Annotated in this window: 53 protein-coding genes, 1 tRNA gene and 11 pseudogenes (1 of these 65 cut by a window edge); 28 read left to right on the top strand and 37 right to left on the bottom strand. The window is 68.8% G+C overall.

From position 1 onward, the window contains the following. The 3 genes in view from ACO1BR_RS31100 to ACO1BR_RS31090 are tightly spaced (each overlapping or abutting the next) and all read right to left on the bottom strand, a layout consistent with a single transcriptional unit that may run on beyond the window. On the bottom strand, positions 1-476 hold the 5' portion of the coding sequence (locus ACO1BR_RS31100) for an FAD/NAD(P)-binding protein (protein ID WP_426798419.1). 349 nt of this gene lie to the left of the window's left edge; 476 of the gene's 825 nt are visible here — the first part of the coding sequence; the start codon lies at positions 474-476; its stop codon lies off the left edge, out of view. Beyond that, positions 473-958, bottom strand: coding sequence for a cyclic nucleotide-binding domain-containing protein (locus tag ACO1BR_RS31095; RefSeq protein ID WP_426798418.1), 486 nt, complete (start codon positions 956-958; stop codon positions 473-475). The genes ACO1BR_RS31100 and ACO1BR_RS31095 overlap by 4 nt, the downstream gene beginning before the upstream one ends. Beyond that, complete coding sequence (locus ACO1BR_RS31090; RefSeq protein ID WP_426798417.1) at positions 955-2109, bottom strand: 4Fe-4S dicluster domain-containing protein; 1155 nt, start codon at positions 2107-2109, stop codon at positions 955-957. The genes ACO1BR_RS31095 and ACO1BR_RS31090 overlap by 4 nt, the downstream gene beginning before the upstream one ends. Positions 2110-2283: 174 nt before the next feature. On the opposite strand from ACO1BR_RS31090, the gene ACO1BR_RS31085 reads away from it, so the two are divergent. Beyond that, the gene (locus ACO1BR_RS31085; RefSeq protein ID WP_426798416.1) at positions 2284-2790 is read left to right on the top strand and encodes a hydrogenase maturation protease; all 507 of its coding nucleotides are present in this window, start codon (positions 2284-2286) and stop codon (positions 2788-2790) included. Positions 2791-2919: 129 nt separating this feature from the next. Then, a complete protein-coding gene (locus tag ACO1BR_RS31080; protein WP_426798415.1) occupies positions 2920-3195 on the top strand; it encodes a DUF1876 domain-containing protein in 276 nt (91 codons plus the stop codon). 93 nt (positions 3196-3288) lie between these two features. Here the strand turns inward: ACO1BR_RS31080 and ACO1BR_RS31075 are convergent, their stop codons facing one another. The 3 genes from ACO1BR_RS31075 to ACO1BR_RS31065 all read right to left on the bottom strand — a co-directional run bounded on the left by ACO1BR_RS31075 (position 3289) and on the right by ACO1BR_RS31065 (position 8026). Next, entirely contained in the window at positions 3289-3726 is a 438-nt protein-coding gene (locus ACO1BR_RS31075) for an Hsp20/alpha crystallin family protein (protein ID WP_426798414.1), read from the bottom strand. Between the two features lie 474 nt (positions 3727-4200). Then, positions 4201-6519, bottom strand: a complete 2319-nt coding sequence (locus tag ACO1BR_RS31070; RefSeq protein WP_426798413.1) for an NACHT domain-containing protein — start codon at positions 6517-6519, stop codon at positions 4201-4203. Positions 6520-6730: 211 nt separating this feature from the next. After that, a complete protein-coding gene (locus ACO1BR_RS31065) occupies positions 6731-8026 on the bottom strand; it encodes a DUF6801 domain-containing protein (protein ID WP_426798412.1) in 1296 nt (431 codons plus the stop codon). A gap of 480 nt (positions 8027-8506) precedes the next feature. On the opposite strand from ACO1BR_RS31065, the gene ACO1BR_RS31060 reads away from it, so the two are divergent. After that, positions 8507-8659: a hypothetical protein gene (locus tag ACO1BR_RS31060; protein ID WP_426798411.1), complete on the top strand. Its 153-nt coding sequence runs from the start codon at positions 8507-8509 to the stop codon at positions 8657-8659. A 167-nt stretch (positions 8660-8826) separates the two neighbouring features. Next, on the top strand, positions 8827-9639 hold the full coding sequence (locus ACO1BR_RS31055; protein WP_426798410.1) for a cutinase family protein: 813 nt from the start codon (positions 8827-8829) through the stop codon (positions 9637-9639). Between the two features lie 102 nt (positions 9640-9741). On the opposite strand, the gene ACO1BR_RS31050 is transcribed toward ACO1BR_RS31055, so the two are convergent. Next, positions 9742-12738, bottom strand: coding sequence for an AfsR/SARP family transcriptional regulator (locus tag ACO1BR_RS31050; protein WP_426798453.1), 2997 nt, complete (start codon positions 12736-12738; stop codon positions 9742-9744). Further along, positions 12735-13010: a DUF6338 family protein gene (locus tag ACO1BR_RS31045; RefSeq protein WP_426798409.1), complete on the bottom strand. Its 276-nt coding sequence runs from the start codon at positions 13008-13010 to the stop codon at positions 12735-12737. Before ACO1BR_RS31045 ends, ACO1BR_RS31050 begins: the two co-directional genes overlap by 4 nt. A gap of 268 nt (positions 13011-13278) precedes the next feature. Here ACO1BR_RS31045 and ACO1BR_RS31040 point away from each other — a divergent pair. The 3 genes and pseudogenes from ACO1BR_RS31040 to ACO1BR_RS31030 form a co-directional block, all read left to right on the top strand. Beyond that, positions 13279-13407 (top strand): annotated as a pseudogene (locus tag ACO1BR_RS31040) (IS5/IS1182 family transposase); the annotation flags it as partial. A gap of 295 nt (positions 13408-13702) precedes the next feature. Next, complete coding sequence (locus tag ACO1BR_RS31035) at positions 13703-14797, top strand: alpha/beta hydrolase (RefSeq protein WP_426798408.1); 1095 nt, start codon at positions 13703-13705, stop codon at positions 14795-14797. Positions 14798-15093: 296 nt separating this feature from the next. Next, positions 15094-15628, top strand: a pseudogene (locus tag ACO1BR_RS31030) (NUDIX hydrolase). Here the strand turns inward: ACO1BR_RS31030 and ACO1BR_RS31025 are convergent. Next, positions 15606-15897: pseudogene (locus tag ACO1BR_RS31025) on the bottom strand (hypothetical protein); the annotation flags it as partial. The pseudogenes ACO1BR_RS31030 and ACO1BR_RS31025 overlap by 23 nt on opposite strands. Positions 15898-16136: 239 nt before the next feature. Here ACO1BR_RS31025 and ACO1BR_RS31020 point away from each other — a divergent pair. From ACO1BR_RS31020 to ACO1BR_RS31010, 3 genes are all read left to right on the top strand, one after another. Beyond that, the gene (locus tag ACO1BR_RS31020) at positions 16137-17132 is read left to right on the top strand and encodes a sigma-70 family RNA polymerase sigma factor (RefSeq protein WP_426798452.1); all 996 of its coding nucleotides are present in this window, start codon (positions 16137-16139) and stop codon (positions 17130-17132) included. Positions 17133-17194: 62 nt separating this feature from the next. Continuing rightward, positions 17195-17758 carry a dihydrofolate reductase family protein gene (locus tag ACO1BR_RS31015; protein ID WP_426798407.1) on the top strand — a complete coding sequence of 188 codons (564 nt, stop codon included), beginning with the start codon at positions 17195-17197 and terminating at the stop codon, positions 17756-17758. Continuing rightward, a complete protein-coding gene (locus ACO1BR_RS31010) occupies positions 17755-18072 on the top strand; it encodes an EthD family reductase (protein ID WP_426798406.1) in 318 nt (105 codons plus the stop codon). Before ACO1BR_RS31015 ends, ACO1BR_RS31010 begins: the two co-directional genes overlap by 4 nt. A 332-nt stretch (positions 18073-18404) precedes the next feature. Here ACO1BR_RS31010 and ACO1BR_RS31005 read toward each other — a convergent pair whose 3' ends face one another. The 3 genes and pseudogenes from ACO1BR_RS31005 to ACO1BR_RS30995 form a co-directional block, all read right to left on the bottom strand. Further along, positions 18405-18956, bottom strand: a complete 552-nt coding sequence (locus ACO1BR_RS31005) for a hypothetical protein (RefSeq protein ID WP_426798405.1) — start codon at positions 18954-18956, stop codon at positions 18405-18407. A 388-nt stretch (positions 18957-19344) separates the two neighbouring features. After that, a pseudogene (locus tag ACO1BR_RS31000) lies at positions 19345-19974 on the bottom strand (formylglycine-generating enzyme family protein). A 71-nt stretch (positions 19975-20045) separates the two neighbouring features. After that, a tRNA-Trp gene (locus ACO1BR_RS30995) sits at positions 20046-20120 on the bottom strand. A 124-nt stretch (positions 20121-20244) separates the two neighbouring features. Between ACO1BR_RS30995 and ACO1BR_RS30990 the strand changes: the two genes are divergently transcribed. The 3 genes and pseudogenes from ACO1BR_RS30990 to ACO1BR_RS30980 all read left to right on the top strand — a co-directional run bounded on the left by ACO1BR_RS30990 (position 20245) and on the right by ACO1BR_RS30980 (position 22669). After that, on the top strand, positions 20245-20367 hold the full coding sequence (locus ACO1BR_RS30990; RefSeq protein ID WP_426798404.1) for a hypothetical protein: 123 nt from the start codon (positions 20245-20247) through the stop codon (positions 20365-20367). Between the two features lie 30 nt (positions 20368-20397). Then, positions 20398-20785, top strand: a pseudogene (locus ACO1BR_RS30985) (hypothetical protein); the annotation flags it as partial. A 1245-nt stretch (positions 20786-22030) separates the two neighbouring features. Continuing rightward, positions 22031-22669 (top strand): hypothetical protein, encoded by a 639-nt coding sequence (locus ACO1BR_RS30980; RefSeq protein ID WP_426798403.1) that lies wholly within the window; start codon positions 22031-22033, stop codon positions 22667-22669. Positions 22670-22851: 182 nt separating this feature from the next. On the opposite strand, the pseudogene ACO1BR_RS30975 reads toward ACO1BR_RS30980, so the two are convergent. Both ACO1BR_RS30975 and ACO1BR_RS30970 read right to left on the bottom strand, forming a co-directional pair. Next, positions 22852-22959, bottom strand: a pseudogene (locus ACO1BR_RS30975) (IS5/IS1182 family transposase); the annotation flags it as partial. Positions 22960-22973: 14 nt separating this feature from the next. Further along, positions 22974-23567: pseudogene (locus ACO1BR_RS30970) on the bottom strand (ISAzo13 family transposase); the annotation flags it as partial. Between ACO1BR_RS30970 and ACO1BR_RS30965 the strand changes: the two are divergent. The 3 genes from ACO1BR_RS30965 to ACO1BR_RS30955 all read left to right on the top strand — a co-directional run bounded on the left by ACO1BR_RS30965 (position 23552) and on the right by ACO1BR_RS30955 (position 26375). After that, on the top strand, positions 23552-24655 hold the full coding sequence (locus ACO1BR_RS30965; protein WP_426798456.1) for an aldehyde dehydrogenase family protein: 1104 nt from the start codon (positions 23552-23554) through the stop codon (positions 24653-24655). The pseudogene ACO1BR_RS30970 and the gene ACO1BR_RS30965 sit on opposite strands and share 16 nt — an antisense overlap. 94 nt (positions 24656-24749) lie before the next feature. Then, a complete protein-coding gene (locus ACO1BR_RS30960) occupies positions 24750-25091 on the top strand; it encodes an acyl carrier protein (protein ID WP_426798402.1) in 342 nt (113 codons plus the stop codon). Between the two features lie 918 nt (positions 25092-26009). Then, positions 26010-26375, top strand: coding sequence for a hypothetical protein (locus ACO1BR_RS30955; protein ID WP_426798401.1), 366 nt, complete (start codon positions 26010-26012; stop codon positions 26373-26375). A 193-nt stretch (positions 26376-26568) separates the two neighbouring features. On the opposite strand, the gene ACO1BR_RS30950 is transcribed toward ACO1BR_RS30955, so the two are convergent. Continuing rightward, positions 26569-26787, bottom strand: a complete 219-nt coding sequence (locus tag ACO1BR_RS30950) for a DUF1737 domain-containing protein (protein WP_426798400.1) — start codon at positions 26785-26787, stop codon at positions 26569-26571. A 58-nt stretch (positions 26788-26845) separates the two neighbouring features. After that, the gene (locus ACO1BR_RS30945; protein ID WP_426798399.1) at positions 26846-27328 is read right to left on the bottom strand and encodes a hypothetical protein; all 483 of its coding nucleotides are present in this window, start codon (positions 27326-27328) and stop codon (positions 26846-26848) included. Between the two features lie 297 nt (positions 27329-27625). Here ACO1BR_RS30945 and ACO1BR_RS30940 point away from each other — a divergent pair, with 297 nt between their 5' ends. Further along, the gene (locus tag ACO1BR_RS30940; protein WP_426798398.1) at positions 27626-27946 is read left to right on the top strand and encodes an isochorismatase family protein; all 321 of its coding nucleotides are present in this window, start codon (positions 27626-27628) and stop codon (positions 27944-27946) included. Positions 27947-28045: 99 nt separating this feature from the next. Here ACO1BR_RS30940 and ACO1BR_RS30935 read toward each other — a convergent pair whose 3' ends face one another. From ACO1BR_RS30935 to ACO1BR_RS30880, 12 genes are all read right to left on the bottom strand, one after another. After that, positions 28046-28903 carry a tRNA-dependent cyclodipeptide synthase gene (locus ACO1BR_RS30935; protein ID WP_426798397.1) on the bottom strand — a complete coding sequence of 286 codons (858 nt, stop codon included), beginning with the start codon at positions 28901-28903 and terminating at the stop codon, positions 28046-28048. 322 nt (positions 28904-29225) lie between these two features. Continuing rightward, a complete protein-coding gene (locus ACO1BR_RS30930) occupies positions 29226-30125 on the bottom strand; it encodes a TauD/TfdA dioxygenase family protein (RefSeq protein ID WP_426798396.1) in 900 nt (299 codons plus the stop codon). Between the two features lie 13 nt (positions 30126-30138). Further along, positions 30139-30420 carry a hypothetical protein gene (locus tag ACO1BR_RS30925; protein ID WP_426798395.1) on the bottom strand — a complete coding sequence of 94 codons (282 nt, stop codon included), beginning with the start codon at positions 30418-30420 and terminating at the stop codon, positions 30139-30141. Continuing rightward, on the bottom strand, positions 30417-31769 hold the full coding sequence (locus ACO1BR_RS30920; protein ID WP_426798394.1) for an LLM class flavin-dependent oxidoreductase: 1353 nt from the start codon (positions 31767-31769) through the stop codon (positions 30417-30419). The genes ACO1BR_RS30925 and ACO1BR_RS30920 overlap by 4 nt, the downstream gene beginning before the upstream one ends. 44 nt (positions 31770-31813) lie before the next feature. Beyond that, entirely contained in the window at positions 31814-32740 is a 927-nt protein-coding gene (locus ACO1BR_RS30915) for an ABC transporter permease (protein ID WP_426798393.1), read from the bottom strand. After that, positions 32737-33588: an ABC transporter ATP-binding protein gene (locus ACO1BR_RS30910; RefSeq protein ID WP_426798392.1), complete on the bottom strand. Its 852-nt coding sequence runs from the start codon at positions 33586-33588 to the stop codon at positions 32737-32739. Before ACO1BR_RS30910 ends, ACO1BR_RS30915 begins: the two co-directional genes overlap by 4 nt. Before the next feature lie 4 nt (positions 33589-33592). Next, entirely contained in the window at positions 33593-34702 is a 1110-nt protein-coding gene (locus ACO1BR_RS30905; RefSeq protein WP_426798391.1) for an ABC transporter substrate-binding protein, read from the bottom strand. A 413-nt stretch (positions 34703-35115) separates the two neighbouring features. Further along, positions 35116-35277 (bottom strand): putative leader peptide, encoded by a 162-nt coding sequence (locus ACO1BR_RS30900; RefSeq protein ID WP_426798390.1) that lies wholly within the window; start codon positions 35275-35277, stop codon positions 35116-35118. A gap of 467 nt (positions 35278-35744) precedes the next feature. Next, positions 35745-36017 carry a hypothetical protein gene (locus tag ACO1BR_RS30895; RefSeq protein ID WP_426798389.1) on the bottom strand — a complete coding sequence of 91 codons (273 nt, stop codon included), beginning with the start codon at positions 36015-36017 and terminating at the stop codon, positions 35745-35747. Between the two features lie 496 nt (positions 36018-36513). After that, complete coding sequence (locus tag ACO1BR_RS30890; protein WP_426798388.1) at positions 36514-36963, bottom strand: hypothetical protein; 450 nt, start codon at positions 36961-36963, stop codon at positions 36514-36516. Further along, positions 36960-37961, bottom strand: a complete 1002-nt coding sequence (locus tag ACO1BR_RS30885) for a metallophosphoesterase family protein (protein ID WP_426798387.1) — start codon at positions 37959-37961, stop codon at positions 36960-36962. The genes ACO1BR_RS30890 and ACO1BR_RS30885 overlap by 4 nt, the downstream gene beginning before the upstream one ends. Further along, on the bottom strand, positions 37961-38254 hold the full coding sequence (locus tag ACO1BR_RS30880) for a cupredoxin domain-containing protein (RefSeq protein WP_426798386.1): 294 nt from the start codon (positions 38252-38254) through the stop codon (positions 37961-37963). The genes ACO1BR_RS30885 and ACO1BR_RS30880 overlap by 1 nt, the downstream gene beginning before the upstream one ends. Positions 38255-38839: 585 nt before the next feature. Here ACO1BR_RS30880 and ACO1BR_RS30875 point away from each other — a divergent pair. The 7 genes and pseudogenes from ACO1BR_RS30875 to ACO1BR_RS30845 all read left to right on the top strand — a co-directional run. Next, a complete protein-coding gene (locus ACO1BR_RS30875) occupies positions 38840-39631 on the top strand; it encodes a sigma-70 family RNA polymerase sigma factor (RefSeq protein WP_426798385.1) in 792 nt (263 codons plus the stop codon). A 25-nt stretch (positions 39632-39656) separates the two neighbouring features. Next, the gene (locus tag ACO1BR_RS30870) at positions 39657-40445 is read left to right on the top strand and encodes a zf-HC2 domain-containing protein (RefSeq protein ID WP_426798384.1); all 789 of its coding nucleotides are present in this window, start codon (positions 39657-39659) and stop codon (positions 40443-40445) included. Between the two features lie 1561 nt (positions 40446-42006). Continuing rightward, entirely contained in the window at positions 42007-42435 is a 429-nt protein-coding gene (locus tag ACO1BR_RS30865; RefSeq protein ID WP_426798383.1) for an ATP-binding protein, read from the top strand. A 287-nt stretch (positions 42436-42722) separates the two neighbouring features. After that, positions 42723-43139 (top strand): hypothetical protein, encoded by a 417-nt coding sequence (locus ACO1BR_RS30860; protein ID WP_426798382.1) that lies wholly within the window; start codon positions 42723-42725, stop codon positions 43137-43139. 768 nt (positions 43140-43907) lie between these two features. Further along, positions 43908-44189 carry a Sec-independent protein translocase subunit TatA gene (tatA, locus tag ACO1BR_RS30855; protein WP_426798381.1) on the top strand — a complete coding sequence of 94 codons (282 nt, stop codon included), beginning with the start codon at positions 43908-43910 and terminating at the stop codon, positions 44187-44189. A gap of 424 nt (positions 44190-44613) precedes the next feature. Then, positions 44614-45516 carry a twin-arginine translocase subunit TatC gene (tatC, locus tag ACO1BR_RS30850; RefSeq protein ID WP_426798451.1) on the top strand — a complete coding sequence of 301 codons (903 nt, stop codon included), beginning with the start codon at positions 44614-44616 and terminating at the stop codon, positions 45514-45516. Positions 45517-45623: 107 nt separating this feature from the next. After that, positions 45624-46003, top strand: a pseudogene (locus tag ACO1BR_RS30845) (IS5/IS1182 family transposase); the annotation flags it as partial. 30 nt (positions 46004-46033) lie between these two features. On the opposite strand, the gene ACO1BR_RS30840 reads toward ACO1BR_RS30845, so the two are convergent. From ACO1BR_RS30840 to ACO1BR_RS30810, 7 genes are all read right to left on the bottom strand, one after another. After that, on the bottom strand, positions 46034-47275 hold the full coding sequence (locus ACO1BR_RS30840) for a M20 metallopeptidase family protein (RefSeq protein WP_426798380.1): 1242 nt from the start codon (positions 47273-47275) through the stop codon (positions 46034-46036). A 119-nt stretch (positions 47276-47394) separates the two neighbouring features. Continuing rightward, a complete protein-coding gene (locus ACO1BR_RS30835; RefSeq protein WP_426798379.1) occupies positions 47395-48384 on the bottom strand; it encodes an alpha/beta fold hydrolase in 990 nt (329 codons plus the stop codon). Then, a complete protein-coding gene (locus ACO1BR_RS30830) occupies positions 48365-49051 on the bottom strand; it encodes a VC0807 family protein (RefSeq protein WP_426798378.1) in 687 nt (228 codons plus the stop codon). Before ACO1BR_RS30830 ends, ACO1BR_RS30835 begins: the two co-directional genes overlap by 20 nt. After that, positions 49048-49701, bottom strand: a complete 654-nt coding sequence (locus tag ACO1BR_RS30825) for a TetR/AcrR family transcriptional regulator (protein ID WP_426798377.1) — start codon at positions 49699-49701, stop codon at positions 49048-49050. The genes ACO1BR_RS30830 and ACO1BR_RS30825 overlap by 4 nt, the downstream gene beginning before the upstream one ends. 234 nt (positions 49702-49935) lie before the next feature. Beyond that, positions 49936-50154: a DUF4291 family protein gene (locus ACO1BR_RS30820; RefSeq protein WP_426798450.1), complete on the bottom strand. Its 219-nt coding sequence runs from the start codon at positions 50152-50154 to the stop codon at positions 49936-49938. Between the two features lie 161 nt (positions 50155-50315). Continuing rightward, positions 50316-50489 carry a hypothetical protein gene (locus ACO1BR_RS30815; RefSeq protein ID WP_426798455.1) on the bottom strand — a complete coding sequence of 58 codons (174 nt, stop codon included), beginning with the start codon at positions 50487-50489 and terminating at the stop codon, positions 50316-50318. A 119-nt stretch (positions 50490-50608) separates the two neighbouring features. Next, the gene (locus ACO1BR_RS30810; RefSeq protein ID WP_426798376.1) at positions 50609-51199 is read right to left on the bottom strand and encodes an RICIN domain-containing protein; all 591 of its coding nucleotides are present in this window, start codon (positions 51197-51199) and stop codon (positions 50609-50611) included. A gap of 288 nt (positions 51200-51487) precedes the next feature. Between ACO1BR_RS30810 and ACO1BR_RS30805 the strand changes: the two genes are divergently transcribed. From ACO1BR_RS30805 to ACO1BR_RS30795, 3 genes and pseudogenes are all read left to right on the top strand, one after another. Then, entirely contained in the window at positions 51488-51835 is a 348-nt protein-coding gene (locus ACO1BR_RS30805) for a hypothetical protein (RefSeq protein WP_426798375.1), read from the top strand. 111 nt (positions 51836-51946) lie between these two features. Continuing rightward, positions 51947-52165 (top strand): annotated as a pseudogene (locus tag ACO1BR_RS30800) (hypothetical protein); the annotation flags it as partial. A gap of 184 nt (positions 52166-52349) precedes the next feature. After that, on the top strand, positions 52350-52640 hold the full coding sequence (locus ACO1BR_RS30795; protein ID WP_426798454.1) for a hypothetical protein: 291 nt from the start codon (positions 52350-52352) through the stop codon (positions 52638-52640). 151 nt (positions 52641-52791) lie between these two features. Here ACO1BR_RS30795 and ACO1BR_RS30790 read toward each other — a convergent pair whose 3' ends face one another. Continuing rightward, the gene (locus ACO1BR_RS30790; RefSeq protein WP_426798374.1) at positions 52792-52995 is read right to left on the bottom strand and encodes a cold-shock protein; all 204 of its coding nucleotides are present in this window, start codon (positions 52993-52995) and stop codon (positions 52792-52794) included. 323 nt (positions 52996-53318) lie between these two features. Here ACO1BR_RS30790 and ACO1BR_RS30785 point away from each other — a divergent pair. Beyond that, positions 53319-53802, top strand: a pseudogene (locus ACO1BR_RS30785) (leucine zipper domain-containing protein); the annotation flags it as partial. On the opposite strand, the pseudogene ACO1BR_RS30780 reads toward ACO1BR_RS30785, so the two are convergent. After that, positions 53759-54248: pseudogene (locus tag ACO1BR_RS30780) on the bottom strand (IS5 family transposase); the annotation flags it as partial. The pseudogenes ACO1BR_RS30785 and ACO1BR_RS30780 sit on opposite strands and share 44 nt — an antisense overlap. Positions 54249-54421: the final 173 nt, after the last annotated feature.

Here is a 54421-nt window from a genome sequence, read left to right as displayed (position 1 = left end):
TCGAGGTCCCGGGTACAGAGCAGGTCACCAGGGGTGCGGGTGCCGATGAGGACGGCCAGGCGGCCGTATCGTCGCCGTGCGGCCAGCACGGCGCGGACCAGCGGGCGCAGGGGTGCCAGGCCCAGTCCCCCGGCGACGACCAGCACGTCGCGTCCCTGGGCTGCGAACAGCTCCCAGCCGATGCCGAACGGCCCGCGGACCCCCACCGTCGCGCCGGGTCGCAGGCCGTGCAGCGCCCGGGAGACCGCACCGACCGCGCGGACCGTGTGGGTCAGCCGGTGGCCGTCCAGGTCGCTCATCGAGAGCGGGATGTCGCCGACGCCGAAGGCGTGGACCATCGCGAACTGCCCCGGGACGAACGGCGGCAGTGCGTCGGCCACCGGGTCGAGCGCGATGTCCGCCGTGTCGGCGGTCTGGTCGGTACGCGCCGTCACCCGGTAGGGAAGCGGCACCAGGTCCGGGCGGGCCGCGGTCACGGCACCGCTCCCCCGGTCCCGGCCTGCCGCACGTCACCGGGCGGGCCGTACAGATCCAGCAGGCGGGTGCGGCAGGCACGCAGCCGCCTGCCGATCGCCACCGCGGCGACGCACCGGGTCACCGCCAGCCCGAAGGCCGGGTACGCGTCGATCGCGTCCCGGACCTCCCGGGCATCGAACTCCCACGCCGTCACCGGGGCACGGGTCTGCGCACCGAGATGCCAGTGGTAGGGCTCGAACAGCCAGGACCAGCCGAGGAGTTCACCCTCACCAAGGGTTTCGACGACGGCCGTGCCGCGGCCCGGCTCGTACACGTCGAGGGCAACGGTCCCGGAGCGGATGATCCAGAACCGGTCGGCCGCACCGCCCTCGTCGAAGATCCGCAATCCCGCCGGGAAGGAGACCTCGCGGGCGAAGGCGAGCAGTCGGTCACGGTGTACGGGCGGCAGTGCGCCGAAGAAGCCGGAGCGGTCAGTGGTCACGGGGTGTCCTCCCCCGGCCCGTCGCCCGCAGCACGCTCCGCGTTCAGCGCATGGGCCTCCTCGGTGATGTCGATACCGACCGGGCACCAGACGATGCACCGCCCGCAGCCGACGCATCCCGAGCTGCCGAACTGGTCGTACCACGTGCCGAGTTTGTGGGTGGCCCACTGCCGGTAGCGGCTGCGGCCGGAGGCGCGGACCGGCCCGCCCGGGAGATGGGTGAACTCCAGGTCGAAGCAGGATTCCCAGCGCCGCCACCGCTCGGCGTGGTCGCCCGTCAGATCGGTGACGTCCTCGGCGGAGGTGCAGAAGCACGTCGGGCAAGCCATGGTGCAGTTGCCGCAGGTCAGGCAGCGTGCCGCGACGTCGTTCCAGCGGTCGGCGTCCAGGGTCTCGCGCATCAGCACCTGGAGGTCCACCTCGGGCATGGTGCGGCCCATCCGGTCGGCCGCCGCAGCGACCTTCTCCCGTGCCACGGTGACGAGCGACGCGTCAGCCGGCAGCTGCGGCAGTTCGGCCAGTACCGACGCGCCCTCGTCGCTGCCGGCCCGCGCCCAGAAGCGGTGGCCGCCGCCGTCGACGACCTCCGTCAGCGCCAAGTCATAGCCGCCGTCCACGGCGGGGCCGGCGCCCATGGAGGTGCAGAAGCAGGTGGCGCCCGGTTCGGTGCACTCCACGGCGACCAGGAAGGCCCGTTCGCGACGGGCTCGGTACCGGCTGTCGCTGTGCGGCCCGCCGGCCAGTACCCGATCCTGCACGGCGATCGCCCGCAAGTCGCAGGGCCGAACCCCGAGGAACGCGTACGACGGCGGCGGGGTGTCATCCTCGGTCACGGCCCAGGCGCCGTCGGATCCACGGTCGGCGCTCCACTGCCGCTCGCGCTGCGGATGCAGGTAGGTCTTCCACGACTGCGGGCCGGCGCTGTGCGCGAACGCCGCTCCGTCCCCACGGGGCCGCACACGATAGTGCCCGGCCTCCAGCTCCACGCCCCAGCCGTAGGGCAGTTCGTCGCCGTCGGTCAGTTCGGCCAGCACGATCGCCCCGTCGCGCAGTGTAGGGCCGATGACAGTACGGCCTCGCGCGGCGAGGACCTGGATCAACGCCGCCATCCCGTCGGTCCCGATCACCGCGGTGGATGCCTCGCCCGTCATCGGCCGCCTTCCGGTGCAGATCCCTCCAACGCGGTCAGTATGTGGCCGGTCACCATCTCTGCCTGGGCCGACAGGTCGGAGGTGTGCTCCATACAGCGCTGCCGGTACCTCGTACGGCCCCCGGGGCGCCTTCGGACGGCTCCGCGGCGGCCGAGGCGGGGAAGGACCGACGCCATGGATCGTTCCTCCGGCTCCCCCACGCGGATCGCCGTGATCGGCATCGGCAACGACCACCGCCGCGATGACGGCGTGGGGTGGGCGGTGGTGGCCGAGCTCGCCCGGCGCCGACTCCCCCGCGGCGTCGCGCTGTTCCGCACCGATGGGGAACCCGCCCGGCTCATCAGTGCCTGGGAGGGTGCGGACCGGGCGATCGTCGTGGACGCGGCCCGTTCCCGTCCGTCCCGGCCAGGCCACGTCCGCCGGTTCCGCATTCACGACACGCTCTCCCGCAGCCCCTGGAGCGAGACCAGTTCGCATGGTTTCACCCTGGGCGATGCCGTGGAGCTGGCCCGTGTGCTGGGTCGGCTGCCCGGGGAACTCCTTGTCTACGCGGTGGAAGCCGCGGACTGCGGGCCGGGGACCACCCTGTCACCGTCGGTCGCCGCCGCCGTTCCCCCGCTCGTCGCACAGATCGAGCAGGTCCTCGTGCACCGCGGTGGCACGGTGGATGCCGAAGGCTGAGGTCAGCGTCCGCCCCGCCGTGGCAAGGCGAGAGGACGTAGGGCCGGCCGGCTCATGAGAGAAGGCGCTTCAGCCCTGTCGGGCTCCGTGGCGCGTGCCGATCCTGGATGTCGCCACAGGAGGTATGTCATGGCCAGGACCGTGGAGTGGAAGGTACGGCTGCACCTTTTCGAGGAGGGGAGCACCACGAAGGCCCCTATGGTGCTCGACACCGGGGCCACCATGCTCACCGGCCACGGCACGGCCCGGTGCAATCCGCCGGACCCGAACGTCCCCGGGATCGGTGACGAGCTGGCCGCCAGCCGCGCGATGAGCGACCTGGCGGGACAACTGGCACGCACCGCGTCCGACGACCTGGAGGGCGTACAGGAGTCACTGCGGCGCTCGGCGAAAGTGACCACGTGACGCGGTGATCACGTGACGCAGGGCCGGGGGGTGATCGTTCTGTGATCGCACCTCGGCCCTGGCCTTCTCTTCCCTGTTCCGTCGCCCTGCGACTCAGCTGGGCCGGGTCGCCCGGGTGACGGGGATCTTGGTGGTCTCGCCCTTCGCCGCCTCCAGCGGTACCCGGACGGTCAGGATGCCGTCGGAGTAGTCGGCGGTCGCCCTGTCGCCGCGGGCCCCGGCGGGCAGCCGCACCGCGCGTGCGAACGAGCCGTAGTGGAACTCCGAGCTTTCCTTGGTCTCCGTGCGCTCCTCGCGCTCGGCGCGGATGGTCAGGAAATCGCCCGTGACATCGATCTCCAGGTTCTTCTCCGGGTCGATGCCCGGCAGCTCCGCCTTGACCTGGTACGCGTCCTCTGCCAGGTGTTCTTCGATGCGGATCTCGTGTGCGCCGAAGTGCCACGGCCCTCCGAGGATCCCGCCTTCCAGCCGGTCGAACACGTCCTGCATCGAGAGCGTCCGTGCCGGGTGCCGTTGCAGTACGTTGCCCATCGTTGCTCCTCAGTCAAGATGGCCCCAGGGGCGGTGGAATGCTGCCCCTTGCCGTCGAGCCTGCTCCCCGGCTCCCTGCCGGCCAATGAGCCGATGGGCGCTGGGCCCCGGGCCGAACGGCCCGCGGGCGGACGACGTCGCCGGTCATGACCGCCCCGACCCGTCGCCGCTTCGTCTCGCTTCCTTTCGCCACGCCGTCCGCCGCCGTCGCCCGTCTCACGGGAGCCGGCGCGGATACGGGTCGGTCGCCCGGCGCGGCAACAGTCGCACCCGGGCGTCCACGACGGTGCTGCCGTCGGGGCGCGCGATCACCGGGTTGCACTCGGCCTCGGTCAGCTCGGGAAGGTCGTCGGGCAGACCCGCCCAGTACTCCTGGTGGAAGAACGCCAGAGCCTGCGGCTCGGGGGCGTCCGCGGGGAGCTTGTAAGCGGTGCGGTAGCGATCGACGATCCGCTGGTAGTCGGCCCCGTCGACCTAGCCGTGGCCATCGGTGTCGGCGACGTCGAACGGGCGGTCCAGGTTGCCGTTGTCGGTCCGGTGAAGGATGCGCTCGGGCGGGGTGTCGGCGGTCGCGCACAGGTGGTCCCGGAGCTGGGCGTGGCGGAACTGGTAGACCGTGCCGACCCGCCGCAGGACGCCTCGCTCGTAGGCGTCCTGCAGGAACGCATCCAGGTCCCTTGGCAACCATCCCGTCAGGGGCAGCCAGATTCGGGCCAGGACTACCCAACGCCCCCAGGCGGTCATGGTGCCGACCCCGAGCGCGATCATGGATCCGGCCACCAGTCCGGCTCCGATTCCAGCCAGGGAGTTCGACGTGAGCCCGAACATGATCCCGTACCCGGACCCGATCACAAGCCCGACAGTGAGCAGCTGCTTGAGTACGGTGGCGCGGTTCGTGTTCAACAGGACCGACGGCAGGACGAGTTTCTCTCTCGGGATGACAGTCTCGAACCCGGCCCCGAGCGCGGCGATGAGCCCCATCGCGAACCCCAGGCTGATCCCCGCCGCGAGCTGCACGCCCGCGTTCAGCGCGATCACGGGCCCGGGAACACCCAAGAGGGCCGACAAGGCCCCAATTCCCAGCGCCCACAGGAGTCCGAACAGGAGACCACCGGCGAGCCCGCCCGTGACTCTGGGGCGGAAGCTCTCCCGCAGTCTCGTCTTCGTCCAGTCCTGAAGCTTGATCTCCATGAGCGACGGTTCGAACAGCGGGCCCCCGACCTTCATCTTCGTAACGAACCCATGCATGAGAGCGAAGGTCAGACCCACCGCGAGCCCGTTCAACGAGCCGGCGATACCTGCCGTCATGAGCCCGTGCGCGGGCCCGTACGCGAGCCCGGCCTCGGACCCGTTAACGATCCCGGCCACGAGTCCGGACGCGATGGCGACCGTGACCCCGACCCGCAGCATGAGCCAGCGCAGCTTCACGGTGGTCCCCAGCCGCCACCATTCGATGTCGGGCGTTTTGAGTTCCGTCAGATGTCCGGCGAGGTAGCCGAGCCAGTGCTGGGCGCGTTCGGCATCCCAGCGCCGGTTTTCTTCTTCTTGTGCTTCGGGCTCCTTGGGTGGAAAACGTTCGTAGGCGGTACGGATGTAGCTGTCCAAGAGGTGCTTTTCAAGAGCTTCTCGGGTGTCGAGCTTCTTGGATTTCAGCAGGTCCGATGGGTCACGGTCGGTCAGTTTCGATGGGTCGGAGTCGGATTCGTAGACGAACCGGGCAAGTGTGACCATCAGGGGGGTGGTGAGCACGGCGGCGAGATTGGCGCTGGCCTGTGTGCGGCGGCTCAACTCACCCAGGACGTAAGCCCACCCGACCTGGGGGTTGACGTCCGTACCGTCGGAGGGAGTTGTGCCGGTGGCCGTCCGCAGGTATGCGACGGAGTCGTCCAGGTTGAGGTCGATCAATTCGATAGCGGCGGCGGAGGGCACGACATTGTCTTCCGCGGCAGCTTCGATTTCGGTGCGGCGGCTGGTCACGAGCAGCGGCAAGGTGCTGCTGTTGAGTGCTATCAGCGCGCGTTTGCGCAGACCCATGGCGATCTCGTCGAACCCGTCCAGGATCGGTAGCACGTATTTGGCACCCACCAGCACGGCGGCCCACGTCCTACCGCTGGGGCTGACCTCGGCGAGAAAGGGGTGATCCCGCTCCAGCCGGCCGATCAACCAACGCCGTAGCGAGGTAGTGCCGGGATTCCATGATCCGAGACTGAAGATCACCGGCACCGGCGCTTTGCCGGCGCTAGGACGCTCTTTGAGGCGGTTCAGTGCGAACTGTAGGGCCAGGACGCTCTTCCCTGAGCCTTCCCGCCCCAGCACCATCAGCCAGCGGAGCTCTGCCCGCTCGCGGACGGCCGTGATTTCGTCCAGTTGACGCAGGCCCAGCGGGTGAGCATCCGGTGTCCCAGCCGGGGCGTTGCGGATGTCCTCCCGACGGCCGGGCGCTTCCCCGGGCACCGGTTGCCAGTGCACAGTCAGCGGACTCCGGTCCTGTAACCGCAGTTGTTCCTCCTCGTGCTGCAGGCGCGCGTCGACCGCATCCGCGAGCAGATCGGCCTTTTTGGCCAGCTCGTCATCAAAGGAGCGGCGCTCGTCGCGCACTGCATGCACGAGTTGCTTGACCAACTTGGCCAGCGCGTCCTCGGCGGAGACCCCTTTGGCGAAGAGCACGTTGACGTTGTGGTCGCCGATACTGAGAATGCCCGAGACGTCTCGGACCGTGATCTGCGGTTCGCCGCCCGACTGGGCAGGAGTCGGGGCGGGCCCCGACTCCTGCGGATCCGGCGCGACGCTCACCGGTACAGGGTGTTCGTCGCGCCGTCGCCGGTGGAGATGATCCCGGCATTGTCCGTGACGGAGACGCTGCGGATCTCAGCCAACAGAGGCACCTCTCTTCTCTTCGCACGGATGGTCGGCTTTCCGTGGCCGTCCTCGCCCTCGGCAGGCAGGCGCCTGTGCCTGCCTGCCGCCCTGCTTGAGCCTCCGTTACACAGGCGGTGGCCGTTGACTACGCCTGTCGAACGTATGCGGTGCCGAGCTTCTCGTCGGTCACGACATCGGCGTCTTCGCCCTGTAGCAAGCCCGCGAGTTGGCTGTCCAGGTCGGCGCCACCGCCAGCCCGCGCACCGACGCCCTGATGTCCTGCCTGGTACGGAATATGACGTGCCATCAGGAGCCTGCGACCATCCGTACCCTTCCGGCCCGTGCTGCCGTGCGATGTCGCCCTACCGCCACACCCTCGACGCTGGGGGGCAGCACCAACCAAGACCTTCCGGTGCCAACTGAAGTCACCCCTCCCGGCCTTGACACCTTCGGCAGGCCAGTCAGGCCTCGGGTTGAGGTAACGCCGATCCCCTCCGTCATCACCGGTGCGGCGGCGGTTCTTCAGCCGCGTGCCGAGGAAGAAGGCGGCGGCGCATGCGACGAGCGCGCCCACGGCCAACAGGATGAGATCCCCGGTGTCCTGGCCGACGGCCGAGGGCTTCGGGACGATCGTGGGTTCGGTCGGCCTCGGCGTCGGACGGGGGGAGTTCGCCACCCGTGTGGGGCTGGAAGCCCTCGGGCTCGGATTGCCGGGCGTGATCGCGCTGTCCTTTGCGGGCCCGGCGCCCGCTGACATCGCCGGTTTGGGAACGGCGGCGCCCACCGATCCGGTCGTCGACCTCGGAGCGGTGGTGGCCACCGATCCGGTCGAGGAGTTCGGAGGGGCGGTGGGCGCCGAACCCGGCTTCGTGATGTCGAAGGACGTCACGACATTGCTCTGGCCGGCGTTCAGGGTGCACGGCGCGTCGGCCCAGAGTGCCAGTCCGCCGTTCTTCGCGAGGAGGTGGAGGGTGAGGTCGCCGGCGGTGACCGTCCCCTTGCCCGGATGGCTGAAGGTGCGCGTGGTCGCGCTGGCGGTTGCCCTGACTTTGAAGGGACCGGATGCCGGGACGCTGGTCGTGGCCATGTGGAAGGGGACCGTGACGTCGAAGTCATCCTGAGGCGCGGCCACATGGGCCCTCGCGTTCGCCGTGCCCCCGAGGGTCTTCATGCCGACCCTGGCGAGCCACTGGGTGAAACCCGCACCCACCGTCGCCACCGCGTTGACGGCGACGGGCTTGCTGGGCGCGCCGACTGCGACCGAATTCGGGATGTCCGAGTCGATCTCCACTGTGAATGGTTGATCGCCGATCAGGGGAGACGAGCACGTATAGCCGAAAGTGCGCGAAAGCGGTTGCGCGGCAGCCGTTCCCGCTCCGATATTTCCCACCAACCCGCTTGCTGCTGCCAAAACCGTGGCGACCGCAAGGATGATCCTCATCCTTGGCCTGCCGCACCTGATGCTCATGAGTTAGCCCCCGTTCACTGTTCGGGTGTGCGATGACGCTGCGATGACGCAACGACTCTCATTTCCTGAAGCTCAGCATGCTGCTCAGATCGCATGCCCCGTGCCGCATCTGCGGTGCCCGGACGATTTCGGTCAGCGGGGCACGTAACGCTACTGGGAAGACGCGACTCAGGCGGCTCAGGTTCCGTGAGGAACGTGAGGCACCGCTCAGACACCCCCCAAAAAGTCCTTGCTACGGGGCGTCTTCCAGGAATCCCTTCATGGCTGACTGAACATCAGGAACCGTGCATCTGCGCTTGCCGATGTTCGTGCACTGCGCTGCGCCGCCAGTCGGCAGCTCGGACCACTTGACCCTGACCCTGACGCGGGGGCAGGTCATTCGGCGCGGTCGGGGGTGGCGATCGCCCTTAGCTGTGGGCGTGTTGAGGACGGCAGCGGCTCCAGGTCCGGCAGGTGTCCCAACTTCCCGACGGCGCCTCCTCCGAGGCCACCTCCCGCGTCCTCGTCCCCGCCGTCGTCGGCACCCAGCACATCTCCTGGGTCCCCAACGACCGTACGGACATCGTGGACCGGGTGCAGAAGATCCTCACGGCGGTAGTGCCCTGACCCGCCGACCTCTCCCTGAGCTCTGAGTCTTGAACCCCGAGCAGTGGTGCGTGACAGCCGCTCCACCAGCGCAGTCATCAGCATGTCATCGCGATGTCAACGGCCGTGCCTAGCGTCTGGAGCCTTCGTTCTCGGACACGTCCACGACCTCAGGGGGAGATCAGGCAATGGCGAAAACGAGCAGGACAGCACGGGCGGTTCGCACCGCAGCCGTAGCCGCGGCGCTGACCACCAGCGCCGCCGTCGCGTTCCCGTCCGCCGCGCACGCGGCCGACACAGAGCACTACTACATCGAGATCGGCGGCACCGGTCCTACGGATTCCGGTCCCGATTGCCCCACGATCACCAAGTCCTACACCGCCGCGAACGACCTTCTCCACCTCGGTTCCTCCGCGATCAAGGTGTGCTACCCGGCCACCGCCGGCCCGCTCATCGGTCCCCACGGCGGGCTCATCGAGCCCCCCTTGCAGCTCAACCCCGACGCCGCCACCGCACCGACCTACGACGCCAGCGTGCAACAGGGCTACCAGAACGGGTTGCAGGCGGCGGAGGACACCCACCGCGCGCACCCGAACGCGCGCCTCACGATCACCGGCTACTCCCAGGGCGCCCAGGCCGCGGACGAGGTGCTCCAGAAGATCGCGAGCGGCAGCACCGGCATTCCGCGCTCCCAGGTCGACGGCATGCTCTACGCCGACCCGATGCAGCCCGACACCGGGTTGTTCGCGCATCTCCCCAAGGGGTTGGGCATCCCCGGGGTGGCCACCGCCGCCGGCGCCGGCCCGGCGGAGTTCAACGGCATTCCGGTCAGGCGGTACTGCATCATCGGCGACCCGGTGTGCGACTTGAGGTCCATCACGAACGCACCCGGCTACATCAACCTGCACTGGAAATACCCGCAATTCGTCATCCCCAAGAACCTCACCCAGGACGGCCAGGACGGCGTCCAATGGCTGAATGAGAACGGAGACCCCGCGTAGGACTCCTGACGGAACCGCGGGGACAGGGGGACCTCGGGACCGGGCACGGCCGGCCACGCTCCGGCCGGGCCCGGACCCGCAGGCCCTGCCCTGCCCGAGGCGCTATGGCTCGTACTCGCCGGCGCCCGGCCGTCGTTGCTGTCGTCGGCGGCCCAGGTCGTCCAGCGCGCGGGAGACTCTCGCCCGGTTGGCGTCGGTGTCGGGGAGGGTGGTGCCCCGTTCGAAGAAGTCGCGCGCCCCGGCCAGGTCCTCGGCCACGGCGCCGTGCCAGAGCAGCCGGTGACGTATCGCGATCTCCGACGCGGTGCCGGTCTCCTCGTCCAGGACCGCGCGTGACCGACGCCGGAGTTCGGCGGCCGCCTGCACGTTGCCGAGCTTCGCCTCGGCCGTGGCCAGCCTGCCGAGGACGGCGGAGTACAGGGGGACGTCCCCAAGGCGTCTGGCCAGGTCCTCGGCCTTCCCGAAGGTGCCCACGGCCTCCGCGGGCCGGCCGAGGTCGAGTTGGAGACCACCGAGGCGGAGCAGGGTCTTGCCGTGCAGCCTGGGGCTGCCCGACTTCTCGGCCCGGGCGATCGCCTCCAGGTAGCGGTCGTGGGCCTTGTCGTACTCGCCGAGCTGGTGGTGCATGTCGCCGGCGCGGGTCATGATCGACCCCATGAGCCAGTCGTCGTGCTCCAACGCCCCGGCCAGGCGGGCGACTTCGGCGAAATAGGTCATGGACTCGGCTATCCGGCCCTCCAGGTTGGCGAACGTCCCGAGGCCGGCCGCGGCTCTGGCCTGCTCGTGCGGGTCACCGGCCCGGCGGCTGATGTCCAGCGCCTCCGTGAAGTGGGTGCGGGCCTGCCGGTAACGGCCCTGCAGCCCGTACATGACGCCCAGGCCCGTGCGCAGCGCGGAGTCCATCCGCCGGTCGCCGACCCGAGCGACGATCGGCAGCAGCATCTCCAGCGCGGTGCGGCACTCGTGGAAGCGGCCCTGCCGGGTGAGGTGGTCGACCAGGCCCTCGGCGATCCAACATGCCTCGTCCACATGGCCCGCGGCCGCCGCCTGGCCGATCACGTCGAGCAGTTCACCGCCTGCCGCGTCCAGCCAGGTCGCGGCCTCCTCCCAGTCCGCGAACGGGCCAGGGTCCTGCGGGCCGGTCGGGAAGGACGAGGTGCCCCAGTCGCTGGAGCGACGGGCGACTCTCACGTACAGCCGGAACACACCTCTGCGGGCCGCCGCGGCCTCGTCGGGCGAGGCAGCGGCAACGCGTCGGGCGTAGGCCGCCACCAGGTCGTGCAACCGGTAGCGGTCGGCGGTCACCCGCTGCACCAGACTCGCGTCGGCCAGGCTCTCCAGGGCGCGTTCGGCGTCGGGGGGCGTCCAGTCGAGCAGGGCGGCCAGTGTCAGCCGGTCCAGCCGTACGGTGGGCGACAGGCCCAGGGCGCGGAAGGCACGCTGCTCGGCGGCTGAAAGCTGGTCGTAGGAGATCCGGAAGGCGACTTCGACACTGCGGTCCTCCACCGCGAGTTCGTCGAGCCGGTGCTCGCCGTCGGTCAGCCGCGCCACCAGGGCTTCCACCGCCCACCACGGGCGGTCCTGGATCCGCGCCCCGACGATGCGCAACGCCAGCGGAAGCCTGTCGCACAGTGCGGCCAGTTCGCGTACGGCCGCACGCTCGCGGTCCGATCCCTCGCCGCCGCCCTCGCCGCCGACGATACGGGTCAGCAGTCCCGCCGCCTCGTCGAGGTCGAGCGGGGTGAGCGAGACCCTGCGGTCCGCGTCCAGCCCGGTCAGCCGCCGGCGGCTCGTCACCAGCACCATGCTGCCGGAACCGGCGGGCAGCAGCGGTCGTGCCTGCTCGGCACGGGAGGCGTCGTCAAGGACGAGGAGCAACCGAAGGGACGCGGTCGCCGCCCGCCACGACGCGGCCAGTTCGTCCAGATCCTCGGAGTCCTCCCCCTCACCGGCCCCCACGGCGCGCAGCAACCGCCTGAGCAAGCGATGCCGTTCCGCCGCCTCCCGGTCTTCGCGGTGCCCGTGCAGCTCCACGAACAGGCAGCCGTCGGGGTACTGCTCCCGCAGCGCCCGCGCAGCGCGCACCACCAGCGCGGTCTTCCCGACCCCGGCCATGCCGTCCACGGCCCGTACGGTGACCACGTGCGGCTCGGCGGGCGCGACGAGAAGGCCGAGTTCCCGGTCCCGGCCCGTGAAGTTGCCGACGTCGACCGGGAGTTCATGGCGCGCACGGTGCTGCTGCCGAGCGGGACCTGTCTGCCGAGGCCCGGCCGGCTGTTCCGCACGGTGTCGTACGTCGGTGCCGAGCAGATACGTGTCGTCGCCCCGCAGGACCGCCTCGTGCACCCGGCGCAGTTCGGCGCCGGGCTCCACTCCCTGCTCGTCCACCAGCCGGCGGCGCGTCGCGGCGTAGACCGCCAGCGCGTCGGCCTGCCGGTTGCCGGCGTGCAGGGCACGCATGAGGAGGGCGGCCAGAGCCTCGTTGTAGGGGTGGGACCTCGTCAGGGAGAACAGTTCGCCCACGGCCTCGGCGTGCCGCCCCGACCGGAGCAGGCAGTCGGCCTTGTCCTGCACCAGCACGAGCCGCTGCTCGACCAGCCGCAACCGTTCGCCCTCCGCGAAGGGCCCGGGGATCCCGGCCAACGGCTCGCCGCGGAACAACCCCAGTGCCGTCGACCACGCGTCCACCGCGGCGCCCAGATCTCCGGAATCCCTCGCCGACCGCCCTTCAACGGCGATCTCCTCCCATCGCGCCACGTCCACCTGCGCGCTCTTCGAGGCAAAGCGATAGCCGCCGGGAACGGTGTCGATCACGGCATCCGCCGAACCCTTTCCCTGCGCATCCAGGCGCCGGCGCAACCGGTGCACGTAGACCGGGATCACCTTGTCGCCCGTGCCGGGGGGCTCCGCACCCCACACCCCGTGGAGCAGCTGCTGCCGACTGACCGTCCTGCCTGGTCGGAGCAGCAGAGCGACCAGGAGAGCCTGTTCACGAACCGGCCCGAGCTCCAGACCCGTGTCACCACGCCAGGCCCGGAGCGAACCGAGCAGAGCGAACCGAAGTTGCGGATTCGCATCGGCGGACAACTCACGCATCATCGGCACGCGGGGAGTTCATAAGGCTCCCGCCCACCTGCGGTGACCACCACAAGACCTGCTCGCCGGGCAGAGGCAAGGGCGGGGCCCGCGACAATCGCGTAAGCCCCGTTCAGGGCCATGCCGGCCGTGATGGCGCGCAGGCCCCTCTCGCCCAGCTGCGCCTCCCCGGCGACCGGCCCGCGCCGGCGTCCCCATAGGAACTGACAGGTCAGCCCCGGCAGAACAAGTAGCACGAGCGACGCCAACTGCCCGATTGCCGAAGGTGGTTGCACGCATTCTCCTGCCCCTTGGTCTGCCTTCAGAGCCTTTCACACCCGCCCAGCTGCGTGTGCCGGAACGGATGGGCTACTCCGATCACGGGTCACGTGCCGATGAGGGGTGAACGAGCGGAGGGCGGTCCCAAGACCGGCGATACACAGCCCTGGTACACGGCAAGGGCAATTCCAGCTCGGTCGTGATGCATGTGATCCGGACTGTCAGTACGACTGGGACCGCCGTCACTGGGGCGCAAACGCACGGCTCAGCGCTCCGCGCCCGCCCGCAGCCGACCGCATCATCGACCACCTCAGCTCCTTTCTCGCACTCCGGCCACGTCGCCGGTTCCGCAAGGACACCGTCCTCATCGTGGACGGAACCCTGGTATCCACGCGGGACCACACGGTGGAGGAACCGAGGGGCTCGGCCGACGTCAGGGGAGCGGTCTTCAGTTCCTGATGCGATCACGTTTGGGAGGAGGCCGGGTGTGCGTCCAGTTGTTCGCCACTGTCCGATGGACCCTCTACGTGGTGTGGCGCTTGGGACTGCGGGGTGCCCGAGGCGGGCCGCGGTGCGGACCCGGGTGACCTGCGGATCCGCACAGAGTGGAACGGTTTGCCCGCTACGGCTCTCTAGCCTGGTGCGCACCGGTTGGCGGTGCTCTGGACCGGGGTGTCCAGGCCGAGACGTCGCAAGGGTTTGCTGTTCCATGGGTCTGACGAGTGCCACGCTCCTGATCTGTGCCGTGCTGTGCACGGTGCTGGTGTTCGCAGCTGCGGTGTGGCTGTGGCCGCGGCTGGTGCGTCCGGGTGCGAGACAGGTCCTGGGGCGGATGGGAGCGCTCGTCGTCATACAGGCGTTCGTGTTCGCATCGGTCGCGCTCGCGGCGAACCGTACCTTCCTGCTCTACAGCTCGTGGGAGGACCTGCTCGGTCAGACCCGCCAGCAGGCGGCGCCCGTCGGGGCCGCGGCGATGCAGGTCCTCGGGCGGCAGGCCCCGGAGGTGCCCGGCGGCGCGAATCCGCAGGCAGGCGGCGTGATCGAGAAGGTCATGGTGCACGGCGGGCGTTCCCGCACCGCCGCCCAGGCGTACGTGTACCTGCCGCCGGAGTACTTCCAAAAGGGGAACGAACATCGCAAGTTCCCGGCGGCCGTCGTACTGACCGGCTTCCCGGGGATGGCGGAGAACCTGCTCAAGGGGCTGCGGTACCCCAAGACGGCGTGGACCCAGGTCAAGCAGAAGAAGATGCAGCCGATGATTCTCGTGATGATGCGGCCCACCATCGCGCCCGCCAACACCCAGTGCATCGACGTCCCCGGCGGCCCGCAGAGCGAGACCTTCTTCGGCACGGACGTCACCAAGGCGATATCGAGCACCTACCGCGTCGGCACCTCGCCGCGGAACTGGGGCATCATGGGCGACTCGACCGGCGGCTACTGCGCGTTGAAGATGACGCTTCAGCACCCGGAGACCTACGCGGCCGGGGTGAGCCTGTCGGCGGAGTACAAGCCGGAGATCGACAGCGACTCCGGTGACCTCTTCCACGGGAACAAGAACGAGGAGAAACGATCCGACCTGCTGTGGCACCTGGACCACAAGCCGCAGCGCAACTCCTCGTTCCTGGTCACGTCCTCACACCAGGGCGAGCCCAACCTCAAGGCCACCCAGCAGTTCATCAAGAAGGTCAAGGCTCCGGCGCACGTCTCGTCGATCATCCTCGACCGCGGCGGGCACACCTTCAACACGTGGCGACGGGAGATCCCACCGGCGCTGCAGTGGCTCCGCGGGCGCCTCGGCACCTGACCTGCGGCAATATTCGATAGCCGTAGACAACGCCCGGCGGCAGGGCAGCCACACCCGTTGTAGCGTTACCGACATGATGGTTTGGATCTTTATCGCTATGGCCCTGGTTTTCAGCAGCATGACGATGTGGCTGTCTTCACGCAGCACGCGTAGCCAACAGGAGAGCGATACCCGGTAGCGCTGATACACCGCAACTTCCAGACGAGCGAGCCAGATTAGCCCGCCTTGGGCGCCGCACATCTGGCGCGATCCTCGTCCGAGATGCTGGGGGCCACCAGGCGCGAGGGGCGACGTTCATGCAGTGGAAGACCCATGGCGAGCGGCAGATCTACACGAATCCTTGCGTGAACCTGTGCCTGGTGGACGTTCAGCAGCCGGACGGGCGTCGATGGGAACACCACGTCGTCCGGCTCCGTCACCTGGCCGTGGCTGCCGTGGTCAATGATCGCCGCGAGGTTCTGAATGATGTGGCGCCACCGCTTCATCACCGACGCCTGGGCATGAGAGTTGCCCATGGGCCTCATAGAGGAAGGCGAGACGCCGGAGCAGGCTGTGTCCCGTGAGGTCCTTGAGGAGACGGGCTGGCGCCCAGGGCCGATGAAGCCGCTGATCTACGCAGAGCCTGCGAACGGGATCACGAACTCGCAGCACCACATCTTCCGGGCAGACAGCGCGACCTACGTCCGGCCTCCGACGGAGAAGAACGAATCCGACCGCATCGAGTGGGTCCCGCTCGCCGACGTGCGCGGCATGATCGACCGCCGGGAGATTGTCAGTAGTGGGTCGCTCGTCGGCCTTCGGTACGTCCTCATGGACGAGGCGATCCGCTGATCCGTGTCGGGAGCACTTCCCTCAGCCGTGCTCGAAGGCAGCAGCTACGGGTTCGTGCCGGCAGGCGGTCAACTCTCCGTAGAACTCTCCGAGGTGGCGGGCCAGCCGTTCGGAAGCAACCGCCGAAGCGGGTTCCAGAACCTCGGTCGCGGTGTGGCACGCCTGGTCGAGCTTGCCGAGCTGGAGCTGCATGCGGGCCAGCCAGGAAGCGTGGAAGGCACGCCCCGTTGGTTGGCCCCGTGTTCCCTGCGCAGGGCATCCGCGAGGCGCTCGTCGGCCACCAGCTTCGATGTCTTGGGACACCGAGCCATCAGCTCTGCCGTGGAACCCCGACGCAGCCGCAGCGACAGCCGAAGACCCCACCTGCGATCACGCAGGAAAAACCGGGCGAACCATCAGGCCAGTCACGCACTCACGACCGCTGGCGAATCGAGGTTGGCTTTCGCTGGTACAACACATCGGAGGCTGGTGTCCTTCGACGGCGAAGTTGGTCGTGTGCGGCGTGCTGATCGGGGCGGACTGGGTTGGACGTCAAGCTGAGACCGGCGTACGGCATGATGGGCCGATGGACTTCGAGTCGTACCGGGGCGAGCTGCTCGCGTTCTGTTATCGGATGCTGGGCTCGTTCCACGAGGCCGAGGATGTGGTTCAGGAGACGCTGTTGCGTGCCTGGAAGGCCCAGGATCGGTATGACCCGGCGCGCGCGTCGGTGCGGACCTGGTTGTACCGGATCGCAACGAATGCGTGCCTGACTGCGCTGGAGGGGCGCGGCCGGCGCCCGCTGCCGTCCGGGTTGGGTGCGCCGAGCGACGATCCTGAGGCTGCGCTGACGCCGGCGCTCGACGTCCCCTGGCTGGAGCCGTTTCCTGACGCGCGGTCGGACGTCCAAGCGCGGGTTGATCTGCGCCTGGCGTGGGTGGCGGCGGTGCAGGTGCTTCCGGCCCGGCAGCGCGCCGTCCTGGTACTGCGGGAGGTGCTGGGGTTCACCGCGGCCGAGGTCGCCGAGCAGCTGGGGACCACGGTGGCGGCGGTCAACAGCGCGCTGCAGCGCGCCCGTGCCGCCCTCGCGGGCGCGGGCGGTCCCGATGCGGTGCGTGAGCCGGACGATCCCGGGGTGCGGGCGGTGGTGCAGCGGTATGTGCGGGCGTTCGAGGCCGCCGACGTACCCGCACTGGTGCAGTTGTTGGCCCAGGACGCGATCCTGGAGATGCCGCCGGTCTCGCTATGGTACCGGGGCAGCACCGACTACGGCCGATTCCTGGAGCGCGTCTTCCGGATACGCGGCACCGGCTGGGCCGTGCGGGAGCTCACAGCGAACGGGCAGCCGGCGCTGGCGGCGTACGCGCCACAGCCCGGCGGGGGGCACCGGCTGCACACCCTCCAGGTGCTCACCGTCACCGGCGGCCTGGTGGCGCACAACGTCGTCTTCGCCGATCCGGGCGTCTTCGACGCCTTCGAGCTGCCGCGGCACATTCCTGCCGGGGATTTCGCGCCGGAGCGATGAGTCGGGCGGGGGCCGCCGGTATGTACCGGTGAGCACTCGACCTGAGCGAGAGGAACATCGCTGTGAGCATCATCGTGATCGGGTTCGTCACCTTGGACGGGATCATGTCCGACCCCACCGGTTCGGAGGGGACGCCGCTGGGCGGCTGGGCGCTGCGGCACGGCCGCGAAGCCATCGACGGAGACAAGTTCCGGCTCGGCCACATGCTGGACGACGGCGTGCTGCTGTTCGGGCGCACGACCTGGCAGATCTTCTCGCGGCTGTGGCCCGGACGTGAGGGCCCGTTCGCCGCACGCATGAACGCCGCCCCGAAACTGGTCGCCTCCCGCACGCTGAGCGGCACGGACACCGCGGCGTGGGCGAACTCGCGGATTCTGGAAGGCGACGTCGTCGACGTCGTCAAGCACGAACCGCGCGATGTGGTCGTCATCGGCAGCCTCAGCATCGTGCACCAGTTGATGGCCGAGGACCTGATCGACGAGTACCGGCTTCTGACGTTTCCCACCGCCCTCGGCACCGGCGACCGGCTCTTCCCTGCGCGCTGCCCGCACGCGGAGCTGGAGTGTCTGTCGGCGGAACAGGTCGGCCCCGCCGTGCTCACCCGCCACCGCAGGACCGCCGCATGACCGCCCGCTTCATCGTCTTGTACGAGACGCCGGCTGACCTCGCGGCATTCGACCGCCACTACCGCGACATCCACCTCCCCCTCGCACGCACTCTGCCAGGGCTGCGCCGCTACACGCTCGGCCGCGACGCGGTCGCCGTCCGCGGCGGCGAACCGTACTACCTGGTCGCCGAATGGGAATGGGACACGATGGAGGAACTACGTGCAGCCTTCGCTTCCCCCGAAGGGCGCGCCGCCGCAGCCGATGCGGCCCGCCTCCAAGAGCTCACCCCAATGCGCAGCATGCTCTACAAGGTCGACGAGACCTTGCTGTAGGCGCGCGAACGCGCAACCGGGGAACGCGGCGCACTGTATCGTCCGCGCTGCCCCTTCGAAGACGTCTGCTTGCCCGAGCGTCGCAAAACGACCGGCTACCGACCTCGGGCGAGCGATAGCCGGCTACGGGGCGACCGGGTGGCTGTCCTTGCTCCCGGTGTCAGCACCGTGGTTTCGCCGAACCGCTGCGGGCCTGCCGACCACCTGGTGCCGTCGGATCTCGCGAACAATCTGAGCCCGCCAGGCGGTTCTGGTGCCTCCCGAACTCTCCGTTGCCAATGAACCCAGCCCGTTTGTCACCGATTCCAGCCTCCCGCTTGGTGCCGGTTCCCTCAGTCGGTCGATCCCCGGCGATGTGCGGTGCGATGGCGGCGGTGGTAGGAAATCGCGACGGCTGCGGTCAGCGGGCCCCACAGGACCAACGGCTGGTAGAGAATGCCGACGAGCAGGTGTCCGGCGGGCGTCATGTCCTCATGCGGATACGTCCACCACCAGGGGACGTTGGCCCAGAGCGCGGTCAGAGCAACTGCGCCCAGGGCAGCAGGGACGACAACGGCCACGGGACGCACCCTGCGCCCTCCAGCCAGCGGCATCCAACGCGGGATCACCTCGCCCCAGGGCCGTACCAGGCCGATCGTTAGGAAGGCGACCAACTCGCAGACCACGCTGAGCGTCAGCATCCACGCCTTGGACCCGAGCGTCTCGAAGGGTACGAAGCCCGCCTCTGTGTAACCGGCGGGGTATCCGAGCACCATGGCGATGCGCCACAGCCCGCTGGGCAGGACCACCAGCGCGGTCAGGTGCGCGGCCCAGATCGCCCAACGGGGAGGTGCCACTGGGGATGTGACGGGAGAGGAGGGCAAGTGAAGGTTCATGTGACTCATCCTCAGATACCCCCAGACGCTCTGCGTCAGCCTGCGCGGCGCACTTGTTTGAGCCGCCGGTACGAGACCTGCGCGGCGTGATCAAGCCGGCGGCGGAAGCACAGTCGTCCTCCGCGACGATGTGGCCGGCGGGCCGCTCGCCTCCGCCACAACGACTTGGTTCGGTGACAAACTGCCTGGATTCATTGGCAACGGACAGCCGGCCGTGAGGACCCCTGTCCCTGCTGTCCCGTCTCTGTCGATCTGGTCCATGTCGCAAGTGAACGGGCCGGATTCGCTCGATGTCTCAGACGATCGGGTCCGTACCCCAGGCTGATCGATTGGCGGACATTGCGCCTGAGGACGGGGGGAACCGGTCTTCACACGAGGGAACGCGCGAGGCGGAAACCTACGTCGTCGACCCGGAAGGCCGGGGGCTGCGGCGCCGCGCGGAGGCCCGGCAACTCCAGTGCTCATCGAACCAACCACCGCAACGGAGCACCCGGTAGGTGCCGTAGACCTCGGCATCGCAGACGTCCCAGCACCAGTCCCAGACGTTGCCGAGGATGTCGTACAGCCCCCATGCGTTGGGGTGTTGCCGCCCACTCCGTGGATGCGCTCGTGCGAGTTACCGCGGTACCAGGCGATCTCGTCGAGATTCCCGTAACGCGGTCCTGCCGTAGCGGCACGGCAGCCGTGCTCCCACTCGGCTTCGGTCGGCAGCCGGTACCCGCCGGCGGATGCGTCCCACTCGACACTTTCGCCATCGACGCGGAAATGGTACGCGGCGTGAACCATCGTACCGGGACAGGGCGTTGCAGAACCTCGCCGCGTCCCGCCAGGAGACGCACTCGACGGGCCGCTTGTCCCCATGGGCGGTACTCGGCCGCTGGCCTGTGATCTGTGCACAGCGCCTGAGTGACCGGGAATGCCGCGAGCTGGAAGGCGCAAGGTCGACCGACCAACTGCGCTGCGTCCGCCGGTCCGACAGCGTAACCTGCCCCGGCGGGATGGCGGCCGTCTCGTTTCCCGTAATCACGTCCGTGATCAGGAGGTCCTAGCGAGACCTGCCAGTGTGATACGGCAGAGCCGAACCAGTGCGACGAGAGACGGAACCGGCCGGATTCGAACCGGCGTCCTCGCGGTTTTGGAGACCGCGCGCGACGACCACTGCGCTACGGCTCCGCCCCACACATCCTACAAGCCCCCGCCCCCGCCATCCGCAGCGCCCTCACAGCCGCCCAACAGGACGCCGTCCGGCAGGTGTTCGCCCTGATCCCGTGGCTGAGGGACCGCACGTCGCCCGCGCGTGGCTCGCCGGCAGGAACCCCACCTCGACGACGACAACCCGCTCAACGCCACCGCAGCCGGCCGCGGGAGCGAAGTCCTCGCCGCCGCCCGTGCCCAAGCCCGCGGCGACCACGCCAACTGACCCGCACCGCCGACCGAAGCAGTGCAGCCCGTGTCCTACCCCCAACTGGTGACCCACGAGGAGAAGCTGGCTGACACCAAGCAGCGCCTCAACATCCCGCACTTCGTCGCCTTCTGAGGCAGCACCCGCTTCATGCTTCATGGCAGAGATGCAGGAGCCCGACCTGCGGGAGACCACCGCCGGGCGCATCGTCGTCAAGCCGGGCTGCAACATGAAGGAACCGCACCCGCTGTGGGCCGACCCGATCGAGGCCGAGGCGCCGAAGGTCTGCCTCAACGACCTGCACCGCGCGAAGATCCGCCTCGCGGACGAGGTGATCGTCGTCGGCCCGTACATCCGCTCATCGACCACCGCGGAGATCGCCTACGCCCGCGAGCTGGGTAAGCCCGTCCGGTTCACCCACCCCGAGGTCGCCCCGGCGATCGACGCAGCCTCAACGGCGCCGACCGCAGAGCGGCACGAAACGGTCGAGTACTTCGTCCAGGCGCAGCAGCCCGACGGCTCATGGAAGCAGGCCGGCATCACGACGAGAGATCTGGACTTCGTCACCGCGCGACTCACGGCACGTCGCGCATGGCGCCCCGGCTACCACTTCCGCATCGCCCGCCGGGCCACGGCAGTTGTTGTCGAGGCACACAACACCCCCGGTAGCGAGCAGGAGCAGCAGTGACCGACGACCACACAGCCGGACCCAACCTGACGCCGGGCTGTGTCAACCCGCCCGGCTCGACCAGCGAGCAGCTCCCACCCGAGATCCTTGCCGCGATCGATGTGCCGCCGTATCTGTCCACTGCCTGCGACACCGCACTCCGCGTCGAGGTGGCCAACGTGCCGGACGCTCCAAGATTACCGAGGTCACGTCTGGGGCGCCCTTCGCAGTGCCCGGCCACGGAAGACCCTTCGCCCCAATTTAGGGATATCGACGAGAGGCGTTCTGCTTCTCACGAAAGTTACGTTTCTTTCCTGTGTGCAGCCTCTGATGCCCTGGGGTTCGAACTTCCCGGCTTTATCCGAGGCGACAGCAGTCGCACTAAGCTGTGAACTCTGACGTCGATGGGGCAGCTTTGGACTGGAGCTGCTTTCGCCGTGATGGCCTGCGGCGCCTCTGGGACGACTGCCCGACCTCGTCAAACCCTGCATGCGCCTCAAGCACGCCGATGAACCCGCCGAGGGCTAGGCCCTGTCCGGTGGGTCGCGTGATGGTTCGACAAAAGGGCATTCATGTTTCACGGCATAGTCGCCCTCGCGGCGATTTAGCTCAAGCTCTCCCACTTGTCACAGGTCATCTCATTTGGTCTGTTCGACAGCCTGCCGGGGTGAGGATCGTTGAGTCGGCCGCCCCGGATCGTAGCGGGGAGCGCGGCGTCGACAGCGCCCACACCGCCGCCGAGACCTGATTTCGGCCGTACCGACATGACCACGCGTTCTACCGATTCGCCCCAACGCATCCCCTCGGTCACGGTGTTTTCGAGAAGATGGCGGATTTCACGTATCAGGGCGTGTCAGGGCACCCACACACATGCGGCAGGAGGGCTCGAAAACGGAGGTTCGGCTGCGTGTATAGTTGCGAGCCGTTGCTGATCATTCGAGTGAACGGGGCGGCTCAGGAACGGCCAGGTTGGCCGGTTTCGGGGCTCGCATTCGAATCAAAGGGGTTTGCGCTATGCGCGTCCGTATTCGCACCATTCTTCCTGTCGTGGCGGCGATAGTCGCCGGAAGCGCGCTGCTCACCGCGTGCAACGACGACTCGGGCGGCTCGTCGCAGACAACGTCGGCCCCCGCTCCGAGTGGCACCAGCGCCGCGGGTACGCCCAGCGCGTCGGCGTCGTCTGCCGGCGCAAACAGCGGGTCGTCCGGCAGCCCGGTGACAGTGAACAAGTCGTTCACCGACGACGTGATGGGCGAAAAGGCGACCGTCCTCAAGTACGTGAACGGGTACCAGCCTTCGGCCGCCTCGAAGAGCAAGTACGCCGCGCTGGCGAATGAGGAGGTCGTCCTCGTCGAAGTGAAGGTGACGGCGAGCAGCAAGTACTACGACACCTTCGGCGCCAACTCGTTCCATCTCACGGGCATGCCCAACGGGATCGACCAGGCAAGCACCACGATCCTCGACGACGACATCAAGGCTGCCGGATACCCGCCGCTGCCCGACGCCGAAACGGGCAAGACCACGACCGGCTGGGTCGTGTTCACCCCGGGCAAGGACACGAAGAAGCTTGTGCTTCGGTACAAGCGACTCGCCGCGAAGACGTCCGCCGGCGCTTCCATCCCCGCAAAGAACTTTGACATGCCCCTGAACTGACCCACAGAATCCCCGACGGCCCGCCGATTTCACCGGTGGGCCGTTTGGCATTCTCGGGAAAGACTCCCTGGCCAGGGTGCGATGTGCTGGTTTGGTGTCAGTGATGTGGAGTAGTTGACCTCGCTGTTTGTGCTGCGCAGCGATGCTGGGCATGGTGGCGTTTTTGTGCAGTGTGGTTGGCACGTCTTTACAAGGGAGTGGCTGGCTTTGCGTTCGTAGCGTCGGTGGAGGCGTCGGCAGCCGGCGATCCAAGCCATGGTGCGTTCGATGGTCCAGCGGGGTCGGCCTAAGGGCTTGCAGATCATTAACATGTCGTCTTGATCTTGCTGTCGAGGTCGCTGCTTTGAGCGCGAACTCGTGCTTGAAGGACGGCGAGGGCAGTGGGCGGGGTGGCCGCTGGCGAGATGACGATGTCGTGCGCCTTGAGCAGTCTCCTGATCTTCAACAGTGTGCGGTGCATGGCAGTCCGGCTGCTGCCGAACAGCGCCGCGAGGGGTTCTGCAGCCAAGGCGACCCGCAGGTGGAGCACGGCTGCCACGACCTGTTCGGGGAAGTCGAGCCGGGGTGGGCGGCCGCGCTTGACGTAGCCGTCAGACGACAAAGTCTCGGTGAGGTCGTTGAGTTGCTGTCGCGTCATGCCGGTCAGGGCGGAGTCGGAGAGCAGGGTCTGGTCCCACTCCCACTCCGGCGCCGGCGGCTGTGGGGCCCGGGACGCCGGGATGGCCGTGCAGGGCTGGGGGTGCAGGGCATAGTTCCCGTCGCCGTGGAAGATGTGGCGGGTCAGTGGCAGGGCTGCCATCTCCGCGTCATCGATGGCGACGCCGGTCGGGTAGGTATTGGTGTCCAGCAGTGGCGCGGGAGGCCGCGCAGAGGTGGGGAGCCTTGTGCCAGACGCAGCGCGCCCGTTGGAGCTTCCGGCTGCAAAGGGCGCTGGCGGTGCGCCATGCGGCCCTGCGCACGGTCCTCCAGGACGTCTGCGGCCTCGGTCCCGCCGACGCCGAAACCGAACTCCGCAGCTCCCGGGCGACGTTGCTGCGGCACACCGTTGCAGCCGGCCCGCACCGGGCACCCTGGCGGCGCCCCCGCTCCGGCACGCCGTCACCCCACGCCCCGCAGCGTCCGGCCGTGGTCATGTCGCATGTCGACGGTGCCCGCCCCCTCGTGTCACTGCTGGAAGGGGCGTTGCCGGCTCTGCTGAAGGGGATGACCGTGGTCTCGGAGACCGACCACCGCACCGCGGTCCCCACCCTGGCCGTGCTTGCGACGGCCCGGGAAGCCGGGCTGCGGCCCGGGGGCTGGGCAGTCGCGGTGGACAGGCGGGCGGCCGACCTCCGGTGTGTGCTGACCGAGCACGCAGACGAGGTGTCACCACAGTGCTGCGCGTGGGATCCTTGGCGCCTCCCACCGCCCGGGCTCCTGGTGCTCCGACACGACGGAGATGCACGGGCTGCCGCCCGGGCCACCATCTGGTCCTGCTTCGCCCGCGCCGGTCGGCACTGCGCGGCCACACCACTGGGCGCGGTGCACGACACCCGTCTCACCGCGTTCCTGGACCACCTCGCACGGGAGGCTGCGCGCTTCCGCCCGGCCACCGCCCTACCGCACCGGCAGTGGCATGCCCTTCTGACCGAGTGGACCGATGCTGCACTCGGCGCTGGGGCACGGCCGGTCCGAACGGGGACGCCCCCTGGTCGGGCCTTCCCGCCGGTGCCGGACCCGATCCTTCTGATGGCACCCCCACACGGTGCGGAGGGTCTGCCGAGGCCACCCCTCGGACCGGTCGCGCTGCTCGTCCGCTTCTCGGCCTGGGCTGAAGTCCTCCACCTCGCCCGGCGCACCGGACCGCACCTGGGGGTCTTCACCCGCACCCGGCTCGCGCAACTGAGCCCGCAACTCGCCGGGCTGGCCTCCCCTCATATCCAGCTCAACGCGGCGCCCAACGCCGGCTTGCCGCCGGGCCTGGCCCACGCCGGCCTCGGCATGTGACGCCCCACCATCGGCGGCGCGCAGCCCCATCCACAGGGATAAGTACCGTGACAGCCCCCTTCCTCTCCCACCCGATACCGCCGGCCGTCCCACAGTGCCTGCCCGTCGCAGCGGGACCAACTGGCGGCGCCTGACCATCGTCGTGGCACTTTCCGGTCTGGCGGCCGCCATCAGGACTCCCCCCGATCGGCCGCTGACACAGCTCGGACTCGACTCCCTGATGGGCGCCGAACTCATGAGCGCCGTCCAACAACGGCTCCCCTGCGACCTACCTGTGCTGGAAATCGTCAACAGCACCTCGATCAGCGACCTCGCCCGGCGCTGTCTCCACCGCCTGAACCGACACCCCGCAGCAGTGCCTCCACCACCGCCGGAGCCCGCCGGCTCCACCAACGGACCGCTCCCGCCCACGCCGCCGCCTACGCAGCGACGGTGAAAGGCAGGAGTCCGGATGCCGTTGAGCGCGCGCGACACCTGCCTGCGCTACATCGTGGAGAACTGGACCGGCATGCGACCGCGGCGCCGTGCGCAGCCGCGCTGAAGGATTCGCCGGCACTGCGAAGCAGCCTTCCGCCGTGGAAGAGGGGACGATGATGGAGCGGGGAGGAACATGGGGTTCCCGGAATGCCCGCGCCGCTGCCGCAGCCAGTCGTAGGCGTCCTGGGGTGTGATGGCTCATTGTCATTCCACAGGGCTTGCGGAGAGCCCGTTGCCGGCGTCGCAGCCTCGTTCCCCCACGGACGTGCAATGCCGGGAACAGCGGGCCCCGAGCCCACGACCGCACCATCCGCTTCATGGCACTGCGCCCCGCCGACCAAGCGATCGACAAGGCGCAGTATCAAGACCAATGCTGAATCACCCAACGGCGCCGGGGTACCGATGCGCCGTCATCGGCCGTGTGGGGCCTGACGCGCGCCGGGCTGCTGCCCCTTTGCACGGACGCGGGTTACTTCGTGCAGGTGGACGTACGGCCCTGTGGCTACTCGGACGGCGTCCAGCTCTGCTGGGCCTGCCGGAGCGCGTGGGTGTCGTGGCCATCCCCACCTCGGCCCGTGCCCGACCGTCCTTGACCGCATCCCAGTCACGGCGCCCGCGCGGAAATGCGCGAACCGACGCCGAGCTTCGGAGATCGCTGGAGCCCGCTGGCCCGTTGGGGTGGAGTGTCTGCGCCTGCCGCGGCCAGGCGATGCCCGGAACTGCTGAGGGTGCAGGACGGCTCCCCGACAGCCACAGGTTCACGACGGCCGTGAATCCGGCGCGTCGCCTGATGCCTGCGACATATTCCGTAATAGCCTCCTATTACTGTACGAAGTCGCTATATCACGGATTTCACCGTTCAACCATCGGAGGAGAAATGCGCAAGCTTCAGAAGGCCACCGTCGTGGCTGTCGTCCTCGGCAGCTTCGGCTTCCTCGGCGCCGGCACCGCGTACGCCCACGGCGAGAAGGAAGGCGGGAGGGGCGGCACCGACTTCGAGATCAGGCAGGGCAGCCAGTGTCGGTCGCACGACCTGAACGTCGACGTCCTCGGCGAGGTCGGGATCCTCAACGGCGTGCTCGGCAACGTGCTCGGCGGCGAGGGCTCCCCGGGTGCGCAGAGCACCAGGGTCGGCTCGTCCGTGGGCTGCGACAACAGCGCCGTGATGGGAGGCGGCGACGACAGAAGCGGAGGCTCGGGGGGCAGGGAAGGTAAGGGAGGCAGGGGCGGCGGCGAAGACTAGGCCAGAGGCTCGGCGTTCGCGCCACAGTCCGGGCCGGGGCCCTTTCGGCCTCTTCAACGCCAGGCCGCGGGACTCCGCTCGACCCGCTCGGAACGAATGGCCGCTAGCCGGCTTCTCGGGGAAGCCCGGCCGGCGGCCGGTCATGGCGCTGCTTGGGCCCGGCGCCGGCCGCCTGGCGCCGGTTTCCGCCCCATCACTGGTGCAGCCCCGATTCCCGGCTGCGTGCTGGCCAGACCAGCGCCGGTGCGACGATGACGCTCTCACCGTTGAAGGTGACGGCGGGACCTTCGTGGACTTCGTAACCAAGACCAGTCGCTTCGCTCACACGCTGACAGAACGAGGCGTCGTCCGGTCCGGTCAAGATTCGGTAGACAGGTAAACCGTCCGGTGGTGTGCTCAAGAGGAGAAGCATCCCAGACGCACCTGCCCACCGAGCCGGCGTCTCTCAAAGCCAATCGCTCCCATGGTCGTTACGCTCTGCCGCCGGCGCTGTCGCCTGTCGCACCTGCCACAGCGGTGTGCCCGGACCGATCCCACCGCTTCAGCGCACTCCAGTGGCCACTGGCCGCCTCGAAGACGAGATGGGATCCCTCGAAGACCTCCTTGGAGTTCGCGGGGTGCTCGTGGCCGAAACGTTCGGGACACAGGTCCACCTGCAACAGTCCATCGAGGTGGGTGAATTGCGGGGCAGCGAAAAGCACCCAGGAGGTCCCGGCGATCTCGTCGATACGAAGTTGTCGCACGTCATGGTGATCCAGGCACACCGGCTCCCAGCGGAAGTCGTCGCGCACAACTCTGGCATCGATCACGAGCCTGACGGCCCGTGGCGATCTCTGCGGACCGTATTCCTGGTCAAGGATGATGCGCCGGAGACAGGAGTCGCCGAACTCGTAGCGTGTCAGCAAGGACGCGATCCCGTCCTCGTTCAACGGGTACGGTCCGAGCTCTCGCATCGGAAGCGGCATTCTGTGATCCACAGTTCTCCCCTGGTCATCGATACCGCAAGCCCTCGGCACGGGCTCCATCCTGCCGGGTACGACGTCGGCCCGCCGTGATCGTTTGTCGTGAAGGGTGGGCAGCGGGCGGGAACGGCGGTTGGGTCGCCGGCTCCGCCACCGACACCCACGGCCCTGGCGACGCCTCCGTCCGTGACCGGTGTCTTCGCCCTGGCGCGACGGTGACCGTGATTCTGGAGTCCCGGTTCCGAGAGCACCTGGCCACATCCGCACAGCAGCAATCCGACGCCGGCCATGCTGACTTCGACCACCACCGACCGGAACGGAGCAGCATCTCAGCACCACCACGAGTGCTGTACCACCCGCAGCGATCTCGACGTGGTGCTGAGGGCACGCGGCATCGACAGCCTCGTGCTCACTGGCATCGCCCCCAACGCTGTGGTGCGGTACCCCCTGTGCCAGGCGAACGACCTGGACTTCGGCCTCGCTGTCCTCTCCGACGCCTGTCCGGACACCGGCCCAGAGACGCACCGGGTCCTCATCGAGCGGCTGTTCCCGCAGTGGGAGGATGTCGTCACCGTCGACAAACGGGGCATGACGATCGCACCTCAATAGCGGCAGGCCCGGTGGACGCGTCGCGCTGGCGGTAGACGTCCTGGTAAATCCGGCCGAGCCGAATGTCGGGCCCGTCGGCAGGGTGTGTCGCGGACGCGATCACCGCCCTCGGAGTTTGAGGGACACCACGATGAGATCGCGCAGTTGTTTCGGCGCTCCCTCGTGCTCGCCCGCAGCGATTTCGGTGAGCGTGCCGAACGATCCGGGGTAGAGCAGGACCGGCAGGCCGCTGTCCTTGAGGCAGCAGAATACGGCGAACTCTTCGAGGAAGTAGTCCAAGGACATCCGGATGCGTCGTTCCACTTCCACTGCCGGGGCACCGTCCGAGTTCTTGCTGTGGTAACGGCGACCGAACGCCTCCAGGGAGGTGCGGAACGTGACGTCCTGGGTGAACCAGTCTCGGAGAACCCGGTGATAGTCATGGTAACTGTCCCGTGCCTGCACCTCGCTGCAGTTGATGAAGGTGAAGTCCGTACGCTCTTGGAACTCATAAAAAATGTGAGCATGCTCGTCGATGAATTCACGTCCCAGGCGCGACGCCTCGGCCAAAGCTTCCGGCGGGCGCAGGCCGCGGGTGGACTCCAGGGTGATGCGGTGGATGCTGTCACCGACGAGCACGGTGCACTGCGGAAATTTCCTGGATATCCATTCAGCCATGCTACGCACCTTGGCCGGGCGGAAGTTGCTGTTCTCCAGACTGATGCCCAGGAAGCAGCTGCCGTGCTCTTCGAAACTGTTCAGGCTGGAGATCGGCGAGACGAACGAGACATCGGTCTGGTAGCGCCTTCTCCGCGAGGGCGAAGAGGTCTGCTTCGGAACGGCCAGAGGGGCTGCTGCTTCGGACGGCATCTCACCAACCAGTTCGTGGGGTAGGCAGGCGACACAAGCCGCGTTGAGGTCACACTGCAGCACGCCCCGCAATGGCCGTACGACTGTTCCCTTGGTGACTAGCGGCACCCACCGTACGGTCGATCGATCGGCTCGACAAAGAAGGTTTTGAGCCAGTCGATCATGTGGATCTCAGCGCATCGTCTCGGTCTTCCATCCAGCCGTTGTCGCGCGCCGAATCACCGGTTCCGAGAGGGACTTCGAGAGTCCGAGGCCAGCCGCATCCGCCCCTCCGGCGCCACGCAACGGTGGCTGAAAAGTGCCGCGTGGTAGTGAATCGGTGGCGCGGGGAGCCGCTCGCAAGGCTCCTATGGCCGACGCTCTCCAGCACCTCCTGGGGTGCCCCGGGAGGTGCTGGAAGTGGGCCTTGGCGGCTGGCGAACCGTGGGCGTCAGGCCACGGCGGGCGTGTAGTGGTCGGCGTCACCGCCTTCGATGGCGCGGCTGGCGGTGCCGTCGATGCCCACCGGAGCGTCCCCGGCGACGGTCACCCGGTGCAGCAGGCGCGGCAGGTCGCCGTAGTCGTCGGGGGCGTAGTGCTGGGTGATGCGATTGTCGAACAGGACGAGGTCACCCGGTGTCCAGGCCACCCGGACGATGTTCTCGGGCCGCGTCACGTACGACTGGAAGATGCGCAGCACATCCCGGGACTCGGAGGGGCCAAGGCCCTCGATGGTCTGCGCGAAGCCGCCGATGAACAGGCCCCGCTCCCCTGTCTCGGGGTGCACGCGTACGACGGGGTGGGCGGTGCGGTACTTACGCGACACGAACTGCTTGCGGTGCTCGGCCGCCTTGTCGTTCTTGGGGGCGGCGTAGTCGTAGTCGTTGGAGTGCACCGCCCACAGCTTGTCCGCCAGCTCGCGCAGTGGCTCGGGCAGGTCCTGGTAGGCCGCGGCCGAGTTGGCGATCAGCGTGTTGCCGCCATAGGGCGGTACGACGATGCTGCGCAGGGTCGACGCCTTGGGGGGTGTGCGGACGAAGGTGACGTCGGTGTGCCAGTGGTTGGCGCGGATGCCGTCGTCGCCGTCGACGGGCAGGATGTTGGGCTGCCCGTCCACGGACGGAACGGTGGGATGGGCGGTGGTGAGTTCGCCGAAGAGGGAGGCGAAGCGCAACTGGGCCGCGTCGTCCAGTTGCTGGCCGCGGAAGACCAGCGCCTTGTGTTCCAGCAGAGCCGCGTTGATCTCGGCGACGAGCGCCGGTTCGAGGCCGGCGGAGAGGTCGACGCCGACGATCTCGGCGCCGATGCGTCCGCCGATCCGGCGGATGTCGAAGCCTGTGCTGGTGCTCATGTGCGTATTCCTTTCAGGAGTTTCGGCTGTGTCCGGAGGTGCCGGGCAGGGAGGTTCCGTTGGCGCCGGGTGGGTTGGGGGTGGTCCTACGGCCGGCCGGGCGCCGCGTTGTGGGGTCCAGTGGGACCTGCCAGACGCCGGTGCCGCCCGACGCGGTCGCGCCGCTGGTGCCGCAGTACTCCTTGCCTGCGAGGACGAACTCCCTGCGGCCCGAGCCGACTTCAGCGCCGCGCAGGGTGCCAACGGGGCCGCCGCCCACCACCAGGACGTCAGCGGTGACATCGAGTCCGGTCATGCCGGCTGCCCCTCTGTGACGGAGCGGGAGAGCCGGCCTGCGGGGCGGGGCAGACCGTAGTGCTCGCGCAGAGTGCGTCCGGTGTACTCGGTGCGGAACAGGCCACGGTCCTGGAGGAGGGGCACGACGTGGTCGACGAAGTCCTCCAGGCCGCCCGGCAGATGCGGCGGCATGACGTTGAAACCGTCGGCGGCTCCCTGGGTGAACCACTCTTCGAGCTGGTCGGCCATCTGCTCCGGCGTCCCGGCGAAGACCCGGTGGCCGCGCCCGCCGCCGAGGCGCGCGATGAGCTCGCGCAGGGTCAGCCCGTCACGGCGGGCCAGTTCGGCGACCAGCGTGAAACGGCTCTTGTTGCCGTTGATGTCCCGCTCCTCGGGCAGCGCGGGCAGCGGACCGTCCAGCGGCAGCCCGGTCAGGTCGGTGCCGAGCATCCCCGACAACTGGGCGAGTCCGTACTCCGGCACCTGAAGGTCAGTCAGCTCCTGCTCAAGCGCGCGGGCCTCTGCTTCCGTCGAGCCGATGACCGGGCAGATCCCGGGCAGGATCTTCAGCTCGTCCTCCGAACGCCCGTAGCGGGCAAGGCGGTTCTTCACGTCCTTGTAGAAGGACTGCCCGTCGGCAAGGGTCTGCTGTGCGGTGAACACGGCCTCGGCGTACTGGGCGGCGAACTCCTTGCCGTCCTCGGACGATCCGGCCTGCACCAGCAGCGGGTAACCCTGCGGACTGCGCTGCACGTTCAGCGGGCCCTGTACGGCGAAGTGCTCCCCCCGGTGGCCGATGGGCTGCACCTTGTCGACGTCCGCGTAGATCCCGCGCACGCGGTCGAGCAGGACTGCATCGTCCTCCCAGCTGTCCCAGAGCTTGGTGGCGACTTCCACGAACTCGCGCGCCCGGTCGTAACGCAGGCCGTGTTCGAGGTGTTCGTCCTGCCCGAAGTTGCGGGCCTCGTCGACCGTACCGGAGGTGACGATGTTCCAACCGGCGCGCCCACCGCTGATGTGGTCGAGGGAGGCGAACTTCCGGGCGGTGTGGAAGGGTTCGTTGAAGGTGGTGGAGACGGTGGCGATCAGGCCGATGCGCTCGGTCACCGTCGCCAGGGCGGACAGCAGCGTGAGCGGTTCGAAACCGCCGAGCGCGTTGTGTTCGACCTTGCCCCACAGGGCCAGGCCGTCGGCGAAGAAGATCGAGTCGAGCTTGCCGCGTTCGGCGGTCTGCGCAAGGTACTGGAAGTAGCGCCGGTCGGTGACGCGTTCGGGCTGGGTACGCGGATGGCGCCAGGCGGCGTCGTGGTGGCCGGCGTTCATCAGGAAGGCGTTGAGATGAAGACGGCGGGGACTGGCTGCGGGCATGGAGAGCTCCTCCGGGTTCCTTGGCTCAGGGGCGGATACGGACGTCAGCTCGTCGCGGGGACGCGCCACGAGCTGAGCCGCTTCTCCACGGCCACCAGCAGTTGGTTGAAGGCCACGCCGATGACGGAGATGGTGACGATGCCCGCGTACATCTGTGGGATGGCGAAGTTGTACTGGGACGCGTTGATCAGATAGCCGAGTCCGGCCTTCGCGCCGATCATCTCGGCGGCGACCAGGACGACGATGGAGACCGCCCCGGCCAGCCGGATTCCGGTGAAGATCGTCGGCACCGAGGCCGGCAGGATCACCTTCTGGAACAGCCGCGGGGCGGACAGGTCCATGGACTTCGCCAGCCTCAGCAGGGTGGGGTCGACGGTGCGTACCGCGCTGATGGTGTTGAACAGGATCGGCCACGCGCACGCATACGCCACGATGGAGATCTTCGACGTCTCACCGATCCCGAGGAGCAGTACGAACACCGGCAGCAGGGCCAGGGCGGCGGTGTTGAGGAAGACCTGCAGCAACGGATTGAGGAGATCGGCGACGGGCCGGTACCAGCCGATGAGCAGGCCCAGCGGTACGGACACCGCGACAGCTATGCCGAATCCGCTGAACGAACGCACCAGGCTCGCTTCCGCGTTGTCGGCGAGCTGGCCGTTGGCCACCAGCGCCCACCATGCCTGGGCGACCTCGCTGAACGGCGGCAGGAAGGTCCGGTCCACCAGGCCGAAGCGGGGCGCCAGCTCCCACGCGAGCAGCAGGACGACGACCGCCACCGACTTGGTGGCGCCGGTCAGGACCACGCGCAGGATCCGGGGCAGCGCGGAAGGGCGGCGCAGTCGGGGCCTGCTCGGCTCAATCGGCGGGGCGGCCGCGGCCGGCTCGGTGGACGCCGACGGCGTGCCGGTGGCCGGCGCGGAGCGTTGCTCCTCGGTCCTGTGCCGCGTGCTCGAACCGCTTACGAGGCTCATACGGAGACCTCCTCCTTCTCCAGCAGTTGGGCCCTGGTCACCTCGTCGTGCAGAAGCGTCCAGATCTCATGTCGGTACTGTGCGAACTCGGGGCTGGACCGTAGGTCGTCCGTCTCCGTGCGGGAGTCGAAGCCGATCGGCACGACCTGCTTGATGCGACCGGGCCTGGAGGTCATGACGGCCACCCGCTGACCCAGGTAGACGGCCTCCTCGATGCCGTGGGTGATGAAGACGACGGTCTTCCCGGTGCGCTGCCAGATGCGCAGCAGCTCGTCCTGGAGCGACTCCCTGGTCTGTGCGTCCAGTGCGGCGAACGGCTCGTCCATCAACAGAACATCGGGGGCGTAGGCGAGGGAGCGGGCAAGGGCCACGCGCTGGCGCATACCGCCCGACAGCTCGTGCGGGTGACGGTTCTCGAAACCGGAGAGCCCGACCAGGTCCAGGTACTCACGGGCGCGCGCGGCGCGCTCACGTCGTGGCACCCCGGTCGCCTCCAGGCCGAACTCGACGTTGCCCAGGGCGGTGCGCCAGGGCAGGAGGGCGTACTGCTGGAAGACGATGCCGCGGTCCAGGCCGGGTCCGGTCACCGGTTCCCCGTCCAGGAGGATCCGTCCGGCGCTCGGCCGGGCGAGCCCGCCCAGCAGGTCCAGGAGCGTGGACTTGCCGCATCCGCTGGGGCCGACCACGACGACGAACTCCCCCGCACCGATCCGCAGGTCGACACCGTCCAGGGCGGTGAACTCGCCGTCCCCGTGCGCCGAGCCGCGGCCTTGGCCCCTTCCCTTCCTGGCGGGAAAGGTCTTGTGCACCTGCTCGAACGCGATCTTGGCTGTGGTGGGTCCTGACATGGGATCAGCTCCCGCTCTTCGAGGTCGGCTCGGCCGTGGACGACCTGCCCTTCTGGCTTTCCTTGTTGCTGTTCTTCTGGCTGTTCTTCCGGCTGTACGCGTTGAACTCGTTGGTATAGAGGTCCGAAGCCTTGACCTGGCCCTTCTCGATGTCACCGCGCTGGGCGAGCCAGTCGATCCACAGCTGGAAGTCCTTGTCGGTGATGCGTCCGGCGGTCTCGGCAACGCCGAAGGACTTCCAGTACTTCAGCGGAGCGGTGTCCTCGTTGCGGCCACGCCTCTTGACGATCTCGATCTGCCGGTGGACGACCTCGTCGCGCGGTCTGGCACGGGCCCACTCGATGGCGCGCCCGACACCCGTGACGAAGATGCGCGCGGTGTCGGGGTTCCCCTTCAGGAACCGGTCGTTCACCACATACGTACCGGCGGAAAAGTCGCCGAGCAGCTGGTAGTCGGTGAACAGCGGCCTGATGCCGCCGGTCTGCAGCGCCTTGTCGCGCAGGATGTCGCCAAGGACGCCCACTTCGATCTGCTTCTGCCGCAGCGACTGCTCGGTGTTGACCGGGGGCACCACCAACGGCTCGACCTTCTTGATGTCCGCCTGTGACAGGCCGTGGCGTTGCAGGTAGATGTCCAGCATCGCCTCGGAGTGCGCCCCGAGGGTGTTCATCCCGACCTTCTTGCCGATCAGGTCACGGGCCGAGCGGATCGGACTGTCCTGGAGCACGTAGAAGCCGTTGTAGGCGGCCTTGTCGACGCCGTAGTAGCTGATGACCGACGTGATGGGAGCCTTTCTCGCAGCGAGTTTGACGACGGCTCCGTTGAACGCGCCGCCGAAGTCGACCTGCCCGGTGGCCGCCGACTGGATGTCCTGCGGCCCGCTGATCGTGTTGCCGACCCACTTCAGCTTCACGTCCTCCAGGAAGCCGAGGTCTTCGGCGAGTTCAGGGAGGGTGACGGATCCCGCCCAACCCTGGTACCGCAGGGTCCTGGTCTGGTCCCTGGCCGCGCCGCCACCCCCGGTACCGCAGCTGACCGCCACCGCCGAAAGGCCCAGCAGGGTGAGGAACTGTCGTCGGCCCGATGAGGTTGTCAGCTGGGCTATGGAGCTCATGGCAGGGTCCTGTTCGAGTCGGTGGGTGGAGCGGGGAGGTGCGCGTACGACGTCTGTTACGGACGCGAGGCGAGGGGGAGGGTGGTAAGGGGTCGCCGGGTGGGTTACGGGGCGGTGGCGATGACTGGTGCGCGGTGGCCGAGCGTCCGAGCGGAGCCCGCCGTGGCCTGCCTCAGCCGCTGTTCCGCTTCCGGAGGACGTGAAGACCGCCCGAGACGCGAAAAGCGAAAGGGAAGGGGGAAAGGAAAAGGGAAAGGGAGACACGGATGGTGAGGTGCATGAGCCGGCACGCGCGCCGAACCCGGCGGATTCCAGGTGGATTTGCGTGGACAATTACCGGGAGACGGGAGGTCTCGGGCCGGTAAGCGCACCGGAATCAGGGGTCGCTCAGGAGCTGACGCTGGTCGGCAGCTCTAGCAGCCAGCGGCACAGATGGCACTGGCCTGGCGTCGAAGATCGACGTGCAGGCGTGCGGTGAAGTTCTCCGAGAAGCTCACACTCGGGAGGCTGACAGCGAAAATCGGCCACGTCAATGTGGCGACGGCCCTCGTCTCACTTTCTGATTCTCCCGCCATGCGAACGCAGTATGTCGTTCACAATCGGAGCCGAACAGCGCGCAGCCGCCGAACAGTGGCGGACACGGCTGACGCCAGTGAACGCGCCGCGCCCACGCCACCGCACACACCACAGTGTGGAATCCGTACGGGGGGAGCCCGCCGACCCCTGCACTCCGAGCGACCGGCAGAGCCACTCGCCCCGGTGATCTGGGCGTGGTCCGCAGCCTCGGACACTGCCGGCCGTCCCCGGTCGCCCCGGCGACCATGCCATGCCCATGGTGCGGAACGGCGCGCAGCTCGGGCGGTGTTCGTTGACGGGCGGTGTGGGGCCGGGTTCGCGCCGACCTCGCCCTCGCCGAACTCGTCCTGGTGAGCTTGTGGTTGAGGGGTGGTATTTCCGCAGCCGCGGAAGCCGGTCAGTGCGGTGACCGCGAGCCGCTCGTCGCGCGGTTCTCGGGATTCAGGGGCATCAGGGCAGGTTCCGGTCAGCTCGGTCGGTGGTGGAGCAGGGCGGCCCGCAGCTCGTTCTCGGTGATCTGCTCAGTGGGGCGGTGGAACGTCCAGCGGTGGGCCTCGCCGTCCATGGGCAGCACTTTGACGACGGTCTCCAGCGATGGGAAACCGACGTCGCCACAGATGAGTTGGCGGATGATAACGGCAGTGTCGTCGTCCAGGCCGAGCAGGGTGCGTACGGCATCCCTCAGTTCGCGGAGGTGCGGGCTCGACCAGGCGGTTCCTGGGCGGGGTTCCAGGTACATGGGGATACTCCTTGGTTCCGGTATGAGGGGCGGGCGGCGCAGACAGCGCCGGTGGGGTCGGCGGTGTGTTCGGCGGCGAAGCCGATGTCGCAGGCGTTGCGACTGGCTCTCCTCTCGACGATGTCGGTGTCCGCGGGCGGGGTGTGCTGCAGCCGCGGCACGACTGCGGTGGCGGTGCCGGTCGGCGGGACGCAGACGGTGTGCCCCGCCGACCTGTCTGTTCGCGTACGGCGCCCACACCGCTGTCCGCCTGCGGCTCGCGCAGCGTGGTGGAAAGTGGTCGGCGGTCAGGCCCAGCGAGGGGGCTTCAGCAAGCGCCGGGGCGTGCCGTGCCTGGGCCGACACGAAATCCTGGCAACCGGTGAGCACCCGCATGATCGCCCTGCGCTGCCATGTCGTTCTGTCGTGGTAGCCCGTGCGGCGGTGTGTGGCTTTGCCGGTCCCACCGCACCCCGAGCCAGGACGCGGGCATCCCGAGCGGCTTCGTGGTGGTGGTTCAGTTGGGTGGTGTGCGGGTGGTGGCCCGGTTGGATGCCCTGACGGGCGGTTGGGCAGCACGGGGTTGTCTGGTCACGGTCACCTGCCAGATGGCCAGGAGCAGCAGCGTGCCCGTTTCGGCGAGGAGGCTGAGGACGGCTTGCGGCTCGGGCTGCAGACCGTGCTCGGTGAATCCGAACACGCCTACGGTACGCGAAGCGGTGAAGCCGCCGAGGGCGCCGAGCGCGACTCCTGCCGCGGCGGTCCGCAGCAGCAGGGGCGGCATACCAACCAGCAGCAGGGCGGCGAGAGCGAAGGAAGTGCTGGCCTGGAGCAGGAACAGGGGGCCGATAGTGCGGATGAAGCGGTACCCGTCGATGTAGAGCTGGGCGTGGATGTATCCGCCGGCAGCGAGGGTTGCGGCGGTCGCCGACCGCAGGGTGGGGGCGAGGAGTCTTCGGGTGTTCATGCCAGCCTCTGATCCTTGATGGCCAGTTCGCGGTCGCCCTGGCGGTAGCCGACGCTGCGGATGCCGAGTGCCTCTTTGAGCTGCCGGGCAGGGACGACCTGCGGGGCGGGGGCGGGGGCGCGGCCCGGTTTGGGCAGGGGGTAGGCGGTGGTGGTGGCGGAGTGGAAGGTGATGTTGCCCTCTGTCTTGGTGAACAGCTGGTGGACGTGCCCGTTGAGACAGGTGACGGAGGAGAAGCGGCGCAGGAGGGCGATGACCTTGAGGGCGTCGTCGGTGCTCCAGCCCCACTGCGGGTACATGGCGAACAGCGGGATGTGGCTGAAGACCACGATGGGGGTGTCCGACGACAGTCCGGCGATGTCCTTGCGAACGAAGTCGATCTGTTCGTTGCCGAGATGGCCGAGCTTCTCCAGACTCAGGGTGTTGACCAGGGCGATGAAGTGCACGCCGTGGGTGTCGAAGCTGTACCAGCCATCACCGAGCGTGCCCATGCCGAAGGTCCGCCGGTAGGCGCGGCCCGCATCGCCGATGGAGTCGTGCTCGCCCGGCACGGTGAAGATGCGGTCCGTCTTCAATCCGGCCATCAGCTGCTTGACCTGGTCGAACTGCCCAGCCGTGGACAGGTGGGTGAGGTCGCCGCTGTGCATGACGAAGTCCGGTCTGAACCCGAGCGAGTTGACCTGGTTGATCGCTTCGGTGAACGAGCCGACCACGTCCAGGTTCGCCGGGCCCCGGAATCCGATGTGGCTGTCGGAGACCTGCACGAACCGCAGCGCGCCCCTTCCGGCTGCAACGGCCCCGGCGGCGGCCCCGGCGTTGGTGTCCAGCGAGTCCGCGATGTGGCTGATCACCTCGCCACTGGCCACGGTCAGCACCACCGCGCCGCCGAACCACCCTGCATGCCGGAGGAGTTGACGCCGATTCATGCCGTATTCGGTATCGGGCCGACTGGTGTCTCCGGCCGATGCCCCGTCGTGACTGTCGTAGTAGTTGGTCATCAGGTCACCTCCACGGTGCCGGTCATGAACGGATGGATGGTGCAGAGGTAGGCGTAGGTGCCGGGCTTGGTGAACGTGTACGTGTAGGCGGCGTGGGTGGCCAGGGCGGCCGAACGCAACGGGCCGCCCGATCCGGCGCTGGTGACGGTGTGGGGGTCGGTGTCCTGATTGGTCCAGGTCACCGTCGTGCCCACTTTGACCTTCAGCGTGGCCGGGGAGAATGCGAAGTTCTTGATCGCCACGGCGTTCCCAGTCACCGGTGCGGCCGGTGCGCCCGTAGTCGAGGGACTCATGGGCATGCTCATGCTCGGCATCGGCGAGGCACCGGAAGCGGAGCCCGCCGTGTTCCCCGGCCCCGTGGCTCCGGGCATGCCTGCCGTCTGGTGCTGCCCCGGACCGGGCGTGATGGCGCCGGCTCCGGTGGACGAGGGATGCGACGACTGGCCGCATGAACTGAGAAGCCCCAGCGCGCCGGCAGTGGCGATGGCGGCGACGGCCAACCCGGACGCAGTCCGTGATCGACGGCCTGGTGTACGAAAGTTCAGGTACATGGTGTCCGTTCCTCACTGATCAGGCGGAGACGGGGAGTGTGCCGACTGGGCGCAGGCAACCGCCGGGATGTGGGTGGATGCCGTGTTCATGGGCGCGTGCCCCTCACGGACCCGGCGATCGAGCACCGGCCGAGGCCGCGCGGTGGCGCCGACTTCGATGCACGGGGGCGGGGTGAGTGTGGCCGGCGCCAGGAGCGCGTGCGTCGCGTGGTGTTTTTCGGTCACCTCTGGTCCGTCCTTTGTCGCACGGGGACTCGATGAGGAATTGCACCCAAGTCGGCTCTTGTCCGGCTCCACGGACGGCGGGGTTCCCACGGTTCGACAGATATGCACTTTTTGCGAGGTTCCTCGGTGTCGCCGCGGATCAGCCCGCCTCTCCTGGGGGCCGCGCATGCCTGCCCCTGGTGGTGCCGCAAGGCCCGGCAGGGACGCATCAACCGCGGCGCTCGCAGAGTGTCACCGGCACCGTGCCGTGCGTTACACGACAAAGCGGTACATGTGCGCGATGATCGTCTTATGCCCTGGAGTTCCCGAAAGCGTGGTCCAAGGACCGATCCGGATCGCTCCGCGCACCGTGTCTCTGGTAAAGGGACCCTTTCGACCGCAGACGAGGACCTGCTGCGCACTCTGTACGCGGAGCACGCAGGAGCCCTGTTCCACTACGTACTGCGACTGACCTCAGGAGATTGGCAATGGGCGGAGGATGTGGTGCAGGAAACCATGCTGCGAGCGTGGCAGCATCCCGCCGCGTTCGACCCGGCACGCGGCCCGGCTCGGGCATGGCTGTGTACGGTCGCCCGGCACCTGGTCATCGACGCCCACCGGGCCCGGCAGGCCAGGCCGGCCGAGGCCGGCGGCGAGGTGCTGGAGCGAGCCGCCGAGCAGAAAACCGGCGAGGACGAGATCGAGCAGGCACTGCAGAGCTGGGCGGTTGCCGACGCGGTCCGGTCGCTGTCCCCGGACCACCGCGCCGTCCTGCTGGAGACCTACTACCGTGGCCGGACCATGGTGGAGGCCGCGCAGGTGCTGGGCATCCCGCTGGGCACCGTGAAGTCGCGGACGTACTACGCCCTGCACGCCCTGCGGCTGGCGCTGCGGGAACGAGGGATCGAGCCATGACCGTGGTGGGCGGGAGGTGGCGACCATGAGTGCGGAGCACGACGCCCTCCGGCTGGCGCTGGGAGGGTACGTCCTGAGCACGCTGCCCTCGGCGGAAATGGAACGGGTGCGCGTCCACCTCGCGGAATGCGCCGAATGCCGGGCCGAGCACACCCAGCTCGCGGGATTGTCCACGCTTCTGGCGACGGTGACCGAAGCCGAGGCATCAGGCCAGCGGGTGCCGACGGCCGACGGGGACCTGGCCGACCGGCTGGTGGCACGGGCGGCCGAAGGCGCGCAGGGCTCCCTGCCCGAACGGCCCGCCGCGCCTGCGGTGTCGCGGGCGCCGGAGGGGGGTGTGCTGGAGAGGCTGCTCCAGCAGGCCGCGTCCCGGCGCCGCAGGACCTGGCGTCTGCAACTGGCCGGCGCTGCCGCCTCGCTGACGTTCATCGCGGCAGCGGCCGGCGGCACATGGCTGGCGACTGTCGGATCCGTGGGCAGTCAGGCGACGCCGCCTGGTCCGACCGCGCCGACTACCTGGCGCACGTTCTCCGGAAGCGATCCCGCCACCGGCGTCTCCGCCTCGGTGAAGGTCTCGCCCTCTGCCTGGGGCAGTGTCGTGCAGGTCTCCGCCAGGGGGGCACCCGCCGGAATCACCTGCCGACTGCAGGCGATCGGGCCCGGTGGAGCCAGGACGGACGTCGCTACCTGGCGGGCAGGCAAGTACCCTCCCGGCACCACGATCCCAGGAGCGGTTGCCATGTCCCCCGGAGCCATCGAGCACTTCGAGATCCACGCGGGCAACGGTCAGAAGCTGGTCACAATCCGGGCGTGAGGCGAGGCCAGGACGGTCGCGTCACCGGGCGGACTCGCCGCCCAGTGACGCGACCACAGCTGTCGGGTGTGAGCGCACGGCGGCACAAGAGGCCGAGAAGACGTAGCCACCGAAGGGTCGTGCCGCGGGCGGAGAGGGGGCCGGCCGGTCGACAAGAAGCGAGCCGCCTCAAGACCGGTGGACCAGGCTGTAGGAGCGCGCCGAGGGCCGCCCAGCCGATGGCCATCGAGAAGGCGTGTGCTCGTGGCGTCGACTGCACGGGCACGCTCGTGATCACCGTCGTCGACCGGTGCCACCACGCCGCACGGCTCCGGGATCGGCGAGATCGTCCGACGAGGGCCCCCGGCGGATGAGCGCGGCGGCGGCCTCGAAGGCCGACACCGGCACCTCTGCGGCCGAGGGGCTGATCGGCGCCACGCGCGCGACGGCGGCTGGTGGTCGAAGCGGCCGCCAGAGGCCGGGAAAGATCACCTCCGCGGCCGGGCGGATCAAGGTGAAGGCCGTCCGGGTGCACGACCGGCGGGTCGAGGGGCGGGGCAAGCGGTCATCCGGTCGATCCGGTCGATCCGGTCGATCCGGTCGATCCGGTCGATCCGGCCGATCCGGCCGATCCGGCCGATCCGGCCGATCCGGCCGCTGTGGTGTCACACATCCCCGGGGCCGGTCGGGTGCTGCGGCTGATTCTCCTGCCCGACCTGTCATCGGGGGATGTGTCGGCATCGGGGCAGTCCTGCGGCTCGGTCGTGGGGCTCTGACCGGCTCCCGGCACGCGGCTTCCGGCAGTGGCGGGCCGGCCACCCCGCGGCGGGCCCCCTCGGGTGCCGGCCGCGTACAGGGGTGGGCTCGGCTCTGTGGGGGCCGGCGGCAGGCACCTCAACCTCCGCGGGGAGGAGGCCGAAGCCGGCACCCTGGTCCTTCTCGCAGCGCGCCGACGGTTTCCGGGCCCTGGTCACCCTCACCCCCGGCTCCAACGAATCGGCCCCGTCATCAGCCGACTTGATGCGTGAGTGCGCCGACGGGGCGTGCACTCCCGGTCCGGGTGGCCGGTGGCGCCGCCCTGGTTTTTACGACAGCCCGGCCGAGGTGTTCCCCCTCCCCCGCGCGAGCAGCGGCATGCGGTTCACCGAACGGCCGGCGACCTCAACTCTCTTTCTCCTCCGAGGTCCGTGCAGCCCGGAGAAGAGGATCCAGGATGTCTGCACGCCGAGTGGCGCGACCAAGCCGAGGTGCGGGCAGGGACGTTCGTCCGGCTCTTCGGCGTGAGGTTCCCGCAAGGCCGTCCGGAAGACCACGGGCGAGGAGGCCGAACCGCCGGTGCCTGGTCCGGCCGAGTACGGCATCGAGCTCCGAGAGAGGCGAGTGGGTCCAGCCAGGCAGCCGGCATTGACCTGACTCACAAGAAGTCGCACAAAAGGGGCGAACAACTCGAACCGTTCGGCGTGCGTCGCCCGTGGAACTTAATGAGCGCGGCCATTCAGGACCCGCCTACCGGCCGCCCCCGAAGTTGTTGGCGGTGTCCCCCTTTCCGGCCTCCGCACATGCACAGAAGAGCCAGAAGACCATGTTTGTGACCGATTTCCCCAGCCCGAGTTCGCTGCTCGGCAGGCCCTGCCGCCACGAGGCGCTGCTCACCCTGCCCGCGCAGGAGGCGCACGTCTCCGCCGCTCGTCACTTCGCGGCCGATCTGCTGGAGACCTGGAGTGTCCCTGCGAGCGAGCGGGACTCCGCCGTTCTCATCGTCGACGAACTCGCCGCCAACGCCGCGCGGTACGGCCACGAGCGCATGACCCTGCTGCTCGTCCTCGACGACGGCACTCTGCACATTGTGGTCACCGACTCCGGCACGACCGTGGAACACCATCGCCCCGACATCGCCCCCGACGAACACGGCCGCGGCACCGGCATCGTCCAGTACCTCGCCCAGTCGACCGAGGTCCACCAGACACGCAGCGGCCGCGAGGTCCGCGCCTGCCTGAGGTGCTCGCCATGACCGGGCCGGACGTTCGGCACGAGCTGCGACCCCCTGCCGGGGCCGGCACCGCGGCACAGCGACGGGTCACCGGGGGCGGCTGCGGCGCCGGGTCAGCCGACGACCCGCCGAGTGGGCCTTCGCGACCCACACGCCGTGCCCCATCGACGACTGCCCGATCCCGGCCCCAGATGCCCATGCGGTCCGCGGCACACCCATCGGCCGCTGATCACGGCGACCCCGACCACGACACGGTGCTGCGTCAACGCTGCGGCGCCAGCCCCCTACGTACCGGCGGAGGTGTGAACGTGAACGTCACCCCGAACAGCGGCGAGGGCATCAGCGCCCCACCCCCGCACGAGGCGTACGCGCATGCGCCAGACCTGCGCCGCGAGATACACCAAGTGCTCGCTCTCGGAGCCGAACGCGACGGCCGCCAGGCCAGGCCCGTCATCGTCCCCCCGGTCGATGCGACAGCCGCCGAACGCACCTGGCGGCTACGCCGGGCCGCCCTCATGGACCGGATGGCCCTGGACGACCCCGGCCCCGGCCCGGTCGCAGCCGCCGCAGAAACCGCCGAACGACTCGTCCTGCACGACCGCCGCCATCCCGACCTGGTGGCCGGCCCGCACCGCCCCGACGCGATCACGCTCGCCCCCAGCCGCCGCCTCTACGTCCGCCAGGAGTACGCCGCCTGGACGGCCGCCGGGCGCCCCGGGACCTGAATCGACCCCGACCCGACAGGAAGAAGGAGACATGACCCGCAACGACATCGACACCCGGCACGCCCCCGCAGCCGCCGGCCGACTCCCCTCGCCTCGCCTTCCACGCCCGACAGCCACGCGTGAACATCGCGCCGGTCGGCGACAGGAACGGTCACCCCAGGGACAGCCGATGAACGCACCGTGGCCGAACGCGAAATCCCCTCGACTGTTCCAGGTGCCCGAACGTGGTTGCTCCCAGGGGCAGCGACTCGGCCTCCATCCGGCCCAAACGCCCCCGCACACTCCGCGTGCCGGGCAGCCGGCGCAGGTGGCCATGCAGGTCTCGGGCGGCGAACTGCGCCTTGCCGTACGCCCGTTGCCGGTCGAGCTCCCCGCGGTTGCGGCGGCGACGGGCGACGAATTCACCTGCCCGGCTTGGCCGGACGGCGCCGTGGGAATCTCCCGATGGCGCGGGCGGCGGACACCGGTGAGACCGCCGTGCCCAGTCCGCCGGGAAACCTCCTCCCAGGCGCCCGCGCACGAGACCGCGGGTGCGGACACCGGCCTGCCCGGCCACCTCCTGCGGATCCCCTTCTGCCACGACGAGTGCCGGCCGTCCGTCGGTGCAGAGCCCGGTCGGGTCGTCGACCTTCCGGAAGGCCCGGTCGTGGGCGGGACGCTTCTTTGGGCAGCCGCCGAGGCTCTGCGCGCGCCAGGAGAGCGATGGGGGCATGCTTGCGGCGGCAGGACACGATGCGCCGCGGGCGCTCCCGCTTGGGTGGTGCGACGATGATCCGCGGTGCGCTGGAGCCCTGGCACCTGCTGGTCCTGGTCGCGGTGGTGGTTTTGATCTTCGGCTCGAAGAAACTGCCCGACACGGCCCGGGCGCTGGGTAAGTCCATGCGGATCCTCAAGAGCGAGACCAAGGCCATGAGGGACGACGGCGCCTCAAACGAGCCACGCCCCGAGCCCGAGCCTGCACCGGGATCGCGGACGATCTCGGGCGCTCCCGGAGGTACCGCCACCGCCCGCACCGCGCCCCCGGACAGCACAACCAGCAACTGTGACTGAGCCCGGTCCTGCGCGCCCCTGGCTCATCCCCACACGAGACGCTGCCCGAAGCCTCCCCGGCCGGCTCACCTCTCGCGCTGTCGGGCCGCCCGCTTCGTTGTCTGCGGTATCGGCCGGTCTTGGCCGGAGCAGCGCTGTTTCCCGGCCCGAGCGCGGCGCGTGGACGGTCTGAGGATCTTCGTAAGCCGCCCGCCCTCGGGCCGGGCAGGGCAGATCAGCTCACGGTGAGTGGTGTCCACCTGGACCAACTGCCTCCTGGGCGCGCTACCGGCCGCAACCGGCGCCGTGGCCAGCTCGCGCCCCACGGAGCGATGGAGACGATCAAGTACTGACGCAGGGCCGGTGGTTTCCGGTCCGCCGCACGAGATGAGGACGTGGCGTGCCCCAGTCAGCCCGCAGCACGGAGAAGGGTTCCGAGAGGCGGATGCCGCTCGCGGAGCACCTTCGTGAGCTCCGCAACCGGCTCGCCAAGGCCGTCCTTGCCGTCCTGGTCGTCACGATCGCCGCGGCCTTCTCCTACAAGGGCATCGTGAACTTCTTCACCAGGCCGGTGCTGGACTCGGTCGGCTGCCCGACGTCCTTCGCCGATCTGGCCAAGCAGACCGCGGACACCACCTGCGCGCGGATCACGATCAGCGGTCTGCTCGCGCCCTTCACCCTGGCGCTGAAGGTGTCCCTGATGACTGGCGTCGTGCTGGCCTCGCCGGTATGGCTGTACCAGCTGTGGGCGTTCGTTGCCCCCGGCCTGCACAAGCACGAGCGGAAATACGCCTACGCGTTCGTCGGCGCGGGCGTCCCGCTGTTCTTCGGCGGCGCCTTCTTCGCCTACAAGGTGCTGCCCACGACCGCGAAGGTGTTGATCGGCTTCACTCCGCACGGGGTGGACAACCTGCTGCCGCTGGACGATCTGCTCGACCTCGTCACCCGCATGGTGCTCGTCTTTGGTCTCTCCTTCGAGATGCCGCTGCTGCTGGTGATGCTGAACCTCACCGGAGTGCTGTCCGGCCGGCGGATGCTCGGCTGGTGGCGCGGCATGGTCATGGGGATCACGGTCTTTTCGGCCGTGGCGACGCCGAGCACGGACCCGCTGACCATGCTGGCGCTGGCCGCGCCGATCTGGGTGTTCTATTTCGCCGCCGTTGTCTTTTCGCTTCTCAACGACCAGCGCAAGGCCCGAAGAGAGGCAGAGGGACCCGGCGACGACGAGATCTCCGACCTCGACCTCACGCCGCAGGACATAGGCGAAGTGGAACCGGTGTCCGCCAGCCATGCCCTGCCCGCGCAGCCGGACGCCGACGCCGACCGCGCCGACGGTGAGACGACATGACCTGAGGGGCCTTCAGTAGGGTCGGGGACTGGCGCGGTGGCCTGTGAGGGCTCTCGCACAGCAGCACTTCCGGAAGCCGCCCTCCAACCAACTCCCTTTCGTGTTCAGGACACAAGACCAGCAGGATTCACCTCGCCGCCGACCGGAAGCTCCGACCACTGTCGTTCGCCCTGACCGCCGTGCAGGCCGCAGACAGCCCCCCGTTCATCCCCGTGCTGAAGAAGATCCGCGTCCGTCTGCCGGTCAGCCGGGCCCGCACCCGGCCGGGCGCGGTCGCCGCACACTACGCGTACTCGTCCCGCACCAACCGCTCCCACCTGTGCAAACGCCGCATCAAGGCGGCCATCCCGGAGAAGCATGACCAGGCCGCGAACGGCAAGAAGAAGGGCAGCCGGGCGGTCATCCGGTCACTTTCAACGCCGAGCCTTACCGCGAGCGCAACACCGGCGAGCGACTGATCAACCGGCTGAAGGACTGGCGCGGCATCAGAAGGGCATCCACTGGGGCAGACGCCCACTCACGGCCGTCGGCTGACCGACCTCGGCAAACCTCGCCAGCCAAAGCACCGTACAGACGTGGGATTCAAGCTGTGTTCCGTGAGCTGCGGACTGTGGGTCCGCTCCGCGATCCAGCCTGCCATCGTTCGTACGCCGAAGCCGATGGCACGCTCGTCCGGGGAGAAGTCGGGGTAGTGCGGGTAGCTGGCTGTGATGGGTGCGCTGGGGGCACGGACGCCGAGGAAGGTGAACGTGCCAGGGACGCGGTCCAAGTAGAGGGCGAAGTCCTCACCGCTGAAAGGTGGGAAGGCGGCGTGGAGCACGGCAACCGCGTCCCGGCCCAGTATGCGGCGCAGGCGGTGGGAGAGCACGCGGGCGTCGCCTTCTGGGCAGACCATGGCGGGGAACGGCTCGGCGGGGAAACTCACCCCGGCCCCCGTATATGGCGCGACCAATCGGCGGATGTGCTCGCGTACCTCCGTGTACCGCTCCTGCGGCCAGCAGCGGTAGGACACGCTCACCTTGGCCTCCTGCGCCCTGGCCCGGACGGCCACGAACCGAGCCAGCGGCCCGTTGGGCGTTTGGGCATCGGCGACGATCCGCTCAACGTCCGCGGACGTCCGCGGCGGCATCACCGTGGCGAGCGCGCTGATCTCGGCAGCCAGTCGCCGCGCAGCATCGGGCGCGTCCGGCCCCGGGAGGGTCACCTCCGCCTCGTCCAGGCCCGGCATCCCGTAGCCCGGGGTCACAGCGAACTGGCCGACGGGGAACGGCCCGCAGTGCAGCGCGTGGATCTCCTCAACGCAGGTGCGCTCCAGCACGCCCGCGTCCATCAGTGCGCGGGCCCCGGACAACGTCTCCTCAGCAGGCTGGAAGAGGAACACCACCGTTCCACTCAGGTGCCTGCGCAGCCGCACCAGGACCTTCGCGACGCCAACGGCCACCGCGGTGTGGATGTCATGCCCGCAGACGTGGGCCGGCGCCGAGCCGCCCCCAACGATGTCCTTGGGCGGCACCGCGTCCATGTCCGCCCGATACGCGACGGTCCGGCCCGGACGTGCGCCACGCAGCACACCGACGACGCCATGGCCGCCCACCCCGGTAGTGACGGACAGCCCGGCGGCTCGCAGCTCTCGGGCCACCACACCGGCGGTGCGCTCCTCCTGCCCCGGCATCTCGGGGTGCCGGTGGATGTCCCGGCGCAGCTCGATCAGCCCGCGCTTCAGGCGTGCCACCTCGGCGTCCACCGCTCCTTGCTCCACCGGCGCCCTCCACCCTCTGGCGACGGCTCTGCCCGCAGATCCCCACACCATTTCCGCACCGGCTGCCGCCGTGCCGGCCAGCAGCGCACGGCGCGCGAGAGCGTGCTCCGTGAGACGCTTCACCGTTCCCCCTCGTGATCCGTCGGGCGGCCTTCCGGAGCGTGGCCAGGAAGGTCAGCTCTCGGCACTGCGTATCGTGCCGTTGAAGTCGGCGAGAACCACGGGGGTTCCGTTGGCGTCCCGGCAGCCGTCGTCCCGGCCGACAGGCCCCGGACGAACCCGGCGATCAGCTTCGCGACTGCTTCCGGGGCCTCCAGGGTCATGGGGTGGCTGGCGTCGATCTGGGTGACGGTGATATTCGGCCGGTTGCGGGAGAGTTCGGCCAGTTCTGCGGAGAGCCCCCGTGCGAAGCGGGTGGAGAGGTCGTCGAACCATTCCGTCGTGGGCGGCGGTTGCAGTCGGCCGGCCTGTACCAACAGGAGCGGGCACGTCATCCCTTCCAGCCAGGCAGTGACACCGAGCGCGCCGAGCCTGTCGAGTTCGCCGTACATCTCCAGCGCCGCCGTACACTCCGGCAGTGTCTGCCACCGGCCGTCGGGAAGCGGACGTACGGCCGCGCGGGCTGCGGCCTCCGCACGGTCGGAGGGGATTCCGTACCGGGCGGCGTGGGCAACTTGCTCCTCGATGTAGCCGGGTGGCGCGGCGGCTCCGGCGGAACGCCGCAGCAGTTCCCCCACCCGCTCGGCACCGGGGTACTCGCCGGGCCTGCCCCACCAGAAGCAGTCGAGGTTCACGGCGGCGCGGGCACTGTCCTCGTACGCCCGCGCGTACTCGATCGCGACCATCCCGCCGAGGGAATGACCCACCACAACAGTCTCCGGCACGCCATGTGCGTCCAGCGTGTCCGCGATGTGCCGTACCACGGTGGGAATGGTCCAGGGCGAGATATCGGTGGAGCGGCCGTGTCCGGGGAGGTCGACGGCGAGGACGCGATGACTTGCGGTGAGTGCCGCCGCCGAGGCGTCCCAGTCGGCGAGCGACCGCCCGGAACCGTGCAGCAGAACAAGCGGCGGGCCGTCGCCCCCATGGTCACGAACATTCAGCGGCATCTTGTCTCCGTCCCCCGCGCCGACCGCTTCCCGCGGTCAGACGCCAAAGGCCCGCCAGCCGGTAGTAGACACCGTTCAGCAACTGCAGCAATACCATCGTGACCGGCCAGAGCAGCCCGCCCAGTCCGGGCACGACGTTGACCGGCAGTGTGTACGCCATCACGACCCGCGCCGCAGCGTCGGCGAGCAGGGCGATGCCCCAGATCACCGTGGAGACCCGCCAGATGCGTCGGAAGACCGGTTCGTTGTGCCACAGCGTCTCCCACGGCGTCCCATCGGACCGGAACCGCCCTTCCAGCAGCGGGCGCGCCCCCAGATAGGCCAGGGGCCGGTTCGCCCACACCGATCCCAGGAAGCACAGACCGGCCACGGCCGTCACCCAACCGTCCCTGGCCAGCATGAACCGCGTGTCCCCGCTGATCAGCGAGGCCACTGCCCCCAGCAGCATCACTCCTCCCACGAACGCCGCTATCCCCTCCAGGCGGCGGTCCCGTAACCAGCACACCGCTGTGGTCGCCAGGGGCAGCACCGAGCTGGCCAACATCGCCGCGAACGTACTCGCGCCCACTGCGCGCAGCCCGTAGAACAGAGCGATGGGTGCGGCCACGTCCCATACCAGTTGGAGCAGCAGACGCCGGTTGCCGGGACGGCCGCTGGCGGTGGTCACGGCTCCTGCCTGGTGGCGAGGTGGGCCAGTGTGGTCAGTTCACGGACGCACTGGGTCAGGGTCAGGCGCGGCGGACGCGCCATGCGCACGATCGCCGCGTCGATCGCGGACTTGAGGGTGAGCGCCATCAGCCCCGTGTCGAACTGGCGGAATTCTCCGCTCTCTTGCCCCGCACGCAAGATCGGCTCCAGTGCTTCGACGTTGGCTCGTGACGAGGTCTCCAGGCCGTAGCGCAACGTGCCCTCCGGGTCTCTGGCGTTCATGCAGATCTCGTACATCGCCCGCACCGAGGAGGGGTTGTGAGCTGCCCACTCCACCTGCGCCTCGATCCGAGTCGTGAGCGCACCGATCGCCGTTGTCTCGCCCGCGACGCGTTGCGAGATCGTCCGGTGAGCGTGCAGCCCGATCTCTTCCAGGACGGCGTCCATCAACTCCCCCTTGGTGCCGAAGTGGTAGGAGATCAAGCGGGTGCTGGAGATCCCCGCCCGCTGTCTGATCCGTGCGAACGTCGTCTGCCCGTAGCCACTTTCGGCCAGCGTCTCGATGGCCGCCGCCACGATCTGCGCCCGCCGTGCGCTCGCGGCAAACGACCGCTCGGGGGCTCCGGCGGAAGACGTGACCGGCTCGTTCACTCCGCCTGTTACTTCCATGAGTAATTTATTCCTCAGACGAGTAACACCCAAACCTGGCGGGAGCAAGGACGCGGTAGACAGTCCTGTTGTGCCGTATGGACGGCGCTCCGGGCACGGACGCCGGCGCACCGTCGACCGGGGATGCGCCAGCGGCCGCGGTGACCGACGGCGAGTGCTGTACCGCAAGGCCCATCTTGATCACCAGAGTTGAGACCAACACCGGGGACTGGCGGCTCCCTCACCCGTGGGCCGTCATCTCCTCGGAGAACGGCGGTTTTCCAGTTGCCGTGGGAGTGGGTAGGCGCGCTCTGCGGGGAACACTCGCTCAGCCTTGGCGGCACGCCCGGTTTGTATCAGTGCCGCGGCCTTGCCAACCTGAGGCGTGAGGTCGGTGAGACCGACGACCCAGTCGTCGCTGAACGCGGGGACCAGGTCACGGCCGATGCCGACCTGAATGCTGTAGTGGTTCAGTGCTGCGCCCGGCCGTCGTGATGGCGACCGGGCGCAGACGCCGCTCCGGCCGCGTCCGAGGACATTCCGCTGTCCCCCGTCGACTACTCCTTGGCGGAGCCGGGGCGCCGGCGCCTTCCCGTGGCGCGGCGGGGCGTGATGCTGGCGGCGTCGGGCCTGCCTCAGCCGAGCCCGGCCAGTTCGGCGATCGTTCCGCCGAGCACCCGATCGCGTACCTCGCCCGGACTGGTGACCCGCTCCACCATTGCGCGGGTGAGGACCGGGTCGCCGTAGGGGGCATCCGAGCCGAACACAGTCCGGTCCGGGATCTCCTGGATGGCTAGCCGAACCGCCAAGATGATGTCGGTCGACGTGGCAGGGCATCCGCGTGCTGAGGCTACCTACCTCGGGTCGCCTGCGCGGACGGGCTAGTTAGACGCCGAGTGGAGGACGGATCAAGGCGGCTCACGACCGATCAGGCGTGTCGCGGCAGGAAGTTCTGATCGGACGCGCCATTGCAGCTCCACTGGACGAGCGGGGCGCGGTTGGCAGTGCTTCCGCCCTGGATGCTCAGACACTCGCGACTGTGCTGGGGAATCAGTCTCTTGTTTGCGCCGATGAACGCCTGATCCAGCGATCCATTGCAGTTCCACTGGATCACGGGGGTTCCTTTGCGCTTGCTCCCTCCCTTGACGCTCATACAGCGACCGCTGTGCCGAGCCTGCAACTGGAAGCCGGTTTTCGAAGTCGAGGCAATCCATTGCTGGTTGTACTGCCCGACACACGTGTACTGGTTGACGGCAGCGCCGTTGCTGCTGCTGTACCCGTCGACGGTCAGGCACTTCCCGCTGTGCTCATTGACGATGTAGTTGTACCCAGCGCCTGCCGGCACGAGCTTGAGTCCACCGCTTAACAGCATGGTCGAGGAAGTCACCGCGGTGGATGTGGCCGTGCGGGCTGGCTGCGTGCCGTGTGCCGCCTGGGCCGGCACGGTCAGGCCCGCCACTGCCAGCCCTGTGAAGGCCGTGGTGGCTGTGATTGCGGTGATGCGCTTGCGGACGTTCATGAGGGGTTCCCTTCGTCGGCGGCGCTGTGCGGTCCTCCCGATGCGCCGTGGCGTGCACAGAACAGGATGCACGGGAAACGACAGGGGCGGGGCGGTTCACGCGTACAGACGCCGAGTACGGGCAATTCCCAGGTTCAAACGGGCGGTCGGCAACAGCGTCGGTGGCCGGCCAGAACCGCACCGACCAGCACGCCCCGCGGTCTCGGTCGCGGAAGTAGCTGCTGCTGATCACCGCCTGCGGGGCGTGGGCTAGCGTGAGTTGACTGCAGCGGCTGAGTGGGGGGTGAGATGGGCGACGACGGGCACCGGGATGATGCATTTTGGGCGATCACCGTGCTCGAACCGATCCTGGTTCACGAGCCGGATCCGAATGCGACGGCGATCAACAGCGCCGTGATGGACGACGCGACCATCCCCGTCAATTCCCATGTCGAAGGCCCCCGAGTTGAGGCTCTGCAGTGTCCGCACTGCGGCGCAGATCGAGGGTGGACTGCGTTTGGCCACTGGACGGATCCGGTGCGGCTGGTCTGCCCCGCCGGACACGCATGGACCCCATGGGAGGACGATCCGGCCCGAGGCCGCTTGCTGATGCAGGAACTCATCCTTGCGAGCGGCATCGAGGAATTCCTCGGCTGAGGCGTCACGCACCAGCAGTGGACGTGCGCATACGCAAGCCGTTGTGACGGACGGCGACCTCAGCCGCATCGAACCGTCACCGATCAAGCGACACGCTAGAGACTGGCGCCGATGTCCACACTCCCGACGGCTTCCGAAAAAATCAGGGATCGGGCAGAGACGATGGCTTTCGAGACGGCCTACGAGCGGTACTACGGCCAGCTCGTACAGACGATCCGCCGTCAAGCCACTGCCCTCGGGCTGTCCGACCAGGCCGTCGACATCGAGGCCCTCGTTCAGGACACCTTCGAGCAAGCCCTGCACGTCTGGGACACCATCAGGATCCCCCGCGCCTGGCTCTACACCGTGGCCCGGCGCCGGATCGCAGTGCGACTTCAACGAGATCGCCGAGCAGCTCGGATGCTGCCCGGCGACCGCCCGCGTTCACGCCTACGCCGCCCGCAAATACATCCCCACTGCCCCGACCATTCGATACCACGCACGCGGCACCAACACCCCCCGGATCCCTGCCGGCTTGGTCCTGGTCCTGGTCCTGGCCCTGCTCATGGTCGGGTGTGCGCTCGTGGCGGGCTTCCTCATCGGCTGGCCATGGGCGCTGGCCGGGGTCGCAGGCGCGCTGACCGTCCCGCTGGTCGGCCAAGCAACGAGAGCCTGGCGTGACAAGCTCCGGCTGGTACGCCAAACAGCCAGAGCCTGGCGTCTCAAGCGTCGGACGAAGCGCTACGTCTCGCAGGTCCGTACACCTCGGCGTGGTACCCGCCGCTGGCTGCCCTTCGCCCAGGGCATGGAAGAATCCCGCGACTGACGGCACGTCGCTCTAGGCTGCGCCCGGTGGCTCGTGTGACGACGATCCGCCCGATGGGGCGCCTGATCCCTGACTGGCCCAGGAGGGTCCCTGGAGCACGGCTATGGCAAGACGCCCCGAACCGTTTGGTTCGGGGTGCCGAGGCATTCGGTCAGGCCGGGGTGACGTTCTCCGCCTGCGGGCCCTTCGGGCCCTGGGTAACGTCGAAGCTCACCTGCTGGTTCTCCTCCAGGGACCGGAAGCCGCCGGCGTTGATGGCGGAGTAGTGGACGAAGACGTCGGGGCCGCCGCCGTCCTGGGCGATGAATCCGAAGCCCTTTTCGGCGTTGAACCACTTCACGGTGCCGCTTGCCATGTTGTCCCCTTGTCCAGGGTTGGGGGGCGCTGGCTTGTCAGTGCCCCTGGGTGAGGTGATCGCCCTGGTCCTCGGGCACTGCTGCACAGAACGACGCCCGCGGCGCGAACCGCGGGCGTTGAGACTCCGGAACCACGACTACTAGTGAGGAAGTTAGCCGATCCGGAGTCGCCTGGCTACCGGGTGCAACAGATCTGGAGAGCACCGTCGGACAGGCTCTGGCTGTATTGATCACGAACGTTGTTAACGCCGGCCGGGCTTGAACATGGCGAAGACCTCCGGTGTGGTGGCGCTGTCCAGGAACGCACCGCACGGAGGTCTTCGTGTCGCACCGTAATGCCCGGCTGACGGTCTTCGGCAGGCGACTGCTCGTCGAGCGTGTCCATTCCGGACGCCCCATCGCCCATGTCGCGGCCGAGATGGGCGTATCCCGCACCACGGCACACAAACGGGTGCGCCGGTGGAGGCACAAGGGAGCAGCCGGGCTGGCCGACCGTTCCAGCCGCCCCCGCAGGTCGCCGCACAAGACCGCGGCCGTCACCGAGGGATGTGTCTGCCGCCTACGGCAGGACCGCAAGCTCGGCCCAGCACGCATCGGCCCGATCCTGGGCCTGCCCACCTCCGACCGTGCACCGCATCCTGGCCCGCCACGGCCTGAACCGCCTGTCCTTCCTGGACCGGCCCACCGGAGAAGTCATCCGCCGCCACGAACCGGACCGGCCCGGCGAACTGATCCACGGAGACGTCAAGAAACTCGGCCGCATCCCCGACGATGGCGGCCACAAGAAGCTGCCGAGCGGATCGGCGGTATGCCTGTGACCAGCGGGATCAGAGCCTGGCTGTCGTGCAGGTTCGCCCCCGAGATTCCGACAGACAGCGGCAGACCGGTCCGCTCGGTGATCAGGTGGATCTTCGACCCGTACTTACCCCGGTCCACAGGATTCGGACCCGTCAGTTCCCTCTTTTCAGCGTCCTCACGTTCACCGAGTCGATCGCGCAGCGCGACCAGTCCAGCTCCCCGCGGGAACCCAGCTCGTCGAGCACCAGACGGTGGAGCTTCGCCCACACCCGGGCCTTCGACCACTCGGCAAAACGGCGATGAGCTGTCGCCCTCGACGGACCGAACGAAGCCGACGGCAACTGCTGCCACGTGCAGCCCGACGTGGCTACGAACACGATCGCCGCAAGCACTTCCCGGTCACCGCGCCGACGCCGGCCACCCCCTGAGGACGCGACGGCGCCTCCGGCACCATCCGCTGGAACAGCTCCCACAACTCTTCCGGCACCGACCGCTCAACGATCCCCACCACGAACGACACCCTACCGAGACGCCCCAATGAGATGACGTCTTAGTGGGCGGTTCGTGAGCCTTTGAGTCGTTCTGTGGTCGCCTGATGGTGTGGGGTGGGGGCGAATTCCGCGGGTT

The sequence above is a fragment of the Streptomyces sp. YGL11-2 genome, from assembly GCF_050054615.1.
In the GTDB taxonomy this organism is placed as follows: Bacteria; Actinomycetota; Actinomycetes; order Streptomycetales; family Streptomycetaceae; genus Streptomyces.
Note: the sequence above shows the minus strand (reverse complement) of the source record. Positions and strands in the feature narration are given on the sequence as shown.

Excerpts from the sequence above, each read along its gene's own strand:
- ACO1BR_RS31090 (WP_426798417.1), bottom strand. The coding sequence starts at position 2,109 with ATGACGGGCGAGGCATCCACCGCGGTGATCGGGACCGACGGGATGGCG.
- ACO1BR_RS31085 (WP_426798416.1), top strand. The coding sequence starts at position 2,284 with ATGGATCGTTCCTCCGGCTCCCCCACGCGGATCGCCGTGATCGGCATC.
- ACO1BR_RS31080 (WP_426798415.1), top strand. The coding sequence starts at position 2,920 with ATGGCCAGGACCGTGGAGTGGAAGGTACGGCTGCACCTTTTCGAGGAG.
- ACO1BR_RS31075 (WP_426798414.1), bottom strand. The coding sequence starts at position 3,726 with ATGGGCAACGTACTGCAACGGCACCCGGCACGGACGCTCTCGATGCAG.
- ACO1BR_RS31065 (WP_426798412.1), bottom strand. The coding sequence starts at position 8,026 with ATGAGGATCATCCTTGCGGTCGCCACGGTTTTGGCAGCAGCAAGCGGG.
- ACO1BR_RS31055 (WP_426798410.1), top strand. The coding sequence starts at position 8,827 with ATGGCGAAAACGAGCAGGACAGCACGGGCGGTTCGCACCGCAGCCGTA.
- ACO1BR_RS31050 (WP_426798453.1), bottom strand. The coding sequence starts at position 12,738 with ATGATGCGTGAGTTGTCCGCCGATGCGAATCCGCAACTTCGGTTCGCT.
- ACO1BR_RS31035 (WP_426798408.1), top strand. The coding sequence starts at position 13,703 with ATGGGTCTGACGAGTGCCACGCTCCTGATCTGTGCCGTGCTGTGCACG.
- ACO1BR_RS31010 (WP_426798406.1), top strand. The coding sequence starts at position 17,755 with ATGACCGCCCGCTTCATCGTCTTGTACGAGACGCCGGCTGACCTCGCG.
- ACO1BR_RS31005 (WP_426798405.1), bottom strand. The coding sequence starts at position 18,956 with ATGAGTCACATGAACCTTCACTTGCCCTCCTCTCCCGTCACATCCCCA.
- ACO1BR_RS30980 (WP_426798403.1), top strand. The coding sequence starts at position 22,031 with ATGCGCGTCCGTATTCGCACCATTCTTCCTGTCGTGGCGGCGATAGTC.
- ACO1BR_RS30955 (WP_426798401.1), top strand. The coding sequence starts at position 26,010 with ATGCGCAAGCTTCAGAAGGCCACCGTCGTGGCTGTCGTCCTCGGCAGC.
- ACO1BR_RS30950 (WP_426798400.1), bottom strand. The coding sequence starts at position 26,787 with ATGCTTCTCCTCTTGAGCACACCACCGGACGGTTTACCTGTCTACCGA.
- ACO1BR_RS30945 (WP_426798399.1), bottom strand. The coding sequence starts at position 27,328 with ATGCGAGAGCTCGGACCGTACCCGTTGAACGAGGACGGGATCGCGTCC.
- ACO1BR_RS30940 (WP_426798398.1), top strand. The coding sequence starts at position 27,626 with ATGCTGACTTCGACCACCACCGACCGGAACGGAGCAGCATCTCAGCAC.
- ACO1BR_RS30930 (WP_426798396.1), bottom strand. The coding sequence starts at position 30,125 with ATGAGCACCAGCACAGGCTTCGACATCCGCCGGATCGGCGGACGCATC.
- ACO1BR_RS30925 (WP_426798395.1), bottom strand. The coding sequence starts at position 30,420 with ATGACCGGACTCGATGTCACCGCTGACGTCCTGGTGGTGGGCGGCGGC.
- ACO1BR_RS30920 (WP_426798394.1), bottom strand. The coding sequence starts at position 31,769 with ATGCCCGCAGCCAGTCCCCGCCGTCTTCATCTCAACGCCTTCCTGATG.
- ACO1BR_RS30915 (WP_426798393.1), bottom strand. The coding sequence starts at position 32,740 with ATGAGCCTCGTAAGCGGTTCGAGCACGCGGCACAGGACCGAGGAGCAA.
- ACO1BR_RS30910 (WP_426798392.1), bottom strand. The coding sequence starts at position 33,588 with ATGTCAGGACCCACCACAGCCAAGATCGCGTTCGAGCAGGTGCACAAG.
- ACO1BR_RS30905 (WP_426798391.1), bottom strand. The coding sequence starts at position 34,702 with ATGAGCTCCATAGCCCAGCTGACAACCTCATCGGGCCGACGACAGTTC.
- ACO1BR_RS30900 (WP_426798390.1), bottom strand. The coding sequence starts at position 35,277 with ATGGCGGGAGAATCAGAAAGTGAGACGAGGGCCGTCGCCACATTGACG.
- ACO1BR_RS30895 (WP_426798389.1), bottom strand. The coding sequence starts at position 36,017 with ATGTACCTGGAACCCCGCCCAGGAACCGCCTGGTCGAGCCCGCACCTC.
- ACO1BR_RS30890 (WP_426798388.1), bottom strand. The coding sequence starts at position 36,963 with ATGAACACCCGAAGACTCCTCGCCCCCACCCTGCGGTCGGCGACCGCC.
- ACO1BR_RS30885 (WP_426798387.1), bottom strand. The coding sequence starts at position 37,961 with ATGACCAACTACTACGACAGTCACGACGGGGCATCGGCCGGAGACACC.
- ACO1BR_RS30880 (WP_426798386.1), bottom strand. The coding sequence starts at position 38,254 with ATGAGTCCCTCGACTACGGGCGCACCGGCCGCACCGGTGACTGGGAAC.
- ACO1BR_RS30875 (WP_426798385.1), top strand. The coding sequence starts at position 38,840 with ATGCACTTTTTGCGAGGTTCCTCGGTGTCGCCGCGGATCAGCCCGCCT.
- ACO1BR_RS30870 (WP_426798384.1), top strand. The coding sequence starts at position 39,657 with ATGAGTGCGGAGCACGACGCCCTCCGGCTGGCGCTGGGAGGGTACGTC.
- ACO1BR_RS30865 (WP_426798383.1), top strand. The coding sequence starts at position 42,007 with ATGTTTGTGACCGATTTCCCCAGCCCGAGTTCGCTGCTCGGCAGGCCC.
- tatA (WP_426798381.1), top strand. The coding sequence starts at position 43,908 with ATGATCCGCGGTGCGCTGGAGCCCTGGCACCTGCTGGTCCTGGTCGCG.
- tatC (WP_426798451.1), top strand. The coding sequence starts at position 44,614 with ATGCCGCTCGCGGAGCACCTTCGTGAGCTCCGCAACCGGCTCGCCAAG.
- ACO1BR_RS30835 (WP_426798379.1), bottom strand. The coding sequence starts at position 48,384 with ATGCCGCTGAATGTTCGTGACCATGGGGGCGACGGCCCGCCGCTTGTT.
- ACO1BR_RS30825 (WP_426798377.1), bottom strand. The coding sequence starts at position 49,701 with ATGGAAGTAACAGGCGGAGTGAACGAGCCGGTCACGTCTTCCGCCGGA.
- ACO1BR_RS30810 (WP_426798376.1), bottom strand. The coding sequence starts at position 51,199 with ATGAACGTCCGCAAGCGCATCACCGCAATCACAGCCACCACGGCCTTC.
- ACO1BR_RS30805 (WP_426798375.1), top strand. The coding sequence starts at position 51,488 with ATGGGCGACGACGGGCACCGGGATGATGCATTTTGGGCGATCACCGTG.
- ACO1BR_RS30790 (WP_426798374.1), bottom strand. The coding sequence starts at position 52,995 with ATGGCAAGCGGCACCGTGAAGTGGTTCAACGCCGAAAAGGGCTTCGGA.